This is a genomic window from Streptomyces sp. NPDC059373 (genome assembly GCF_042751495.1).
Lineage (GTDB): Bacteria > Actinomycetota > Actinomycetes > Streptomycetales > Streptomycetaceae > Actinacidiphila.
The window spans coordinates 37085-93867 of record NZ_JBHYXC010000020.1; the positions used below are offsets into that span (position 1 = coordinate 37085).

At 71.8% G+C, this 56783-nt stretch carries 46 protein-coding genes and 1 pseudogene (1 of these 47 cut by a window edge); 22 read left to right on the forward strand and 25 right to left on the reverse strand.

Features of this window, described 5'->3' with window-relative positions; translation table 11 throughout:
• Positions 1 to 202 precede the first annotated feature (202 nt).
• A complete protein-coding gene (locus ACFXJ5_RS24780) occupies positions 203 to 1018 on the forward strand; it encodes a polysaccharide deacetylase family protein (RefSeq protein WP_384634966.1) in 816 nt (271 codons plus the stop codon).
• Positions 1011 to 4493, forward strand: a complete 3483-nt coding sequence (locus tag ACFXJ5_RS24785) for a lipopolysaccharide biosynthesis protein (RefSeq protein ID WP_384634969.1) — start codon at positions 1011 to 1013, stop codon at positions 4491 to 4493. Before ACFXJ5_RS24780 ends, ACFXJ5_RS24785 begins: the two co-directional genes overlap by 8 nt.
• A 318-nt stretch (positions 4494 to 4811) precedes the next feature.
• Here ACFXJ5_RS24785 and ACFXJ5_RS24790 read toward each other — a convergent pair whose 3' ends face one another.
• A complete protein-coding gene (locus tag ACFXJ5_RS24790; RefSeq protein WP_384634971.1) occupies positions 4812 to 6203 on the reverse strand; it encodes a GH39 family glycosyl hydrolase in 1392 nt (463 codons plus the stop codon).
• A gap of 90 nt (positions 6204 to 6293) precedes the next feature.
• Between ACFXJ5_RS24790 and ACFXJ5_RS24795 the strand changes: the two genes are divergently transcribed.
• From ACFXJ5_RS24795 to ACFXJ5_RS24805, 3 genes are read left to right on the forward strand one after another with little or no spacing between them, the layout of a single operon-like run.
• A complete protein-coding gene (locus ACFXJ5_RS24795) occupies positions 6294 to 7442 on the forward strand; it encodes a DUF5925 domain-containing protein (RefSeq protein ID WP_384635231.1) in 1149 nt (382 codons plus the stop codon).
• Positions 7442 to 7957: a TrmH family RNA methyltransferase gene (locus tag ACFXJ5_RS24800; RefSeq protein WP_384634974.1), complete on the forward strand. Its 516-nt coding sequence runs from the start codon at positions 7442 to 7444 to the stop codon at positions 7955 to 7957. Before ACFXJ5_RS24795 ends, ACFXJ5_RS24800 begins: the two co-directional genes overlap by 1 nt.
• Before the next feature lie 8 nt (positions 7958 to 7965).
• Positions 7966 to 9348, forward strand: a complete 1383-nt coding sequence (locus ACFXJ5_RS24805; RefSeq protein WP_384634977.1) for a CoA transferase — start codon at positions 7966 to 7968, stop codon at positions 9346 to 9348.
• 170 nt (positions 9349 to 9518) lie between these two features.
• On the opposite strand, the gene ACFXJ5_RS24810 is transcribed toward ACFXJ5_RS24805, so the two are convergent.
• Entirely contained in the window at positions 9519 to 9893 is a 375-nt protein-coding gene (locus ACFXJ5_RS24810; RefSeq protein ID WP_384635234.1) for a GntR family transcriptional regulator, read from the reverse strand.
• A gap of 255 nt (positions 9894 to 10148) precedes the next feature.
• Between ACFXJ5_RS24810 and ACFXJ5_RS24815 the strand changes: the two genes are divergently transcribed.
• Positions 10149 to 11342 (forward strand): DUF3533 domain-containing protein, encoded by a 1194-nt coding sequence (locus ACFXJ5_RS24815; RefSeq protein ID WP_384634980.1) that lies wholly within the window; start codon positions 10149 to 10151, stop codon positions 11340 to 11342.
• On the opposite strand, the gene ACFXJ5_RS24820 is transcribed toward ACFXJ5_RS24815, so the two are convergent.
• Positions 11278 to 12462 (reverse strand): methyltransferase domain-containing protein, encoded by a 1185-nt coding sequence (locus ACFXJ5_RS24820; protein ID WP_384634983.1) that lies wholly within the window; start codon positions 12460 to 12462, stop codon positions 11278 to 11280. The two genes, ACFXJ5_RS24815 and ACFXJ5_RS24820, sit on opposite strands and share 65 nt — an antisense overlap.
• Positions 12463 to 12549: 87 nt before the next feature.
• Between ACFXJ5_RS24820 and ACFXJ5_RS24825 the strand changes: the two genes are divergently transcribed.
• A complete protein-coding gene (locus ACFXJ5_RS24825; RefSeq protein ID WP_384634986.1) occupies positions 12550 to 15843 on the forward strand; it encodes a tetratricopeptide repeat protein in 3294 nt (1097 codons plus the stop codon).
• 2 nt (positions 15844 to 15845) lie between these two features.
• On the opposite strand, the gene ACFXJ5_RS24830 is transcribed toward ACFXJ5_RS24825, so the two are convergent.
• Positions 15846 to 16280, reverse strand: coding sequence for an effector-associated constant component EACC1 (locus ACFXJ5_RS24830; RefSeq protein WP_384634988.1), 435 nt, complete (start codon positions 16278 to 16280; stop codon positions 15846 to 15848).
• A gap of 50 nt (positions 16281 to 16330) precedes the next feature.
• Between ACFXJ5_RS24830 and ACFXJ5_RS24835 the strand changes: the two genes are divergently transcribed.
• Positions 16331 to 16996 (forward strand): HAD family hydrolase, encoded by a 666-nt coding sequence (locus ACFXJ5_RS24835; protein WP_384634991.1) that lies wholly within the window; start codon positions 16331 to 16333, stop codon positions 16994 to 16996.
• On the opposite strand, the gene ACFXJ5_RS24840 is transcribed toward ACFXJ5_RS24835, so the two are convergent.
• On the reverse strand, positions 16975 to 18483 hold the full coding sequence (locus tag ACFXJ5_RS24840) for a carboxyl transferase domain-containing protein (protein ID WP_384634994.1): 1509 nt from the start codon (positions 18481 to 18483) through the stop codon (positions 16975 to 16977). The genes ACFXJ5_RS24835 and ACFXJ5_RS24840 overlap by 22 nt on opposite strands.
• Before the next feature lie 173 nt (positions 18484 to 18656).
• Between ACFXJ5_RS24840 and ACFXJ5_RS24845 the strand changes: the two genes are divergently transcribed.
• Complete coding sequence (locus ACFXJ5_RS24845; protein ID WP_384634997.1) at positions 18657 to 19658, forward strand: lytic polysaccharide monooxygenase; 1002 nt, start codon at positions 18657 to 18659, stop codon at positions 19656 to 19658.
• On the opposite strand, the gene ACFXJ5_RS24850 is transcribed toward ACFXJ5_RS24845, so the two are convergent.
• The 3 genes from ACFXJ5_RS24850 to ACFXJ5_RS24860 form a co-directional block, all read right to left on the reverse strand.
• Entirely contained in the window at positions 19651 to 20538 is an 888-nt protein-coding gene (locus tag ACFXJ5_RS24850; protein WP_384635000.1) for an esterase/lipase family protein, read from the reverse strand. The two genes, ACFXJ5_RS24845 and ACFXJ5_RS24850, sit on opposite strands and share 8 nt — an antisense overlap.
• A 206-nt stretch (positions 20539 to 20744) precedes the next feature.
• On the reverse strand, positions 20745 to 21740 hold the full coding sequence (locus tag ACFXJ5_RS24855; RefSeq protein ID WP_384635003.1) for a DinB/UmuC family translesion DNA polymerase: 996 nt from the start codon (positions 21738 to 21740) through the stop codon (positions 20745 to 20747).
• Positions 21737 to 25186 (reverse strand): DNA polymerase III subunit alpha, encoded by a 3450-nt coding sequence (locus ACFXJ5_RS24860; protein WP_384635005.1) that lies wholly within the window; start codon positions 25184 to 25186, stop codon positions 21737 to 21739. Before ACFXJ5_RS24860 ends, ACFXJ5_RS24855 begins: the two co-directional genes overlap by 4 nt.
• Before the next feature lie 187 nt (positions 25187 to 25373).
• Here ACFXJ5_RS24860 and ACFXJ5_RS24865 point away from each other — a divergent pair, with 187 nt between their 5' ends.
• Positions 25374 to 25793 carry a Smr/MutS family protein gene (locus ACFXJ5_RS24865; RefSeq protein ID WP_384635008.1) on the forward strand — a complete coding sequence of 140 codons (420 nt, stop codon included), beginning with the start codon at positions 25374 to 25376 and terminating at the stop codon, positions 25791 to 25793.
• Between the two features lie 70 nt (positions 25794 to 25863).
• Positions 25864 to 26349, forward strand: coding sequence for a GNAT family N-acetyltransferase (locus ACFXJ5_RS24870; protein ID WP_384635011.1), 486 nt, complete (start codon positions 25864 to 25866; stop codon positions 26347 to 26349).
• On the opposite strand, the gene ACFXJ5_RS24875 is transcribed toward ACFXJ5_RS24870, so the two are convergent.
• Positions 26319 to 27539: an amidase gene (locus ACFXJ5_RS24875; protein WP_384635014.1), complete on the reverse strand. Its 1221-nt coding sequence runs from the start codon at positions 27537 to 27539 to the stop codon at positions 26319 to 26321. The genes ACFXJ5_RS24870 and ACFXJ5_RS24875 overlap by 31 nt on opposite strands.
• A 490-nt stretch (positions 27540 to 28029) precedes the next feature.
• Between ACFXJ5_RS24875 and ACFXJ5_RS24880 the strand changes: the two genes are divergently transcribed.
• Entirely contained in the window at positions 28030 to 28581 is a 552-nt protein-coding gene (locus ACFXJ5_RS24880; RefSeq protein ID WP_384635016.1) for an ArsR/SmtB family transcription factor, read from the forward strand.
• 147 nt (positions 28582 to 28728) lie between these two features.
• Here ACFXJ5_RS24880 and ACFXJ5_RS24885 read toward each other — a convergent pair whose 3' ends face one another.
• Positions 28729 to 29652: a slipin family protein gene (locus ACFXJ5_RS24885; RefSeq protein ID WP_384635019.1), complete on the reverse strand. Its 924-nt coding sequence runs from the start codon at positions 29650 to 29652 to the stop codon at positions 28729 to 28731.
• 118 nt (positions 29653 to 29770) lie between these two features.
• On the opposite strand from ACFXJ5_RS24885, the pseudogene ACFXJ5_RS24890 reads away from it, so the two are divergent.
• Positions 29771 to 30013 (forward strand): annotated as a pseudogene (locus tag ACFXJ5_RS24890) (alpha/beta fold hydrolase); the annotation flags it as partial.
• A 33-nt stretch (positions 30014 to 30046) separates the two neighbouring features.
• Here ACFXJ5_RS24890 and ACFXJ5_RS24895 read toward each other — a convergent pair.
• From ACFXJ5_RS24895 to ACFXJ5_RS24945, 11 genes are all read right to left on the reverse strand, one after another.
• A complete protein-coding gene (locus ACFXJ5_RS24895) occupies positions 30047 to 31006 on the reverse strand; it encodes a helix-turn-helix transcriptional regulator (RefSeq protein ID WP_384635022.1) in 960 nt (319 codons plus the stop codon).
• A gap of 190 nt (positions 31007 to 31196) precedes the next feature.
• On the reverse strand, positions 31197 to 32267 hold the full coding sequence (locus ACFXJ5_RS24900; protein ID WP_384635025.1) for a S1 family peptidase: 1071 nt from the start codon (positions 32265 to 32267) through the stop codon (positions 31197 to 31199).
• A 268-nt stretch (positions 32268 to 32535) separates the two neighbouring features.
• The gene (locus ACFXJ5_RS24905) at positions 32536 to 33609 is read right to left on the reverse strand and encodes a S1 family peptidase (RefSeq protein WP_384635027.1); all 1074 of its coding nucleotides are present in this window, start codon (positions 33607 to 33609) and stop codon (positions 32536 to 32538) included.
• Positions 33610 to 33800: 191 nt separating this feature from the next.
• Positions 33801 to 34562 (reverse strand): DUF1684 domain-containing protein, encoded by a 762-nt coding sequence (locus ACFXJ5_RS24910; RefSeq protein WP_384635030.1) that lies wholly within the window; start codon positions 34560 to 34562, stop codon positions 33801 to 33803.
• Between the two features lie 5 nt (positions 34563 to 34567).
• Positions 34568 to 35872 carry an NtaA/DmoA family FMN-dependent monooxygenase gene (locus tag ACFXJ5_RS24915; protein WP_384635032.1) on the reverse strand — a complete coding sequence of 435 codons (1305 nt, stop codon included), beginning with the start codon at positions 35870 to 35872 and terminating at the stop codon, positions 34568 to 34570.
• Positions 35869 to 36936 carry an LLM class flavin-dependent oxidoreductase gene (locus ACFXJ5_RS24920; protein WP_384635035.1) on the reverse strand — a complete coding sequence of 356 codons (1068 nt, stop codon included), beginning with the start codon at positions 36934 to 36936 and terminating at the stop codon, positions 35869 to 35871. The genes ACFXJ5_RS24915 and ACFXJ5_RS24920 overlap by 4 nt, the downstream gene beginning before the upstream one ends.
• Before the next feature lie 24 nt (positions 36937 to 36960).
• Complete coding sequence (locus tag ACFXJ5_RS24925; RefSeq protein WP_384635038.1) at positions 36961 to 37929, reverse strand: ABC transporter substrate-binding protein; 969 nt, start codon at positions 37927 to 37929, stop codon at positions 36961 to 36963.
• A gap of 95 nt (positions 37930 to 38024) precedes the next feature.
• Positions 38025 to 38786: an amino acid ABC transporter ATP-binding protein gene (locus ACFXJ5_RS24930; protein ID WP_384635041.1), complete on the reverse strand. Its 762-nt coding sequence runs from the start codon at positions 38784 to 38786 to the stop codon at positions 38025 to 38027.
• Entirely contained in the window at positions 38783 to 39667 is an 885-nt protein-coding gene (locus tag ACFXJ5_RS24935; protein ID WP_384635044.1) for an amino acid ABC transporter permease, read from the reverse strand. Before ACFXJ5_RS24935 ends, ACFXJ5_RS24930 begins: the two co-directional genes overlap by 4 nt.
• A 61-nt stretch (positions 39668 to 39728) precedes the next feature.
• The gene (locus ACFXJ5_RS24940; protein ID WP_384635046.1) at positions 39729 to 41663 is read right to left on the reverse strand and encodes an FAD/NAD(P)-binding protein; all 1935 of its coding nucleotides are present in this window, start codon (positions 41661 to 41663) and stop codon (positions 39729 to 39731) included.
• A gap of 404 nt (positions 41664 to 42067) precedes the next feature.
• Entirely contained in the window at positions 42068 to 42871 is an 804-nt protein-coding gene (locus ACFXJ5_RS24945; protein WP_384635049.1) for a GntR family transcriptional regulator, read from the reverse strand.
• 176 nt (positions 42872 to 43047) lie between these two features.
• On the opposite strand from ACFXJ5_RS24945, the gene ACFXJ5_RS24950 reads away from it, so the two are divergent.
• The 7 genes from ACFXJ5_RS24950 to ACFXJ5_RS24980 all read left to right on the forward strand — a co-directional run bounded on the left by ACFXJ5_RS24950 (position 43048) and on the right by ACFXJ5_RS24980 (position 50065).
• Positions 43048 to 44190, forward strand: coding sequence for an ABC transporter substrate-binding protein (locus tag ACFXJ5_RS24950; RefSeq protein WP_384635052.1), 1143 nt, complete (start codon positions 43048 to 43050; stop codon positions 44188 to 44190).
• A gap of 11 nt (positions 44191 to 44201) precedes the next feature.
• On the forward strand, positions 44202 to 45143 hold the full coding sequence (locus ACFXJ5_RS24955; protein WP_384635055.1) for an ABC transporter permease: 942 nt from the start codon (positions 44202 to 44204) through the stop codon (positions 45141 to 45143).
• Positions 45131 to 46030, forward strand: coding sequence for an ABC transporter permease (locus ACFXJ5_RS24960; RefSeq protein ID WP_384635058.1), 900 nt, complete (start codon positions 45131 to 45133; stop codon positions 46028 to 46030). Before ACFXJ5_RS24955 ends, ACFXJ5_RS24960 begins: the two co-directional genes overlap by 13 nt.
• The gene (locus ACFXJ5_RS24965; RefSeq protein ID WP_384635060.1) at positions 46027 to 47106 is read left to right on the forward strand and encodes an ABC transporter ATP-binding protein; all 1080 of its coding nucleotides are present in this window, start codon (positions 46027 to 46029) and stop codon (positions 47104 to 47106) included. The genes ACFXJ5_RS24960 and ACFXJ5_RS24965 overlap by 4 nt, the downstream gene beginning before the upstream one ends.
• Positions 47107 to 47156: 50 nt before the next feature.
• The gene (locus tag ACFXJ5_RS24970; RefSeq protein WP_384635063.1) at positions 47157 to 47831 is read left to right on the forward strand and encodes an HAD family hydrolase; all 675 of its coding nucleotides are present in this window, start codon (positions 47157 to 47159) and stop codon (positions 47829 to 47831) included.
• Positions 47828 to 49384, forward strand: a complete 1557-nt coding sequence (locus ACFXJ5_RS24975; protein ID WP_384635066.1) for a phosphocholine-specific phospholipase C — start codon at positions 47828 to 47830, stop codon at positions 49382 to 49384. The genes ACFXJ5_RS24970 and ACFXJ5_RS24975 overlap by 4 nt, the downstream gene beginning before the upstream one ends.
• Positions 49385 to 49621: 237 nt before the next feature.
• Complete coding sequence (locus ACFXJ5_RS24980; RefSeq protein WP_384635069.1) at positions 49622 to 50065, forward strand: cell division protein SepF; 444 nt, start codon at positions 49622 to 49624, stop codon at positions 50063 to 50065.
• 66 nt (positions 50066 to 50131) lie between these two features.
• On the opposite strand, the gene ACFXJ5_RS24985 is transcribed toward ACFXJ5_RS24980, so the two are convergent.
• Both ACFXJ5_RS24985 and ACFXJ5_RS24990 read right to left on the reverse strand, forming a co-directional pair.
• Positions 50132 to 51334, reverse strand: a complete 1203-nt coding sequence (locus ACFXJ5_RS24985) for an acyl-CoA dehydrogenase family protein (RefSeq protein WP_384635072.1) — start codon at positions 51332 to 51334, stop codon at positions 50132 to 50134.
• 9 nt (positions 51335 to 51343) lie between these two features.
• Positions 51344 to 52978 (reverse strand): MFS transporter, encoded by a 1635-nt coding sequence (locus ACFXJ5_RS24990; RefSeq protein ID WP_384635075.1) that lies wholly within the window; start codon positions 52976 to 52978, stop codon positions 51344 to 51346.
• A gap of 192 nt (positions 52979 to 53170) precedes the next feature.
• Here ACFXJ5_RS24990 and ACFXJ5_RS24995 point away from each other — a divergent pair, with 192 nt between their 5' ends.
• Complete coding sequence (locus ACFXJ5_RS24995) at positions 53171 to 54346, forward strand: mannosyltransferase family protein (RefSeq protein WP_384635078.1); 1176 nt, start codon at positions 53171 to 53173, stop codon at positions 54344 to 54346.
• Positions 54347 to 54572: 226 nt separating this feature from the next.
• Positions 54573 to 55562 carry a phosphatase PAP2 family protein gene (locus ACFXJ5_RS25000; protein ID WP_384635080.1) on the forward strand — a complete coding sequence of 330 codons (990 nt, stop codon included), beginning with the start codon at positions 54573 to 54575 and terminating at the stop codon, positions 55560 to 55562.
• 3 nt (positions 55563 to 55565) lie between these two features.
• On the opposite strand, the gene ACFXJ5_RS25005 is transcribed toward ACFXJ5_RS25000, so the two are convergent.
• Both ACFXJ5_RS25005 and ACFXJ5_RS25010 read right to left on the reverse strand, forming a co-directional pair.
• Positions 55566 to 55781 carry an I78 family peptidase inhibitor gene (locus ACFXJ5_RS25005; RefSeq protein ID WP_384635083.1) on the reverse strand — a complete coding sequence of 72 codons (216 nt, stop codon included), beginning with the start codon at positions 55779 to 55781 and terminating at the stop codon, positions 55566 to 55568.
• A 254-nt stretch (positions 55782 to 56035) separates the two neighbouring features.
• A protein-coding gene (locus ACFXJ5_RS25010; RefSeq protein ID WP_384635086.1) for a bifunctional DNA primase/polymerase crosses the window boundary here: on the reverse strand, positions 56036 to 56783 show its 3' portion. It continues 164 nt past the right edge of the window; the window shows 748 of its 912 coding nt (coding positions 165–912); its start codon lies beyond the right edge, outside the window; its stop codon occupies positions 56036 to 56038.

Below are 56783 nucleotides of genomic sequence, written 5' to 3' on the forward strand. Positions count from 1 at the left end.
GGTGGTGGGCCTGCCCTCCCCCCTCCTTTCTTCTTCCACACCCCCCCCGGGGGGGTTTGTGGGGCGCGGGGCCCCCCCCCCCCGCGTTACGGGGAGGGGCGGGGTGCTGGGGGCACCTCCCAGACGAAGGTCTGGGGGAGAGGACAACCCCCGGCCACGGAGCCGCTCCCGACGGACCGCCACGGGCAAGGAGGGTGACCGGATGAGCCGGCGCAGCGAAGCCGTGCCGATCCTGATGTACCACGCCGTCGCCGACGCACCTCCACCCTCGACGTACGGGCTGTCGGTCAGCCCGGCGGCGTACGCGGAGCAGATGCGACTGCTCGCCGACCACGACTTCTCGCCCCTGACCACGGCGGCGCTCGCGGCCGCCTGGCGGGAGGGCCGCCCCCTGCCGCCCCGCCCCGTGGTGATCACCTTCGACGACGGGTACGAGGACCTGCACCAGCACGCCCTCCCCGTGCTGAAGGAACACGGCTTCGCCGCGACCGCCTTCCTCGCGACCGGCTGGCTGCGCGGAGCGCACGAAGTGCCGGGGGCGGCGCTGGACCGGATGCTCGACTGGGACCAGGTGCGCGAACTCGCCGCGGCGGGGGTGGAGATCGGCGGGCACAGCCACACCCATCCGCAGATGGACCAGCTCAGTGACGAGAGGCTGTGGTTCGAGGTGCTGCGGTGCAAGGAGATCCTGCGCGAGGAGCTGGACGGCGGGGCGCCGCCGGTGTCGTTCGCGTATCCGTACGGCTATTCCAGCCGCCGGGTGCGCCGCACCGTGCGGGCGGCCGGGTTCGGCGTGTCGCTGGCCGTGGGGAACGCGCTGGCGGCGCGGCGCCAGGGACCGTACGCGCTGGAGAGGGTGACGGTGCGGCGGAGTACGGGGATCGAGGAGTTCGAGCGGCTGGTGGAGGGCCGGGGGGTCGGCCGGAATTTTGCGAAGGACCGGGCGATGACCAAGGGCTACGCCATGGTCCGCAGAGCGCACCAGTGCATGCGGAAGGTACCCGGGACCCGTGGCTGACACGACGACCCGGAAGGCGCAGACGGCACCCGCCGTCACCCCCGGGGCAGAGGGGTCCGCCAACCACCTGTTCCGCAACGCCTACGCCCTGATGCTGAACACGGGCGTCTCCGCGGTCCTGGGCCTGGGCTACTGGCTGATCGCGGCCCGCTACTACACCGAGGACGCGGTCGGTCAGGGCTCGGCGGCGATCGCCGCGATGAAGTTCCTGGCCGGGCTGATGGCGGTGACCCTCACCGGGGCACTGACCCGCTTCGTCCCGGTGTCCGGGCGGCGGGCCGGACGGCTGATCTTCCAGACGTATGCGGGGAGTTCGGCGATCGTGGCCTTCTCAGCGGCGGTCTTCCTGCTGACGCTGGACAGCTGGGGGCCGTCGTACCGCTTTCTGCACGGGACCGCCCATGGCCTCGGCTTCATCGCGGCGGTGGTCGGCTGGTCGCTGCTCACGCTCCAGGACGGAGTACTGACCGGGCTGCGCAGCGCGCTGTGGGTGCCGGTCGGGAACACCGTCTTCTCGGCCGGCAAGCTGGCGTTGCTGGTGGTGATCGCGGCGGCGGTGCCGACGGCCGGGGTGTTCGTGTCGTGGGTGGCGGCGATCGGGCTGTCGGTGCTGCCGCTGGGCTGGCTGGTCTTCCGGCGGCTCGTGCCCCGGCATGTCGCGGCCACGGCGGGCCAGGGAGAGCCGCCGACCGTACGGGAGATGGGGCGGTTCGTCGCGGGCGACTCGACCGGCTCGCTCTTCGCGCTCGCGGTGGTCTACCTGGTGCCGGTGCTGGTCGCCTCGCAGATCAGCTCCGCGGACAACGCGTACTTCTACGTCACGATGACGATCGGCGGGACCATCGACCTGCTCGCCATCAACATGGGCTCGTCACTGACGGTCGAGGGCTCCCACGACCCCTCCCGAATCGCCGAGAACTGCCGGGCCGCGCTGCGCCGGATGGCCCGGATCATGGTGCCGATCGTGGTTTTCCTGCTGGTCTTCGCGCCCCGGATCCTGGGGGTGTTCGGGCAGGGTTACGCGGACGAGGGCGCGCCGCTGCTGCGGCTGCTCGCGCTGTGCTCGCTCAGCCGGGTGCTGATCGAGGTCTTCTTCGGGGTGCTGCGCGCCCAGAGCCGGACGGCGTTGCTGGCCGTGCTGCAGGGCGTGTTGTGCCTGCTGGTGCTCGGACTGACCCTTGCCCTGCTGTCGCCGCTGGGCATCGTCGGCGCGGGCTGGGCGGAACTGGCCAGCCTGGTGGTGATCGCGCTGATCTCGCTGGTCGGACTGCGGCGGGTGATGGCGGCCCCGACGGCGCCATCGGCCCCGGCGGCCCCGGAAGCTCCGGTGGATGTCCCCTCGGCCGGCGACGACCTGGAGGTCGTGTACGGCACCCGGTGGGCCAAGCGCGCTGCCGCCCTGGACCAGGACACCCTGCACCTGGGCGTACGGCTCGACTTCGATCACCCCGAGCGGCGCCCTCCTGTGGCTCCGACAGCGGAGCAGACGTCTCCCCGGACCCCGATCAGCCTGCGGCCGCCCTGGGCGCCGCTCGCCGTGTGGGGCCTGCTGGCCTGCGCCCTCGCCCTCTACTGGCTGCCGCTGCACGGCATGGGCGACGCCCAGCTCGACGCCATGGACGGCCTCGGGCTCATCTCCGTACTCCCGAAGGCCACGTTGGCCGGTGCCCTGCTGCTGGTCGTGGCCTTCGCGGCGGCGCTGAGGCTGCGTACGGCCAGACCGTGGCTGCTGCTGGCCGTCCTGCTGGCGACGGTGGTGTCGCTGCACAGCCTGCCCGCCGTGCTGGAGGCGCAGCCGCGCTTCGCGACCGCCTGGCAGCACGCCGGGTTCATCGACTACATCGGCCGCACCGGCATCGCCGCCCCCGACATGGACGCCCGCTTCTCCTGGCCCGGATTCTTCGCCGCCGTCGCCTTCGTGGCACGCGCCTGCGGCGTCACCGACCTCACCGAGGTCCTCCGGTGGTGGCCGCTGGTCATGCAACTGCTCTATCTCGCGCCGCTGATGCTTGTGCTGCGGACGGTGCGGGCCGACTGGCGGGCCAAGTGGTGCGCGGCCTGGCTCTTCGCGCTGTGCGGCTGGGTCGGGCAGGACTACTTCTCACCGCAGTCCCTCAACTACCTGATCTACCTGATGTTCGTGGCCGTCCTGCTGGTCTTCTTCCGCTCGCCGTCCGCCGCCTCGGCCATCGGGCGCGCCGACCGGGCGGTCCTGCTGGCCCTGCTGTTCGGGCTGTTCGCGGCGTCGGTGGTCAGCCACCAACTCACCCCGTTCATGATGCTGGGCGCCCTCACTGTGCTGGTGCTGGTGCGGCGCTGCACGCTGCGCGGCCTCCCACTGCTGTGCGGCGTCCTGCTCGTCGGCTGGATCGGCTTCCTCGCCGAGCCCTACTGGTCCGGGCACTTCAACGAGCTCTTCGGCGGCCTCGGCTCCCTCGGCGGCAACGTCTCCTCCAGCGTCTCCGGCCGTATCCAGGGCGGCAGCAGCGTCCACAAACTGGTGCTCTACGCACGGGTGCTCCTCGCCGCCGGCGTCCTCACCCTCGCCGCCCTCGGCTGGCTCCGCCGCCGCCGCGTCCCCGGCACCGACGACCGCGCTCTGGTTGTGCTGCTCCTCGTGCCCTTCTGCGGCTTCGGCATGCAGTCGTACGGCGGCGAAATGGCCCTCCGCGTCTTCCTCTTCGCCCTCCCCGGCGCCTGCGCGCTCGCCGCCCTCGCCTTCTTCCCCCGCACGACCTCCGCCCGCCCATGGCTCGGCCCCCTCGCCGCCCTCGTCGCCGGCTGCGTCCTCATGGTCGGCTTCCTCGTCGCCCGCTGGGGCAACGAGCCCTTCGAGCGCGTCCGTACGGGCGAAGTCGCCGCCATGGACTACGTCTACGCCCACGACGCCCCCTCCGGCCGCGTCCTCTGGCTCAGCACCGACCCCGTCAACGACGTCACCCCCAGCCTGCCCTGGAACGCCCGGGACATGGAGAAGGTGACCTACGTTCCGGTGCTGGCGCCCACCGATCCGGTGCGGGTGCAGTCACTCGTCCGGGCTCTGCAGGATGCCGGGCCCCAGTCGTACCTGGTCGTCTCCCGCGGCCAGACCACCTACCTCCAACTCGACGCCGGCTTCCCGGCGAACTGGCCCGGCAAGCTCCTCGGCTCCCTCGACGCCCGCTCTGATCTGCGGCGCGTCCTCGTCAACGACGACGCCGCGATCTACGAACTGCGCAAGCAGCCCAGTGACTGGCCCGTCCGCGTTCCGCAGCCCGAGCGTGTCTTCCCCGTCATCACCTGGACCGCCTGGACGGTGGTGGGCGCCGTGGCCGGGCTCGCCCTGCTCCTCCTTCTGGGCGCGCGCGAACTCGCCCGCGTCACCCTTCCGCTGGAGCGGCGGCGGCGTGGCATGCGGCTCTCCCTGCTGGCGGCGGCACCGCTGCTGGTGCTGTTCCTGGTGGCGCTGGTCGACCGCTTCCTGACCCTGAGTTGAGCGGGCTTGTCTTCCCCCACCCCGCCCCTGCCCGATTTTTGGACGCCGCCCTCGCACTGCTCGGCCCCAGGGGGCCTCACAGGCTTCGGGACGGCTGCGCCGGACTCCGTCCGCCGTGCCGGGGGCGCTGCCCCTGGACCCCGGACGTGCGTTGTCGGGTGCGGGTGGGTGGCCGGGTTGTGCCAGATTCAGCCCGTCCGGCGTTTGAGGACACTCCCCCAGAGGGGGCACCCCCAGAAGGGCGTTCGGGGTCCAGGGGGCTTGCCCCCTGGTTTCGGGAAGGGGCGGGGTGGGGAAGGACAAACCCCCCGCGCCGCATCACCGTTGCAGCCAGCGGATGCCGTAGCCGGGCAGGTCGAAGGACTGACCGTCGACCTTCGCCTGGATGGGGCGGCCGAGGACGTTGACGACGAGGACGGCCTTCGCAGAGGCGAGGACGCGGACGTTGGGTTTGTCGTCGGCGGCGATGGCGACCGTACGGAAATCGGTCCCAGGGGGAAAGGCCGCGGCGAAGCGGCGGAGCAGGTCCAGCATGGGGAGTTGGTCGCCGCCGTTGGCGGAGAGCTCCGTGCTGGTCCAGAGGCAGCCGGGGCAGGAGGTGCCGCGCTCTTGGGGGTTCCAGTAGAAGGCCGCGGCGGCGCCGGACACGGCGAGCTGCATCATGGCGGAGGCCTGCACGGCGGTGCGGTGGGGCTCGGTCCAGCCGGAGGCGGGGGGCTCGACGTACCACTCGGCCCACCAGATGGGGAGCGAGGTGCGCGCTGCGGCCCAGCGGTTGAGGGCGGCGAGTTTCTCGGTGGCCGCGAACTCGTCCGGTACGAGGCTGTCGTCGTGGTTCATGCTGGAGCCGTCGAGGACGAGGAAGTCCGCGCCGGCCTTGTGCTTGAGCCAGTAGTCGACGACGTCGAGGGAGCGCTGGTCGGCGGCTCCCCAGTCCCCCTTCACCGAGGTGGACGCATCGCCGTTGCCCCCGTCGCCCGGGGGGAAGCTGTCCATGACGACGTACGGCCCGCCGACCATGTCGTCCGGGTTGACCTTCTTGATCGCCTGGTAGACGAGGTTGTAGAGCCTGGTGTAGCCCTCGTAGTCCCAGCGCTTGAGCCCGTCGTTCCAGAAGCCCTTGAACTCGTTCCAGACCATGAAGTGCCGTACGTCGGGGTAGCGCTCGGCGACCTTCGCCGCGAGCGCGGCGAAGTCGTCGAAGTGGTCGGGGGTGGGGGCGGCCTCGAGGGTGGACCAGTCGGTCTGTCCGGCCTGGCCGCCCTTCATCCAGTCGGGGGCGCAGCAGAGGGTGATGACGGGGGTGCCGCCGGTGCTGCGGATGAGGTCGATGCGGTCGTCGAGTTCGGCGAAGTCGTACGTCCCGGGCGAGGGCTCGGGGTTGCCGGCGCCCCAGCCCATGATGGCCTGGTCCTGCGGGAGGGGGCTCTGAGAGAGCAGTTCGCCCGCGGCCTTCTTCGCGTACGTCACGCCATGGTCGGCGCTGAACTCCGTGTGGGTGAGCCCGAAGCCGAGTTCGGCGGTCCGCTTCCCGGCGGGGGCGTGCGCGCCGGTGCCACTCTTCGTACGGTCGCCGCCTCCGCACATCGACAGCAGGAGCGCCAGCGCCACGACGCCGACCACGCCGATGCCCAGCAGGGCGGTGACCCCGCGGCGCCCTGGCCGACCGTTCCCCGTCAACCTCATACGTGTGCTCGCATGACGCCCCATTACCCAGAACTGTAGCCGCGAAGATGCCCGGAAGGGGCCACTTGTCCGAGTCGGAAAAACACTGTGCGGATGGGGCTCTTGTGCCGGATCATGAACGCCATGTCCGACTCGAGGAGGCCTGTGCCGCAAGCACACCCGACGACTCCCCACCGTGCCCTGTCCATCCGGCTCAACATGGACGACAGCGATTCGCCGTCCGATGTCGTGGATGCCCTGTTCCTGGGCCGTTTCGCGTCCGGCGAGCAGCCGTACTCGCGCGGCGCCTCGCTCGACAGCGTCAAGGCGGGGGCGACCCTGCTCCCGCCGGAGGCGGCCGTGCTGCGCTCGGCGCGCGACAAGGACCGCAGCGCCACCCTCGCCGAGGGGCAGGGCTGGACGGTGCTGGTCTCCCGGTGGAGCCGGGGCGCCGATGTGACGGTGGCGGCGGTCAGCGGGGAGCTGGCCGACGAGGTGCTCGCGTCATGTGTGGACGGTGCGGAGGACGAGCCGGAGCCGCAGCCGGAGAACGTGACGATGGGCTTCTGGTACGTGTCGCCGAGGCGCGGCCCGCACCGTACGACCCGGCAGATCAGCGCCAAGACCTGGCCCGAGGTCCGGGGCAACTACACCGCGCCGGTCGCCGACGCGATGGACGGGCTGATGAAGCTCACCGCCGACGACATCTCCGGGCGGCTGCTGCTTCTGCACGGCCCGCCGGGCACCGGCAAGACCTCCGCTCTGCGGACGCTGGCGCGGTCGTGGCGGGACTGGTGCCAGGTGGACTGCGTCCTGGACCCGGAGCGGCTCTTCAACGACGTCGGCTATCTGATGGACATCGCCATCGGTGAGGACGACGGCACGGCGGGCGGCCGCTGGCGGCTGCTGCTCCTCGAGGACTGCGACGAGCTCATCCGCGGTCAGGCCAAGCACCAGACCGGCCAGGCCCTGTCCCGGCTCCTCAACCTCACGGACGGCCTGCTCGGCCAGGGCCGCAACGTCCTGGTCGGCATCACCACCAACGAGGACCTGGAGCGCCTGCACCCCGCGGTCGTCCGCCCCGGCCGCTGCCTCGCCCGGATAGAGGTCGGCCCCCTCACCCGTACCGAAGCGGTCAACTGGCTCGGCACCCCCGAAGGCATCGGCCGCGAAGGCGCCACCCTCGCCGAGCTCTACGCCCTCCGCCGCGGCTCCTCCCCCGCCGCCATCCCCGCCATCCCCTCCCCGACCACGGCCGTCTCCTCGGACGGCCTGTATCTCTGATGGCGGCGATTCGGCCCCGTACTCGGGCCGAGCTCCGGCGCAGCCGCCGACCGCGCGCCCACAGCTGCTGGGACCACCTGTACGCCGCCCCGCTGTGGCCGCTGCACGGCGCGAATCTGGGCACCCTGCTGCGTACGTGCGACGCGGTCGGCGCTTGCATGGTGGTGCCGCCGTTCCCGTGGGTCGACGAGGCACTGGCACGGGGCAACACGCTGCGCCGGCCGGCGTGCGTCCACCGCACCGGGGATCCGCTGGGCTGGCTGCGGCAGCAGCGCGAGCGCGGGGCACACATCGTGGGCGTCGAACTAGCCGACGAGGCGGTCCGACTGGCCGATCTGCCGGCCGCGCGGCGGCCGACGGTCGTGGTGCTCGGCCATGAGCAGCACGGCATTCCGCCGGAGGCGCTGGACCTGCTCGACGTCGCAGTCGAGATCCCGATGGTGGGGACGGGCGCGAGCCTGAACGTGGCGGTCGCGGGCTCCCTGGTGCTGTACCGGCTGGCGGGACTGGTCTAATCGCGTGCATGGCGCAGGAAATTGATGAGGTGACCCGGCAGGCATGGACCGCCCTCGGCGGTGCGCCGGGGCTGTTGGAGCAGGTGTCGTACGGCGGCCCCGCCGGGCTGTTGCCGTCCCGGTTGCCGGTGATGCCGGTCGCCCGGGCGACGGTGGCCGCCTGTTCGCTCGCGGCCGCCGAGCTGGCGGCACGCCGGGCGGGCGGGGCGGTGCCGGTGCCCCCGGTCCGGGTCGACGAGGGCGCGGTGGCCACGGCATTCGTGAGCGAGCGCCATCTGCGGATCGACGGCCGGCCCGGGGACACCTTCGCGCCGCTGTCCCGGTTCTGGCCTTCGGCCGACGGGAGGTGGGTGCGTACGCATGCGAACTACCCCCATCACCGCGCCCGGTTGCTCAGCGCGCTGGGAGCCTCCGACGAGGCGGGGGTGGCGAAGGCACTGGCCTCCCTGCCGGCGGAGGCGGCGGAGCGGACGGTGTACGCGGGCGGCGGGCTGGCCGTCGCGGTGCGTACGCGGGAGGAGTGGGCCGCGCATCCGCAGGGTCGGGCGGCCGCCGCCCAGCCCCTGGTGCGTACGGACCTCCTGGACGCGACGGGCCCCCGCGCCCTGGCCAGGCTGCTGCCGGGCGGCCCGCTGCTTCCCGCCGCCGGGGTGCGGGTGCTCGACCTCACCCGGGTCATCGCGGGGCCGGTCGCGACGCGCACGCTCGCGCTGCTGGGCGCGGATGTCCTGCGGGTCGATCCGCCCGGGCTTCCGGAGGCTCCGGACGCGCACGCGGACACCGGTTTCGGGAAGCGTTCGGTGTCCCTGGACGTACGGAGTGCGGCCTTCGAGGAGCTGCTGGCGGCGGCCGATGTCGTGGTCACCGGGTACCGGCCCGGTGCGCTGGACCGTCTCGGGCTGTCGGCGGAGGCACTGTGCGAGCGGCGGCCGGGGCTGATCGTGGCTCAGCTGTCCGCCTGGGGCTTCGAGGGGCCGTGGTCCGGGCGGCGCGGCTTCGACAGCCTCGTCCAGGCCGCGGCCGGCCTCGCCCTCACCGAGGCTCCGGGCCCGGACGGCCGGCCCGGGGCCCTGCCGGCCCAGGCCCTCGACCACGGCACGGGCTACCTGCTCGCGGCGGCGGTCCTGCGGGCGCTCACCGACCAGCTGACCGACGGCTCGGCGCGCCGCGTCCGTCTTGTCCTGGCCACGACCGCCTCCTGGCTGACCTCCGGCTTTCCGGTACCGGCGCCGCCGCCGGCCGCCTTCGACCCGAGCCCCTGGCTCACCGACACCCCCACCCCGGTCGGGCTGCTCCGGCACGCCCTCCCGCCGGTCGCCTTCGCCGGTGGTCCCTCCAACTGGTCCCGTCCGCCGGGCCCGTTGGGCGCGGACCAGCCCGGGTGGCTGTAGCGGTAGACCTAGGGCCTGTCTTGTGGATCTCCGCGGCGTCGCGTGCCCTGGCACCAGCGCTCGCGGCGTTGTCGTCAGTCAACGACGCTCCGCGTCGCTTCCTTCCTCCGCCTTGCGATCACAGGCGCCAGACCCCGCTCCTTCTCCCACGGAGATCCACAAGACAGGCCCTAGCCGCTGTACGCGGCGCGCAGCGCGTCCTCGACCGCTGAGCGCGCCGCGTCGTGGTCCAGGCCGAGCCGCCGCACACGCTGGGCGTAGGCCGAGGCCGCGGCGGCGGCCTCGCGGGCGGCGGCGTCACCCGCGGCGGCGATGAAGGTGCCGTGGCGGCCGCGCGTTTCGATGACGCCGTCGGTCTCCAGGGCGCGGTACGCCTTGGCGACCGTGTTCGCCGCCAGCCCCAGTTCCTCCGCGAGCCCGCGTACCGTCGGCAGCTTGTGGCCGACCGGGAGCGCGCCGGAACGCGCCTGTTCGGCGACCTGGGACCGTAGCTGCTCGAACGGCGGGGTGGCAGAGGCCGGGTCGATGGTGATCTGGAGGGTCAGGGTCACGGCGGTACTCCTGGCAGGCGGGCCTTTGTCGCAGCCATTGTGCGTCACACGAGCCGCGGACACCGGCTGCTGACGGTGGCCCACGCCGCGATGCGGCTCGGGCCCGGCCGATGCACCCTGGGATGGACGCCACGGCAGATCGGGGATGTACCTGTGTCTTCGCAGCAGCAGCCCCGGGAAGGGCAGCCGAGGATCACGGCGCGACAGATCCTGGGCAAATGGCCTGTGTGGGCCTTTCCGGCAGCACTCGTGACGCTGGTCTCCTTCTTCCTCGCTCTCGTCTACACCGGCGGGATCGCCGACCCCAAGGGCTCGATGCACCATCTGCCGATCGCCCTGGTCAACCGCGACACCGGAAGCCTGGGCGAACAGTTCGTCCAGGGCATCGCCACGGCGCCGGATTCCGCCCAGCGCGTCTCATGGAAGATCATGAGTCCGGGCGCGGCGCGGGACGCGTTCGCTTCCGACCGCATTTACGGTGCCATCGAGGTCCCCGCGGACTTCACCTCCTCGCTGCAGAGCATCACCGCCACGAATCCATCCGCCGGCGCGAGCCGACCGCAGGTGACGTTGCTGACGAATCCCGGCGCCGGCAGTCTCGCCTCCTCCCTGGCCGGCACGGTCGAGCAGCAGGCCCTGCACACCGCGTCGCAGCGCATCGGCTCCGACCTGTCCCAGCAGATGCGCAGCGCGGGGACGCAGCCCAATGCCGCCCAGCTCATGCTGCTCAGCGACCCGATCACCTTCACCACCGCCTTGGGGCATCCCATCGCGGTCCGTACCGGCCTGGGGCTCTCCGCCTTCTACCTCACCCTGCTGGTGGTGCTGTCGGGCTTCCTGGGCGCGAACATCGTCAGCAACGGCGTGGACTCCGCACTCGGCTACGCTCCCAGCGAGCTCGGGCCCAAGAGGCGCATGCGGTCGCCCCTGCTGATCAGCCGGACCCAGACACTGGTGATCAAGATGGTGATGTCGGCCGCCCTGTCGGTGGTCACCTCCAGTGTCATCGTGCTGGCCACCGCCGTGATCATCCGGCTGGACATGCCGCACCTGTTCCTGCTGTGGGTCTTCGCGATCTGCGCCAGCGCGATCGTGGGCATGGGCGCCCAGGCCATCATCGCCGCCTTCGGTGGCCTGGGGCAGCTCGTCAGCATGCTCTTCTTCGTCGCGCTGGCCATCCCCTCGGCCGGCGCGACGATCCCGCTGGAGGCGGTACCCGGGTTCTACCGGACCCTCGCCTGGTTCGAGCCCATGCGCCAGATCGGCGGCGGGGTGCGCGCGATCATCTACTTCGACGCGCGTGCCGACGCCGGCCTCCGGCGTGCCTGGATCATGCTCGCGGTGGGACTGGGGATCGCCCTGCTCCTGGGCTTCGGCATCACCCGCTGGTACGACCGGCGCGGCTACCACCGCCTCCATCCGGACCACTTTCAGGAGCCCTGACCGCCACCAGCGGTATCGCCCGGTCCGATCCGGCCGGGTCGTACGCGATCGAGTCGCCCGCCTCGTGCAGGTGCAGCACGAACCGCTCCCCCGCCCGGTACGCGTCGATCCCGGCCCTGCAGTACGCGACCATGTCGTCGGGCAGCGCCTCCAGCGGGAACCACCCCACCTCGGAACACTTGTCCGGCTCGCGATTGACCGGCTCCCGGCCGTCGCCTTCCTCGCCTTCCTCGAGTCGGGCCTCGAAGAACCACCCGATGCGGGGATCGCCGCCCGGTGCTCTGTGCTGCATCACCAGCGCCACCGCGAGCCGCTCGGGGTCGAGGACGACGCCGACCTCCTCGTACGCCTCGCGGATCACGGCCGCGCGCACGTCCTCACCGTCCTCGACATGGCCGGAGGGCGCGTTCAACAGGCCGTCCGCATAGCCGGTGTTGGACCGCCGGGCGAGCAGGATCTCGTCACCCCGCCGCAGGATCAGATGGACGTCGACGACCTCCGCATGCCTGCGCGGCGGCGCCACCCGCACCACGGCCGCGTACCGCTCGTCCTTGACCTCACGCCCCCACAGCACACTGTCGTACGCGAGCTGCTCGATCCGTACGCTCTCCGCGACCGGCGCGGCCAGCTCGGCGAGGGTGTCCGCCGTGATGCCCACCGGCTCGCTCTCCCCCCACCGCCCCTCGACCAGCACCATCCGGCCGCCGCGCCGCAGCAGCCCCGCCCACCGCCGGAGAGCCTTCGCCGGATCGGGCAGCGCCCACAACACATGCCTCACCAGCACAACATCGAACCGCCCCTCCCCCACCGGCGGTTCTGCCGCCTCCCCCACCAGCACCCGCACCCCCGTCCCCGCCAGCTTCGCCCGCGCCCGCTCGACCATCCGCGCCGACCTGTCGACGGCCGTCACCCGGTGCCCCTGCTCGGCCGCCAGCAACGCCAGACTCCCCGTCCCGCACCCGAGGTCGAGCACATCGCAGGGCCCGCCCGGCAGCCATCCCCGCATACGCGCGGCCCACGCCGCCCGCACCTCAGGGCTGCCGAGGCCGTGATCCGGCTCCTCGTCGAAGGTGTCCGCCGCCGTGTCCCAGTAGTCGGTGATCCCGCTGTCCTGAACCATGCTCCGATCTTCCCAGCCACCACTGACAACGCAGGGTTCGACGGTTACTGTCGCGGCAGGGCGGGTCATCAGTGCCGGGGGGATCGCGTGGGCGAGTCGGGCCGCATGGGGTTGGTCGTCAGCGCGCGCTGGTTCGCGTATCCGGACGACCAGTCGTACATGAGCGATGCCGCCGAGGCTGTGGCCGAGGCGCTCTACGATCCGGTGCTGGGTGCCTGCATACCGGCGATCGCGGGCTTACGTGTCCTGCACGATCCGCCGAAGGACGTTCTGGAGGACAAGCTCCGGCAGGCCTTCGAGTCGGCGTCGTGGGGAGGCAGCACCCTCTTCCTCTATCTCATCGGCCACGGCTACGCGGACAACGACCTGGACCGCTATCACCTCATCCCCTCCGACCATCCCTTCGACTACGACGCCGTACCGGAGCACGCCTATCCGCTGGGCGAGCGGATCGCGGCTCTGCACGCCGAGTTCCCCGACACCGACGGCCTGATCCTGGCGATCGACGCCTGCCAGTCGGGCAGGATGTGGGAGCGGGGACGGCGCGAGTGGATGCCGCACGACATGGACCGGCTGGCCCTGTTCACCGCCACGGGCCGCGAGTCCGCCTGGTACGCAAGGTTCACGCAGGCCGTCGGCGAGAGCATCGAGACCGGCATCCCTTCGGCCGGGTACTACCTGCGGCCCGCGGATTTCGATTCCGCCCTGAAGGAGCTGCGCGACCAGTCGGCTCACCACCTCACGCGCAACAACAGCGACGACGCGGGCCTGTGGCTCAGCTCGAACCGCGCGACCCGCACCGACCGGGTGGAGCAGATGGTCCGCAGGGTCACCAGGAGCCGTGGCCTCCAGGGGATCAGTGAGCGTTACCAGAAGCCGGAGGGGGACGATCCGGTCTCGCGGGCTCTGGAGAAACACCGTGCGGTGGCCGTGCTCGGGCCGAGCGGCTGCGGCAAGAGCGCCACCTTGCAGATGGCCGTGGTCGACCGGCTCGATCCCCGGCGGACCGGCCACGCCCGCAGCGCCGGGCAGGCCCCGCAGGCCATGGCGCTCTTCCCGGTCGCCGGAGACACCACCCCCGAGCGCTTCGCCGAAGAGGTCGCCGATCAGCTCGACATCTCGTCAGGAGGCCTCTTCGGACGGGTCAGGGAGGACATGTTGAAGAGCCTCCCGGCCGCTGAGGCCGACCGGCTCCCGGCCGTGGAGCGCTGGCTGATGGGTCCGCTCAGGCGACTGCGCGCCGACGCCGAGGTACTGATCGTCATCGACGCACTGGACCAACTTCCGGATCCGGCAGCCTCCGAGCTGCTCGCCTGTGTCACCGAACTGCGCGACAACTCCTCGTACAGCCACGTACGCCTTCTCGTGTCGGCCCGCCACCGTCACGGCCGGGCGCTCCCCACCCAGTTGCCGGACGGCTTCCGCGGCATACGGCTGCCGAAGGTGACCGACCACCAGATCCAACGCTATCTGCGGCGCCGGGCGATTCCCGCCGAACACGTTTCCGACGTGGGGCGGATCGCCGACGGCAACTGGCTGATCGTCACCCTGCTCGGCAATCGTCTTGCCGGGCCGGCCGCCCGCGACGAGCGCCTGCCCACGACACTGGCCGGCCTGTACAACGAGCTGCTGGAGGACGCCTGCGGCGGTGACGCCGGCACCACCGCGTGGAGCCTGCGGCTCGCCCCGGTCCTTGGGGTGCTGGTCTGCGCCGGTCCGGGCGTCGCCGTTCCGCTGGAGGTGGTGCGGGCCGCGTCGGACATGCTGGCGGGGCCTGGTTCGGTCGCGGCCGTACGTGCCGCCGCGGTCGCCCTGCACGATCTCGTGGAGCGGATGGACCCCGGCACGGACCGGGAAGAACTCACCCTGGTCCACCCGACCCTCATCGAGCATCTACGCGGTACGGACAACGCCTACCCGCTCCCAGACGCCCCCCGTGCCCACTCGGCAATCGCCTCGGCACTGGCTACTCTCGCCCCCATGGACCGAAACCGTGGCGCAGGCGGTGACAGCGATCCGATACGCAGGTATGCCGAGGTCATGGAGGCCACCCACCGGTGGGAGGCGGGCGACCTGGACGGCGCGATCCAGGCCCTGATCAACCGCCCGGCGGCGCGGGCCGCCGACAACAGGAATACCTGGGTGCGCTGGTCCCGGCGGATCAATGACCGCCTGGGGCCGGCAGATCCGCGCAGCCTGCTCGCCCGGCGGGAGCTGGCCTCCTGGACCAGCCGGTGCGGCATGTTCACCAGCGCGTCCGACCTCTTCGACCGGCTGCTGCCCGATGTGGCAGGAGCGCTGGGAAGCGATGACTCGCTGGCCCTGCGCGTGGCCCTGGACGCGGCGCTGTCACGCGGCGTCAGCGGCCACGCGAGCGACGCTCGGGACCAGTTGCGTCAGCTGGTGCCGCGGATCAGCCGGGTCGAGGGCCCGTACGGTGTACTGACCCTGGAGGCCCGGCACGCGCTGGGCAACTGGATCGGACTGGCCGGGGCACCACGCACGGCGACGGAGGAGCTCGCGGCCGTCCTGGCCTCCTGCCGGGAACACCTCGGCAACGAGCACCCGGAGACCCTCGCCACCCGCAACAGCCTGGCCCGCTGGACCGGTGAGTCCGGCAGGCCGGCGGAGGCTGTCACGGAGTTCGCCGCGCTGCTGCCGCTACAGAGCCGGCTGCTCGGCCCACTGCACCGGGAGACCCTGCGCACCCGCAGCAACATCGCCTACTGGAGCGGCGAGTCCGGTCGCCCGCAAGAGGCCCTGGCGATCTTCCGTGAGCTCGTCGGCGACCAGATCCGGGCGCTCGGCGAGGATCACCCGGACACCCTGCGCACCCGGCATGGCATCGGCCTGTGGACCGGCGTCAACGGCGACGCCGCCGAAGCCATCCGCATCCTGACCGGGGTGCTCACCGACCGCGTCCGCGTCCTCGGCCCGGACCATCCGGACACCCTGCGCACGCAGAACAACCTCGGCCGCTGGACCGGCTTTCTCGGGCGTTACGGGGAGTCGATCGGCATCCTCGAAGAAGTACAGGAGCGCCGGGCCCGGACGCTCGGCGCGACGCATCCCGACACGATGCGCACGGTGAACAACATCATCGACTGGACCGGCGCGTCGGGCGATCACGCCCGAGCCCGGCAACTCGCCCGCGAACTCCTCCCGCTCCAGGAGGAGATCCTCGGCCCGAGCCACCAGGACACCCTCCGCACCCGCTTCAACGAGGCCAAATGGCAGGCCGCCGACGGCGATACGGAGGGCGCTCTGGCCGCGCTGCGGATCCTTCTGGAGGACCAGTGGGAGGTTCTCGGCCGCTCGCACCCGAACGCACTGCGTACGGCGGAGGAGATCGCCGCGCTGGAGGGCGAGGCGCCCGGGTGAGATCAGGATGCGTCCCGCTCGCCGGTCCCACCGCCTCCATCCTGCGGGTGGAGGCCCTGAAGAGCCTGGATGGTGCGGACCGTGGCGTCGGGTTCGCCCTTGAGGACGACCTCGCGCGTGCCGTCGGGACCGGTGACGCGGATCGTGGCCTCCAGCGGCACCGCCTCCGCCCCGGCGGTGCGCGACTCGCGGCGCAACTGGATCAGCGACACCAGCGCCTCGAAGTACACGGGGACGAGGGCCACCGCGAACTGGAGCACCTCGCCGCCCTGTCGGCCCGGCACCGCCGCGTCCGGAACCCGCCGGACCGGCCCCTGCACAGCGGGCAGTTCCTGGAGGTCGGCGCGCAGTGCGCGCACGGCCTGCCGGGCCGCTTCCACCCCCGCGTCCGACAGCTCCGGGGACGAGAATGCCACCTCGATCGCCAGACTCTTCAACGGACCTCCACCCCTCGTCCATCGCATGAGAAGACCCGGAAAGGCTATCGGTGAACACGGGAGTCGGACTCGTCATCTTCGACTGCGACGGAGTGCTCGTGGACAGCGAGCGCCTCGCGGTACGCGTCGACTCGGCGATGATCACGCGGCTTGGCTGGCCGCTCACGCCCGACGACATCGCCCGCCGCTTCGTGGGCGCTTCCAAGCAGTTCATGCGCGAGGAGATCGAGCGGCAGCTGGGCCGTCCGCTGCCCGACAACTGGCAGGCGCCGTTCGAGGAGGCCTACTGGGCCCTGGTGGAGGCGGAACTCACGCCCGTCCAAGGCATCCGTGAGGTGATCGAACAGCTCACGGTGCCCTATTGCGTGGCGTCCAACGGCAGCCACGAGAAGATGCACCGGTCCCTGGCTCGCGCCGGGCTCCTGCCGCTTCTGGCCGGCCGGCTCTTCAGCGCAGACGACGTGGCCGCGCCCAAGCCCGCCCCTGACCTGCACCTGTACGCGGCGGCCCGGATGGGGGTCGCCCCGGAGGCCTGCGTGGTGATCGAGGACAGCCCGTCAGGAGTACACGCGGCCCGGGCGGCTGGGATGCGTACGTTCGGATTCGCCGGTGGGGTGGCGTCCGCCGAGCAGCTGACCGGGCCGGGGACCGTGCTCTTCCGGAAGATGAGCGAGCTGCCCGCACTGTTGGCGGCTCACAGGCCCAGGCTGCGGTAACGGGCCCGGCGGGCGGCCATGCGGGCGGTGGGGTCCTGGGTGCGGAGGGTGGCGAGTTCGGCGCCGAGGGCTTCGGCGAGGGAGGCGAGGAAGGGGCCGGGGGTGTCGGCGGCGTCGGGGGATTCGTCGATGACGCGGTCGATGATGTGGTGGGCGAGGAGGTCGGCGGAGCGGACGCCCTGGCGGTCGGCTACTTCGTAGGCGCGCTCGGTGGTGCGGTAGAGGATCGCGGAGGCGCCCTCGGGCGGGAGCGGGGAGAGCCAGGCGTGGCGGGCGGCGAGGACGCGGTCGGCGGGGAGGAGGGCGAGGGCTCCGCCGCCGGCGCCCTGGCCCAACAAGAGGCAGAGGGTCGGCGCCGGGAGGGTGACGAGGTCGGCGAGGGAGCGGGCGATCTCACCGGCGAGGCCGCCCTCTTCGGCTTCCTTGGACAGGGCGGCGCCGGCGGTGTCGATGACGGTGAGCAGGGGAAGGTCCAGTTCGGCGGCGATGCGCATGCCGCGCCGGGCCTCGCGCAGGCCGCCGGGCTGGATGCTGTTGCGCCGGTCGTGGCCCAGGACGACGCAGGGGGTGGGTCCGAAGCGGGCGAGGGCCAGGACGAGCCCCGGGTCGCGTTCGCCGGCGCCGGTGCCGCTGAGCGCGGTGACCTCGGTGGCGGCGACCGCCAACAGGTCCCGTAGCCCGGGGCGTTCGGGGCGCCGGGAGCGCCGGATCGACTCGGCCGTGGGCACGTCGGGCCCGGTGCCGCCGGGGGCCGCGTCCGGCTGGGGGGCGGCCGCGGTGTCCTCGCCGCACAGCACGTGCAGCGCCCGGGCGGCGACCTCGGCCAGTTGCCCGGCCGGCAGGACGGCGTCGACGATGCCGTTGGCCAGCAGGTTCTCGGCGAGCTGGACGCCGGGCGGGAACTCCTCGCCGTACAGGGCCTCATGGACGCGCGGCCCGAGGAAGCCGATCAGCGCGCCCGGCTCGGCGGCGGTCAGGTGGCCCAGGGAGCCCCAGGAGGCGAGGACACCGCCGGTGGTGGGGTGCCGGAGGTAGACCAGGTACGGGAGCCCGGCGGACTTGTGGTCGGTGATGGCGGCGCCGACCTTGACCATCTGCAGGAAGGCGATGGTGCCCTCCTGCATACGGGTCCCGCCCGAGGCCGGCGAGGCGAGCAGCGGCAGCCGCTCCCGTGTGGCCCGCTCGACGGCCCGTACGAGCCGCTCCCCCGCCGCGACGCCGATCGAACCGCCCAGGAAGCGGAACTCGCCCGCGACGACGGCCACCCGGCGGCCCCGGATGAGCCCTTCGCCGGTGACGACGGACTCGTCGAGCCCCGTGCGGGCGCGGGCCTTCTCGAGGTCGGCCCGGTAGCTCGCGTCGTCCGGCTCGGGCAGGCCGAGGGCGGTGACGGGCTCGTCCCAGCCGTGCCAGGTGCCGGGGTCGACGACGGCGTCGATGAGCTGGAGCGCGTCGGGGCGGCTGTCGCTCTGACTCGGTTCGGTCATACCGACACCTTGCCATGTCCGCGAGGAGTGGCCGGACTTCTGAGGTGACGCTTAGCGCCGGGTTAAACGCGGCATAAGGATCAGTCGCAGGGCCTCCGAGCAGCGGTTTCGCCCGTCCGCGCGGGTTAGCGTGCTGCTCGCCCGGCACGTCCCGCCGCGAAGGAGCCCCCACGATGACCGCCCGGACCGTACGACGCCGCACAGCCGCCGCAGCCGCTGCCATAGCCATCGCGGCGCTCGTCCTGACCGGACTGGGCGCCACCCCCGCGAACGCCCACGGCACCATGGGCACGCCGGTCAGCCGGGTACTCACCTGCTACGCGGAGAATCCCGAGAACCCGACCTCGGCCGCCTGCAAGGCCGCCGTCGCGGCGGGCGGCACCCAGGCCTTCTACGACTGGAACGGCGTACGGATCGGCGACGCCGCCGGGCGGCATCAGCAGCTCATCCCGGACGGCAAGCTGTGCAGCGCCGGCAACGACGAGTTCAAGGGCCTGGACCTGGCCCGCGCCGACTGGCCGGCGACGCAGTTGAGCAGCGGTCAGCAGAATCTGGCGTTCAGGGTGACGGCGCAGCACAAGGGCACCTTCGCGCTGTACATCACCGACGACAGCTATGACCCGTCGCAGCCGCTGAAGTGGTCCGACCTGGAGTCGACGCCCTTCGCGACCGTGACCGATCCGACCGTGGTGAACGGCAGTTACGTCCTCCCGGCGAACGTACCGGCGAAGTCCGGCCGCCAGCTGATCTACGCGATCTGGCAGCGTTCCGACAGCCCGGAGGCCTTCTACTCCTGCTCGGACGTCGTCTTCGGGACGGGCAGCGCGTCGTCGTCCGTCTCGTCCGCAGCGTCCACCTCGGCTACAGCCAGGGCTTCGGCCACCCCGACCGCCGCCGCGTCCACTCCCTCCGACGCCCAGATCGCGGCGGGCGCGAGCAAGTCCACCGTCACGCACCACCACCACTCGGCCTCCCCCACCACGGCCGACGTCGCCAACACCCCTGCGCCGGAGGCCTCCTCGACCCCGCTGGGCCTCGCCGAGACCGGCAGCTCCGGCAGCTCCGCGCCGTACGCGGTCGGGGGTGCCGCGGCTGTCGCGCTCGGCGCGTCCGTGCTGATGCTCGCCGCCTCCCGGCGGCGGGGTGGCCGCCGCCGTTCGGCGCGTGTCAGCTGAGCGCGGACGTGCAGTCGGTGCGGGTGGCGTGGGCGGGGTCGAGGGCGTTGGCGGCTTCGTGGAAGGCGATGCGGTCGAGGAGGCCGATCGCCACGTGCTCCGACAGGTCGGCCGAGCAGAGGTTCTGCAGGACGACGTTGTGCACGTCGGAGCCGGACAGGAACTGCGAGGTGTACGGCGTGACGACCTCGTCGTACCTGGTCGCGATCACCGTGTAGTGGACGCCGGACACGGTGTCGCCGCCCGCGTTGAGCTTCTGGAGGAAGGCGGATCCGGCGATCTGGTCGCTGAGCCCCGGTGCGAGGACGCCGTTGACGGTGGTGGACGCGCCGGGGAAGTAGGCGAGTAGTTGGGTGAGTCCGTCGAGGGTGGTGCCGTGGTTGTCGGGGGCGAGGCCGACGAGGGCGTTCACCTTGGCGGCGCCGCCGAGGAACTTGAGGTAGTAGCGCGGCATCATGCCGCCCTGGGAGTGCCCGACGATGTCGGTCTTGGCGGCGCCGGTGGCGGCCAGGACGCGGTCGACGTATACGGAGAGCTGCTGGGCTGAGTCGGCGATGGGGCCGAGGCCGTAGAAGAGCGGTACCCCGGGGAGCTGGCCGTAGTCGAAGGAGTAGACGCAGTAGCCACGGCTCACCAGATAGGGCGCGAAGCCGAGCCAGTTGTCCACGGAGTTGCCGAAGGTGCCGTGGACGAGCACGACGGGGCGGGGGTGGGCGGCGGAGGGCTTGCAGGAGTAGTTGTTCCAACCGCTGCTGGTGGTGGCGGTGTCGGCGGCGGTCGCGGTGTCGGCGTTGGCGGCTATGGGCGTCGCAGTCAGGGCGGCCGTCAGGGCCAGGGTGGAGAGGGCCCGGAGCACGGATCTTGGCTTGAAGGGCAGCATCGTGTGACCTCCTCGCAGGTCGGGTGAGGTCGCCGCCGTGGCAGCGAACCTGTCCAACTGTGATCCGGATCACAAGGTTGCTGAGCTTCCGTCAATTTACGCGCCAGTAACAAAAGGAGCCAGCTACTCGTTGGTAAAGAATTGGCCTAGTGGCCCCACTTGACCTCCACAGCACGATAAGGAGCCCCGGGCCCGACCGTCTCGCGTCAGCTGCCGCTGCGGTCGGCGGCCAGCGTGGCGGGGTGCACGGCGGCCGGCCCGAAGCGGCGGCGGGCCCTGTCCGCGGCGGCCTCCGCGGCGCGGGCGCGGCCGTCGCCGGGGTCCAGGGAGAGTTGATGGTGAGCGTCGTCGGCCGGCCGCAGGTCGTCGGCGCGGAGGGTGAAGGCGCGCACGCGTGCCCGTTGCAGTCCCAGGGCCGTCAGGAGGCCGAGCGCGGTGACGGCCAGGGCGGGTGAGTGGCTGGTGGGTTCGATCAGGGTGCGGGCCCGGCTGGTGGAACTGCGGTCGGCGTAGCGGACGGTGAGGGTGAGGTGGCCGGCGACCTGACCCTCGGTCCGCAGGCGTTGGCCGAGCTGCTCGGCGAGCGCGAGGACGGCGCGGTGGTGCTGCTCCGGGTCGAGGCAGTCCCGGTCGAGAACGAGGTCGGCGGTCAGGTGGGCCGCGGGTGCCTGCGGGGTGACCGGGCGGGGGTCGTGGCCGCGGGCCCGTTCGGCCAGCAGCCGGGCAGGGCCGGCACCGAGCAGGCGCTGGAGGGTCGCCGCCGGGAGGTCGGCGACCTGCCCGATGGTGTGCAGACCGTACCTGCCGAGCGTGGTCGCGGTCGCCCGGCCGATTCCGGGCAGCGCGGTCACCGGTCGGGGCCGCAGCCACGCCGCGGCCTGGTCGGCGAGGACCTGGAGAGTACGTCCGGGTGCGGACGCGGCGGACGCCATGGCGGCCAGCATGCGGTTGCCGGCCAGGCCCGAGCTGCTTTCGATGTCGTAGAGGGCCATCAGGCGCATCTTCGCCATCTGTACCAGGTCGTACGGGTCGAGGTCGAAGTATCTGAGCGCCGAGGTCAGGTCGAGCTGGACGGCATGGGGCGGGAAGGCCTGGACGCGGGGGGTGATACCGGCCAGCAGGTCCAGCACCTCCGCGTACCGTCCTTCGTCCAGGTCGCCGTGCAGGTGCAGGTGGGCGATATGCCGTGGGCGGGTGGTCATCCCGCGCTCCCCGGGCTGCGGTGACCGAGCTTTCGCAGGTCGGCCGAGCGGGTGCCGGCGGGTTGCAGGTCGGCGTAGGGATGCAGCCGGGCGCCTGCCGTGCCGTCGGGAAGGGTGCGCTGCGGCTGTGCGGGAGTCGGTTGCGGGTGGTCGGCACCGAGCAGGGCGAGGGCAGCTTCGGGACCGTTGTCACGCCGGGCGGCGGCGATCCGGTCCAGGTCCCAGGCCATGGTCCCGACGATCGTCCGCCGGGTGCCGCGGACCTGCACCGTCCCGCGGACCAGCAGCAGCCCGCTGTGGAAGACCGTATGCGCGCAAGCCTCGTGGGAGTCCTCGAAGAACGCCAGGTCGACCAGGCCGGAGCCGTCCTCCAGGGTGACGAAGATGATGCGCTTGCCGCTGGCGATCGGCGGGGTCTGGGTCGAAGCGCGTACTCCGGCGACGAGGACCTGCTGCCCTGCCCGCAGTCCGGCCAGATGGGCGGCGTCGGTCGCGCCGATCTCCCGCAGCAGCCGGTGGTGGTGCTCCATCAGGTGGCGGGAGACGTCGATCCCGAGAGTGTTCAGCTCCGCGTTGAGGGCTTCCCGCCCGGTCATCTCCGGCAGACCGCTCGACTCCGTTCCGCCGATCGCGTCCGCCTCGATGGGCAGCTGGCCCTTGCCTGCGGTGCGGACCCGGGACTGCCGGTGGAGTTCGGCGATCTGCAGCAGCAGATCCCGCCGGGTGAGCGTGCCGTCGTGCAGGCAGGACAGGGCGCCGATCTCGGCGAGGCGTTCGGCGACCGGCCGGCTGGGGTGAGCCCGCTGCCAGAAGTCCGACAGCGATCCGTACGGCCCGCCTGCCGCGATCCGCGCGCACTCGTCCTCACTGATCCCGCGCACCCCGGACAGCGCGAGCCGCACCCCCCAGCGGTCTCCGTCGACCCGCTCCACGATGTGCTCCGCCCGGGACCGGTTGACGTCGACGGGCAGGACCGGGACACCGCGCCGGCGGGCGTCGGAGACGATGACCCGCTTGGGCCACATGCCGGGATCGTGCTCCAGGAGGCCGGCCAGCAGAAACGCCGGAAAGTGGGCCTTCAGCCAGGCACTCTGCAGGGCGGGCACGGCGAACGCGACCGCATGCGCCCGGCAGAACCCGTACGCGCCGAAGGCCTCCACCGTCGACCACACCTCGTCACGGACCTCGGGGCTGTAGCCACGGGCGGCGGCCAGCTCGTGGAACCGCGCCTTGATGCCGGGCAGCTGCTCCTTGTCGCCGAGTGCCCGCCGGGCGATCTCGGCCCCCGCCAGGTCGCAGCCGGTCATCACGTGCAACGTCTCGATGATCTGCTCGTGCCAGATGGTCACCCCGTAGGTGTCGGCGAGGACGGGTTCGAGGGCGGGGTGGGCGTAGTGCGGGTCGCCGCCGTGCCGCGCGGCGATGTACCGCTCGGGCATGCCGCCGGCCACCGGCCCGGGGCGGAAGAGGCTGATGTCGGCGATGACGTCCTGGACGTCACGGGGCTGCAGCCGCGACAGGAGATCCTGCTGACCGGGTGACTCGAGCTGGAACATGCCGATCGTCTGGCTCTCCTGGATGAGCTTGAAGGCGAAGACGTCGTCCAGCGGGACCTGACGCGGATCGTCCAGATCGATACGGTCGCCGGTCGCCCGCTCGATCTCGGCGACGGCATGGGCCATCGCGGACTGCATCCGTACGGCCAGGACGTCGAGCTTGATGTTTCCCAGGATCTCGACCTCCTCCTTCGCCGCCATCGCCATCGGGTAGTCGCCCTGGGGCGTGGGCTGCACCGGCAGCCGGTCCAGCAGCGTCGCGTCGCTGATGATCACCCCGCACGGGTGCATGGCCATGCCGTGGACCAGCGAGTCGAGCCCCTCAGCGAGCTCCCACAGCGGCCCGTACCGTTCCGCTTCCGCTGCGAGCTGCCGCAGCTCGGGCAGTTCGGCGAGCGCGTTGGTGATGTCGCAGGCCCGCAGGTGCGGGAAGCTCTTCGCGATCCGGTCCACCTCGTCCGGCGGGATACCCAGCGCCAGGCCGGTGTCCCGCAGCGCTCTGCGGGCCCGGTACGTCTCGGGCATGGCGGTGACCGCGACCCGCTCGCTGCCGAAGCGGCGGAAGATCGCGTCGTAGCACTCCAGCCTGCGCGCCGATTCCACGTCGATGTCGATGTCCGGCAGCGACGGCCGCCGCTCGCTCAGGAAGCGTTCGAACAGCAGGCGGTGGTCCAGCGGATTGGCCGTGGCGATCCCCAGCGAGTGGCAGACCATCGAGCCCGCGCCCGAGCCGCGAGCGGCGACCCGGATACCCAACTCCCGGATGTCGGCGACGACTTGGCCGACGGCGAGGAAGTACGAGTCGTACCCCAGCCTGGTGATGATCTTCAGCTCCTCCTCCATCCTGCCGAGTGCGGCCTGGTCGCGGTCCAGGCCGCGCCGGACCAGACCGGTTTCGCACCGCTGCCGCAACAGCTCCCCGGCACCGCCCGGCCCGGCGCCGACGACCTCCGCCTCGGGGAAGTGCCGGGATCCGATCCCGAGGTCCGCCGCGGGGTCGAGGCGGCAGGCGGCCGCGGTGGCGGCGGTGTCGGCGAGCAGACGGCCCGCCCGGCGCGGGCCGGCCCCCGCGTGTTCGGCGACCGCCTGGGCGACCCGCGCCATCTCCTGGGGCCCCTTGAGCCAGCGCTGCCCGCCGTCCAGCCGCCGCCGGTCGATCGGCCGCAGCAGCCGGGCGGCGTCCAGCACGTCGGCGAGGCGGTGCTGGTCCGGGTCGGCGTAGCGGACGGCGTTGGAGAGGACGGCGGTGGTACGGGTCCGGTCGGCCAGCGCCAGGGTGCGGGCGGCCAGCCGCAGCGACCCCGGGCCGGTGCCGGGCCGGCCGTGCACGACCGCCTCGAGTCGTACCCCGTCGCCGAAGACCTCCCGCCACGGCTCGAGGAGCTTCACCGCGACGTCCTCCCGGCCCGCCGCCAGCGCCCGCACCGGCTCCGACAGCGGCCCGAGCAGCACGGCCAGCCCCGCCCCGCCGTGCTCGCGCAGCGCCTCCCACGGCACCTGGACCGGGGCGGCCCGGCTCGCGGTGCCCACGTGGGCGGCGGAGGTGATCCGGCACAGCCGCGCCCAGCCCTCCCGGTCCTGCGCCAGCAGTACGAACCGCAACGGCGGCTCCACCACATGGGCGCCCCCGCGCACCGGCGTCCGGCGCCGCTGGGCCGGTGGCGCCGGCGCGAGCGCCTCCACCGCGAGGTCGATCCCGAAGACCGGCCTGATGCCCGCCCCCGCACAGGCCTGGGCGAACCGCACGGCCCCGGTGACGGTGTCCCGGTCGGTCAGCGCCAGCGCCTCCATCCCCCGCTCGGCGGCCCGCTGCACGAGGTGCTCGGGGTGCGCGGCGCCGTACCGCTCGGAGTAACCGGACGCGACATGCAGATGGGCGAAGCCCGCCATGCCACACCTCCATCACTCCACCCCTTTTCAGCCATTCGCCCGAAACGTTCCTCGTACGTTCGTTCGATTAGCTTAGCGCGGTCATCCCAGGTCAGCGACTTCACAGGGCGCGTGTCCGCCCCCGAAGCGTTCGAATACGTGGCCGGAACAGATCCCTCCCGGCCATCTCCCGGACAGAGCAGCGGACTTGGTACCGGCCCGCCCTGAGCGGCTCGTATCAGCTCGGCGCGATGACGTTCGTCACCCCGGCAGGGGCGCCTGGGGCGCCCGCGGGCTGTGCGACGCGCTCCCAGGACGTACCCTCCGATCGTCAGGGGACGCACGGCGGACCCGATGCTCGAGCCGATCGGAGGCGATCGCCCTGCTCACGCTGGACCTGCACCCGATCTTCCGCAACAACCGCGACATCGACCTCGCACTGCGGGAGACCCTCTTCAGAGCTGCGCGTACCGGGGTCGACATCGTCGAGATCATCCCCGGAAAGGGAACGGGCCAGTTGAAGAAGAGGGTGCTGGCCTTCCTGGCGCAGAAGCACATCAAGAAGCTCTACGTCCGCGTGGAGACCGACGCGACCAACACCGGGCGCGTCCTGGTCCACCTCCGGTAGAACGAGCGCTCCGGTAGAACGAGGCGGTCCCGGCGGAACCGGCCGCCTCCCCCGCCGCGTCCCGACCACCATGGAAATCCGCCCGGCGGCCCCCGCCGACCTCGACGCGATGCTCGCGGTCCATACCGCCGCCCGCACCGCCTACTACCGCTCCGGCGGCCTGAGCGAGGCCGAGCTGACCGATCCCGCCGAACACGCCGAGCGTGCCGCCGGCTGGGCCCGCGCCATCGAACGGGCCGACCGGACCACCCTGTGCGCCGTGCACGCCGACGGCGCGGTGGTGGGCGTCCTGTCGATGGGGCCGCCCGCGGACACCGAGCTGTACCAGATCCACGTCCACCCCGACGCCTGGGGCAGCGGCATCGGCTCCCGCCTCCACGACGCCTACGTCGACGCCCTCCGCGCCGCCGCCCTCCCCCACGGCACCCTCGACGTCTGGGAGCGGAACACCCGCGCCCGCGCCTTCTACACCCGCCACGGCTGGCGCCCCGCCGGGCACCGCATCCCGGGGCCCGGCGGGGCGGACTACCTGCGGCTGCGGCTCGAGGTCGGCTGAAGGGCCTGAAGCGCCGCCGCCCAGGCCAGCAGTTCCTCGTCGGCGCCGGGGCGGGCGACGTACTGCAGGCCGAGCGGGAGGCCGTTCGCGGCGCGGCCGGCGGGGAGGGTCAGCGACGGGAAGCCCGCGTTGCTCCAGGGGAGGCACATGACGGAGTCGCCGGTGGTGCCGAGACCCAGGGGGGCGGGGCCGGTGGCGGCGGGGGTGAGCCAGAGGTCGACGGAGTGGTCGGACATGGCGGTGAGGAGGCGGTCGCGGAAGTCCTCGCGGTCGCGTGACGCCCGGGCGTAGTCGGCGGGGTCGACGGCGTGGCCCTGGCGGATCGCGGCCACGGTCTGCTCGCGGTAGAGGTGCCCGTGGCGCGGGAACCACTCGGCGTGGGTGCGGGCGACTTCGTAACGGTTCATGGTGAAGAGCTGGCGCACAGTGGCGTCGAAGTCCGCCATCACCGGCACCTCCCGGACCTCGAATCCGGCCGAACCGAGCTGCTTGGCCTGTTCGTTGAAGGCCTCCCGTGCCTCCGCCCCGGCCCGCTCCAGATAGGGCCCCGCAGGAACGCCGAGCACCGGCGGCCGCCCCTCGGACGGTACCGGCCGCCAGCCGTCGCACAGGACGGCCGCACCCCGCACCACGCCCGCCACATCCGCCGCGAAGACCCCGACCGTGTCGAAGCTCGGGGCGTTGGCGATCACCCCGTCCACCGGTATGCGGCCGTACGTGGGCTTGAAGCCGACCACCCCGCAGTACGCCGCCGGCCGGATCACCGACCCCACCGTCTGGGTGCCCACCGCCAGCGGCACCATCCCGGCCGCGACAGCCGCCGCCGACCCACTGCTCGAACCGCCGGGCGTGTGCGCCACGTTGTGCGGATTACGGGTCGGACCCGGCGCGGTCACCGCGAACTCGGCCGTCACCGTCTTCCCCGCCACCAACGCCCCCGCCGCCCTCAACCGGGTAACCAGCGCCGCCTCCGCCCCCGCCAACACCCCGGGCGGCACCGCCGACCCGGCCCCCGTCGGCAGCCCGTCGACGTGAATGATGTCCTTCACCCCGACCAGCACCCCCCGCAACGGCCCGCCCGGCGGCAGCGACTCCGCCTCGGCCGCAAGGCGCGCGGCCCTACCGGGCTCGGGCACGAAGGCATGGATCTCGCGGTCGGCTTCATCGATGCGCTCAGGCGAATACTCCATGGCCGCCCACCCTACGGTCCCGACAGGGCGGGAGACCGCGGTACGTGTCCGGCGCCGGGTGCGCCGTCGGCGAGTGAGCCGAAGTGGAGCGGTCGCTGTCGAAAAGGAGAACGCGCGCAGTTCGCGAGGAACGAGCGAGCGAGCACGATCGACTTCCCCCAGACTCCGTCTGGGAGGTGCCCCCACAGTGACTCAGCGCAACGGAGGCGAACCGAGCCGCTAAAAAAGGGGGAAAGTCGGTACGCGTCCGGCACCCCGGGCCACGCCGCCTGACCTCGTGAGCGATTTCACCCACAACTCCGCCCCGCCGTGCCTCGCCGAACCACCGAACCCGCAGCTCAGAACCCCCGCGAGACAAGCGCAGCCGCCTCACTCCCGCAGCACCGCACCGCCCCCCACTCCACAGCCGTCCCCCACGTCACAACCACGACCGCCAACCAAACGCTAGGGGGTTGCGGAGGCAAGGGTCCGACACGATTTACTGTCGCGCATGACGGCGACCGACCCCACCCTTAGAGCCCTGGCACACCCCGTACGGCTGCGCATGATGAGCCTCACCTGGACGGGACCCCAGTCCGCCGCGGAGCTGGCCCGCGAACTCGGCATATCGCAGGCCCTGGCCAGCCAGCACCTGCGCCGGCTCGCCGCCGTCGGACTGGTGGAACTGGCGGAGGTCCGCCCGAATCGGGGTGGCCAGGAACGCCGTTACCAGGCGGTGCACGGAACGTCGGTGCCGGAGCAGCGGCAGGACGGCGCCCCGATGCTGGCGGAGGTGCTGTCGCTCAACCTCCGCGAGCGCGCCGCGCGCCGCGCACCCGGTGAAGCGGTCACCGCCGACGCGGAGTTGTGGCTGTCGCCGGATGCCTGGGACGACTTCCGGCACCGGTTGGCCGCGCTGCTGGTCAACCTCCACGAGGAGGCGCGGGCGCCCCGTACGCCCGGGGCGGTGCATGTGGGGGCGACGGTGATGGCGTTCCCGCTCACCGCCCGGACCGCCACCCGGACGGCCCGGACGACGGAGAGCTCCGGACGCGGCCGCTGAGGGCCCGGAGAACCCGGGTCACCGGATCTGCGCGCCGACCGCCGCCAGCGCGATGGTCACCGGCTGGAGCGCATGCAGGAAGCAGGAAGCAGGAGAGCAGAAAGCAAGAAGCAAGAACACCAGCAGTGACCGACGAGCCCGGCGAACCTACTCGCTCAGCTCGGGGCGTTCGGGCTCCCGCTCGACCGCCGGCGGCTCCGGCGGCTCGAGCAACTCCGGTGGCTCGAGCAACTCCGACTCCGGCAGCTCCGGCGACTCCGGCGGCTCTGTAACGGCCGGTGCGGCCGAGGCCGGCGCGGCAGAGGGCTGGACGCCCTGCGGTGGGGCGGCGCGTTCGAGAAAGCGCAGCAGCTCGACGGGGAAGGGGAGGACGAGGGTCGAGTTCTTCTCGGCGGCGACGGCCACGACCGTCTGAAGCAGGCGGAGCTGGAGCGCGGCGGGCTGTTCGGACATGACGCCGGCCGCTTCCGCGAGCTTCTTGGAGGCCTGGAGCTCCGCGTCGGCGTTGATGACGCGGGCGCGGCGCTCACGGTCGGCCTCGGCCTGCCGCGCCATCGACCGCTTCATGGTTTCCGGAAGGGAGACGTCCTTGATCTCGACGCGGTCGATCTGCACGCCCCACCCGATGGCCGGGCTGTCGATCATCAGCTCAAGGCCCTGGTTGAGCTTCTCGCGGTTGGACAGCAGGTCGTCGAGATCGCTCTTGCCGATGATCGAGCGCAGCGAGGTCTGGGCCATCTGCGACACGGCGAAGCGGTAGTCCTCGACGTTGATGACGGCGTCCGCCGCGTTGATGACCTTGAAGTAGACGACCGCGTCGACCTTGACGGTGACGTTGTCCCGGGTGATGCCGTCCTGGCCGGGCACGGGCATCGTCACGATCTGCAGATTGACCTTACGCAGCCGGTCGACACCCGGAATGATCATGGTGAAGCCCGGACCGCGGACGTCGTTCCGCAGCTTCCCCAGCCGGAAGACCACACCCCGCTCGAACTGCTGCACGACCCGCATTCCGGCGAGGGCGTACACCGCACCGGCCGACAGTACGGCTGCCACCAACTCCACGACCATCACGGCCCCCTGCCATCCGCGCCCCGCGCGGCATCACGAGCCCGTCACCCCGGCGGAGCCCCGCAGGGGCGGTGATTCCACGGTACCTCTCGGGGCCCCGCTGGGGCAGGATGGCGGAATGCGTCTGTTCGGGACATCGGGCGGCCGGGAACTGGCTGCCGAGGCCTTCGGGGACCCGGAGGGCAGGCCGGTCTTCCTGCTGCACGGCACACCGGGCAGCAGGCTCGGCCCGGTACCGGACGAGGCGGTCCTGCGCGCGCGGCGCGTCAGGCTGATCACGTAGGACCGGCCCGGCTACGGCAGCTCGCCCCGGCATCCCGGCCGCCGGGTCGCGGACGCGGCGGCGGACGCGGCGGAGTTGCCCTCCGCCGCATGATCGTCTGCTGACAGCCCCTTACAGCCCGGGGTCCGTCGCTCTGGCCAGTCGGTCGGCCACGGTCCGTAGGTGCTTGACGAGCTCGGGCGGCTCGTGGACCTCGAAGTCGACGCCGATCATGCCGATGTAGACGGCGAGCGCGTCCAGCGACTCGGCGCCGGTGCGCAGCAGGCAGGTCTGGGCGTCGACGGCCTCGACGGTGCCGAAACCGGAGGAGGTGTACTGGGTGACGGCCTCGGCGTCGGTGTGCAGGGTGACGACCGCCTGGTAGCGGTACGCACGCGAGGTGACCCCCCGCGCGACGTAGGCGGCGGCGTCCATGGGCGGCTCGCGGAGCGTGAAGCGGGGACCGGTGGGGGGCTTGGGGTGCATGCGGTCGACGCGGAAGCTGCGCCAGTCGGCGCGGTCGGTGTCCCAGGCGAGCAGGTACCAGCGGCGGGCGTGGTGGACGAGGCGGTAGGGCTCCACGGTGCGGCGGCTCGAAATGCCGCCGTGGTCGCGGTAGTCGAAGCGCAGCCGCTCGCGGTCACGGCAGGCGGCGCCGATGACGGTGAGCACCTCCTGGCCGACGGCCGCCGGTGCCTTGCGCTGCGAGACGGCGACCGCCTGCATGGCCTGCACCCGGTATCGCAGCCGGGATGGCAGCACCTGCTCCAGCTTGGCCAGGGCGCGCAGCGAGGTCTCCTCTATGCCCTCCACGCTGCCGTCGGTGCCGGTACGCAGGCACAGCGCGACCGCGATCGCCTCCTCGTCGTCCAGCAGCAGCGGGGGCAGCGCCGCCCCCGCACCCAGCCGGTAGCCGCCCGCCGTCCCTGGGGTGGCGTGCACCGGGTAGCCGAGGGCCCGCAGCCGCTCCACGTCACGCCGAACGGTCCGGGCGGTCACATCGAGCCGCTCGGCCAGGTCGGGGCCGGTCCAGTCGGGGCGGGACTGGAGGAGCGAGAGGAGCCGCAGCAGGCGGGCCGAGGTTTCCAGCATGGCGCCAAGTCTGGCACCCGTCACGGACAGGTACTGACCGCGACGGACCCGGGGCCGCGACGGACCCGGGGCCGTGCTACACCCGGGGTCGCGACGGGCCCGGGACCGTGCTGCGCCCGCGACAGGCCCGGGGCGCAGCACGGGCCGGCCCCGGCCCGTCGCGGTCGGCGGCGGAGTCCGCGGAACTCCCCTAGTAGACGCTGACGCCGTAGTTGCTGAGCGCCTCCGTCACGGGCTGGAAGAAGGTCTCGCCGCCGGAGGTGCAGTCGCCGCTGCCGCCGGAGGTGAGGCCGAGGGCGATGCCGCCGGAAGTGTAGAGCGGGCCGCCGGAGTCGCCGCCCTCGGCGCAGACGGTGGTGTCGATCATCTGGTAGACGACGTCACCGCTGCCGTAGTTGACGGTGGCGTTGAGCGCGGTCACCTTGCCCGAGTGGATGCCGGTGGTGGAACCGGAGCGCAGCACCGACTCGCCGACGTAGGCGCTGGCGGAGCTGGTGATGTCGGTGTTGCCGGCGCCGCCGGTCTTGGTGATCGAGGTGTTGGTGTACTTGACCAGCGCGTAGTCGTTGGTCGGGAAGCTGTAGCTGACGTTGGTGCCCAGCGTCGTCGTGTGACCGGAGTTGCTGTACCAGGTCGAGGCGACCTGGCCGCAGTGACCGGCGGTCAGGAAGTAGTACGTGCTGCCGCTGACGACGTTGAAGCCCAGTGAACACCGGTACTGGCCGCCGTAGATGGCGCTGCCACCGGTGATCAGCTTGTTGAAGGTGCCGGAGCTGCGCTTGATGACGACCGCGTCGCCATAGGAGGCGGTGGCCTTCTTGAGCTTGGCCAGTTCGGCCTTGGTGACGGTGGAGTCGGCGGTGACGACGAGCTGGTTGGTCGTCGGGTGCACGGCCCAGGCGGTGCCGCCGATGTCGGCGGCCTTGGTGGCGTCGCCGGCCTTGTTGAGCTGGGTGGTGCTGTACTTGACGACCTTGGGGACGGCGCCGGAGGCGCGTACGGCCGAGGCGTCGGCGGCGTCGGTGATGTTGACGACGAAGGTCTTGGCCTCGGTGTCGTAGTACGAGCCGGCGGTGGCGCCGGAGCCGAGCGTCTTGGTGACGTCGACGGCCGCCTGTGAGCGCGCCTGGACCGTGGGGGCGGCCTGGGCGCTGGGCGTTGCGAGTGCGGTGGCGGCCAGCAGGCCGGTTGCGGCGACGGCGATCAGCCGTGCTCGTCTTGCGATGCCGCTGTGGGGGTTGGTTGTACGAGTGTTCCTCACTTGTTTCCTCCTGTGGGGGGTGGAGAGGTCCCTTGGGTGCGGGTCCGTGAGGCGCAGGCGGGACGCGAGGCCTTATAGGTCATGTCCCTGACAAGCACTCCCCGGGAGTATTGCGACCTTCCGGGAACCGCACAAGAGGGCCAAAGAAAGGCGCCGCGCCCGGCCGCCCCGGTGCGGGCGGTCGGACGCGGCGTCCGTCATGCCGGTGTCGGTCGGCGTACCGGCCGACGTGTCAGCAGACCTCTCGGCAAACCTCTCAGCCGACCTGTCAGTAGACGCTCACCCCGTAGTGGTTCAGGGCTTCGACGACCGGCTGGAAGTAGGTCGTGCCGCCTGAGGTGCAGTTGCCGCTGCCGCCGGAGGTGAGGCCGAGGGCGATGCCGCCGGAGGTGTACAGCGGGCCACCGCTGTCGCCGCCCTCGGCGCACACATTGGTGCGGATCATCTGGTAGACGACGTCACCGCTGCCGTAGTTGACGGTGTAGTTGAGCCCGGTGACCGACCCGGAGTGGATGCCGGTGGTGGAACCGGAGCGCAGCACCGACTCGCCGACGTAGGCGCTGGCGGAGCTGGTGATGTCGGTGTTGCCGGCGCCGCCGGTCTTGGTGATCGAGGTGTTGGTGTACTTGACCAGCGCGTAGTCGTTGGTCGGGAAGCTGTAGCTGACGTTGGTGCCCAGCGTCGTCGTGTGACCGGAGTTGGAGTACCAGGTCGACGCGACCTGGCCGCAGTGACCGGCGGTCAGGAAGTAGTACGTACTGCCACTCACGACATTGAAGCCCAGCGAACACCGGTACTGGCCGCCGTAGATGGCGCTGCCACCGGTGATCAGCCGGCTGAACTTCCCGGAGACCCGCTGGATACTCACCGCGCTGCCGTACGAGGCGGTGGTGGACGTGAGCGTGGCCAGCTCGGCGCGCGAGACGGTGCTGTCCGCGCTGATCTCGAGCTTGTTCGTCCGGGGGTTGACGCCCCAGGCCGTGCCGCCGATGTCGGCGGCCTTGGTGGCGGCGCCGGCCTTGGCGAGCTGGGCGGAGCTGTACGTGACCAGCCTGGGGACGGCGCCCGCGGCGCGGACGGACTGGGCGGCGGCGTTGGTGGTGACGTTGACGACGGTGGCCTTGGCCTTGGCGTCGTAGTACGAACCGGCGGTGACGGAGGAGCCGAGGGACGTGGCGAGGGTCGCCGCCGCACCGGGCGAGACCTTGGCGGCCGGAGCGGCCTGGGCGGCGGGCAGGGAGAGCGCGGTGACCGCCAGCAGGCCGGATGCCACGGCGATCAGCCGCGCGCGTCTCGCGAAGGTGTTCCGGGGGGTCGTGGGGGTGGTGCGCTTGAGTCTCACTCGTTCCTCCTGTGGGTTGGAGTCATGGAGCAGACAGGGACAAGGCATACGTGCCCCTGACAAAGCGCTTGGGCGGGAGTATTCAGACCGGCAAACGAAGATACAAGGGCGACTTTCGGCCGCGTCACCCACACGAAACAGCGCCCCCGGGGAAGCTGGATTCCCTGGGGGCGCTGTCCGGTGACGTCGTCTCAGCTGGTGAGGGCCTGCCGCTCGCCCGCCTCGACGGCGAACGGCAGGGTGTTGCCCGGCGGCGGGAAGGGGCAGATGAAGCCGTCCGAGAAGGAGCAGGGCGGCAGCAGCGCCCGGTTGAGGTCGAGCACCACGGAACCGTCGTCGGCGGTGGGCGCCGGGGTCCGGATGAAGCGGAAACGGAAGGTGCTCTTCCCGCTGGTCGCGTCGGCGATGACGCCCCACAGTCCGCCGCCCGCCTCGACGGCGACGGTGAGTGTGTGCTCGGTGCCGTCCACCGTGAAGGACAGCTCGCCGCCGACGCCCAGGCCGCGCTGCACGCCGTCGGCGTTGGGCACCTGGATGGTGCGGGTCTCGCCGTACGGACGGAAGACCGCCGGCAGCACCCAGCGCTTGTCGTAGTCGAAGGCGTCGATACCGGCGAAGGCGGCACGCGTGGGCGCGGCCGGGTCCCAGATCCGTACCGCCCACAGGCCCTCGCGCTTGATGGCCACGAGCTTGGTGTCGCCCTCGGCCGGCCGGTACTCCCCGTCCGGGTCCAGGGTCACGCGGTCCCCGGCGTCCGTGGTCAGGATCACCGTCTCGCCGTCCGGCGCCTCGGCCCAGTGGCCCGGCACGCCCTCGATGCGGCCGTCCACCGCGTCGACCAGCCAGAAGGTGCCGGTCAGCGACAGCGGCCCGTACGGCGCCGCGACCGACTCGGCGCGCTGCTCGCGCCAGGCCTTCCACTCCTGCTGTGCATCAGTGCTCACGCTGCTCATGGTGTTCAAGCCTTCCATACCGGCTCGCGCAGACCGAGGTGGTCACGGAGCGTCGAGCCCTCGTAATCCTGTCGGAACGATCCCCGCTCCTGCAGCAGCGGGACCACTCTGTCCACGAACTCGTCGAGGCCGCCGGGGGTGAGGTGCGGAACGAGGATGAAGCCGTCGGAGGCGTCGGTCTGCACGAACTCGTCGATCGTCGCCGCGACCGTCTCGGCCGAGCCGACGAAGGACTGCCGGCCGGTCAGCTCGATCACCGTCTCGCGGATCGACAGACCCTTCTCCTGCGACAGCGCCCGCCACTTGGCGGCGGTCGCGAGCCGGTCGCCGTGCCGGGCCCGGCCGAGGGTGACATTGCCCTCCGGCTCGGGGTCCACGTCCGGGAAGGGCCCGTCGGGGTCGTAGTCGGTGAGGTCGCGGCCCCAGAGCTGCTCCAGGTAGGTGATCGCGGTCCGCCCGGAGACCTGCTGCCGGCGGATCGCGGCGGCCTTCTCCGTGGCCTCTTCGTCGGTGTCGCCGAGCACGAAGGTCGCGCCCGGCATGATCTTCAGGTCCTCGGGCCGGCGGCCGTACGCGGCCAGCCGCCCCTTGACGTCGGCGTAGAAGACGCGGCCCGCCTCCAGGGTGCCGTGCAGCGTGAAGATGATGTCGGCGGCGGACGCGGCGAACTCCCGGCCCTCGGCGGAGTCCCCGGCCTGGATGACCACCGGATGGCCCTGCGGACTGCGCGGGACGCCGAACTCACCGCTGATCGAGAAGTGCGTGCCGTCGTGTACGAAGGGCCGGGGCCTTCCGTCGGGCGACCAGGAGTCCCACAGCTCACGGGCGGTGGCCACGAACTCGGCGGCGCGCGTGTAGCGGTCGGCGCGGTCGAGGTAGCCGCCGCGCCGGAAGTTCTCGCCGGTGAAGGCGTCGGAGGACGTCACCACGTTCCAGGCGGCGCGGCCGGCGCTGAGGTGGTCGAGGGTCGCGAGCCGCCGGGCCAGTTCGTACGGCTCGTTGAAGGTCGCGTTGACCGTGGCGGCCAGGCCCAGCTTGTCGGTGACGGCGGCCAGCGCGTTGAGCACGGTGATCGACTCGGGCCGGCCCACCACGTCCAGGTCATGGATCCGGCCCTTGTGCTCGCGCAGCCGCAGCCCCTCGGCGAGGAAGAAGAAGTCGAACTTCCCGCGTTCGGCGGTCTCGGCGAGGTGGACGAAGGAGGAGAAGTCGATCTGGCTCTTCGAGCGGGGATCGGCCCATACGGTGGTGTTGTTGACGCCCGGGAAGTGGGCGGCGAGGTGGATCTGCTTGCGGGGCTTCGCGGTCATCGCGCCGCCTCCCTCTCCAGCGCGTAGCGGTTCGCCGGCCGGCCGAGGCCCAGGTGCTCGCGCAGTGTCGTACCGGGGTGGAAGCCCCGGAACAGCCCCCGGTGCTGGAGCAGGGCCACGGTGCCGTTGACGAAGCGCTCCAGGTCGCGCCGGGGCTCGGCGGGGCGGATGTGGAAGCCGTCGACCGCGCCTGCGGTGTGCCAGTCGGCGATCAGCTCGGCGAGTCCGACCGGCCCGCCGGCGTACGTGGCCGAACGGTCCGGCTGCACCCCGAACGCGGACTCGGCGCCGCTCAGGTCGACGGCCAGGTCCGCCAGGACGGTCAGGGTGCCGGGGTCGCGGCCCGCGGCGACGGCTCCGGCCCGCAGGGTGTCGCGGGCCGTGACGGCCGAAGCGCGGTCGGCGGCGCGGACGTGGACGATGTCGGCGTAGCGGGCGGCGACGTCGAAGGCCCCCAGGTCCGTGGCGCGCACGGCGATCACCGGGTGGCCCTGTGGAGGCCGGGGGACGATCGAGGGGCCCTTGACGGAGAAGCCGGTGCCTTGGAAGTCGACGTAGTGCAGTTTGTCGCGGTCGATGAAGCGGCCGGTCGGGATGTCGCGGATCTCGGCGTCGTCCTCCCAGCTGTCCCAGAGCCGGGCGACGACGTCGGCGACCTCGCCCGCCTCGCGCCAGAGCGCGTCGGACTGAGCGACCGGACGGCGGCCGAAGTGCCGGGCCTCGGCCTCGGTGGTGGACACGTCGACGGTCCAGCCGGCCCGGCCCCCGCTCACCCAGTCGAGGGTGGCGAGGGCCGCCGACACGTGGAACGGCTCGGTGTGGGTGGTCGTGACGGTCGGCACCAGGCCGATCCGGTCGGTCACCGGGGCGACCCGGGTGAGCACGGCGAGCGCGTCGAGCCGGCCGGTGCCGTCCTGCGGCGGCGCGAGGGAGTCGTCGAGGGTGACGAAGTCCAGGGCGCCGCGTTCGGCGAGCTGTGCCAGCTCCACGTAGGAGGAGGCGCCGTACTGCCCCCGGCCGTCGATGGCGACGGCCAGGTGCAGCGGGCGGGTTGGTGCGGGCATGGGGAGTGGTGCCTCCGGTCGGCGTCAGCTGCTGGTCTTGGGCAGACCCAGGGGGTTGAGCTCGGACGAGGTGACGGCCTCGTTGGACAGGCCCCAGCGCTTGAGGACCTTGGCGTACGAACCGTCCTTGATGACCTTGTTCAGGGCGTCGTTGAGTGCCTTGACCAGGCCGTTGTCCTTCTTGGTGATCGCGGCGATCTTGCCCTGGATGGTCGCGCCGCCACCCGAGTAGGTGCCGACGATCTTCGTCTTGCCGCTGACCGCGACGTGGTACGCGGCGGTCGGGTTCGGGCCGAGGTAGGCGTCGATGCGCCCGGAGTCGAGCGCGAGGTAGTAGTCGGAGGCGTTGTTGTAGTACTTGACGTCGACCGGCTTGAGGCCGTTCTTCTTGTCCTCCTGGCTCCACTCCAGCAGGATCTTCTCCTGGTTGGTGCCGGAGCTGACCGCGATGGTCTTACCGGCGACGTCCTTGGGGCCGGTCACCTTCCAGTCGACGCTCTTCTTCGCCTCGAAGGCGAGGTTGTCGAGCCGGTAGGTGGCGAAGTCGTACTTCTCCTTGCGTTCCTCGGTCACGGTGACGTTGGAGAAGCCGACGTCGTTCTTGCCGCTGTCGAGCCCGATGAAGAGGTTCTCCCACGACGTGACGTTGAACTTGGGCTTGAGGCCGAGGGTGTCGGCGACCAGCGTCGCGAGGTCGTACTCGACGCCGATCGGGGTCTTGTCGTCGGTGGCGTAGAAGCCCAGCGGCGGCGCGGTGCCGGCGGTGCCGCCGATGACGAGCGTGCCGGTCTTGCTGATCTTCGACGGCACCTCGGCGGCGATGGTGGCGTCCTTCGTCCCTCTGATCCGGTTCTGGTTCGGCCCGAGGTTGATCTTGGTGCCCTTGACCGTGGCGTTCGCCGCTTTCTGGTCCGCCGCGTCGGTGTTCCCGCCGCAGGCGGTGAGCAGGGCCAGGGAGGAGGTCAGGGCGACGATGGCAGCGGTGCGCTTCACTTGCGTACTCCTGTGCTTGATGAGGGTTTTCGGAGGACCTTGGATTTCGGAGGACCCTGGATTTCGGAGGACCCTGGATTCAGAGGACCCTGGATTCAAAGGACCTTGGAGAGGAACGCCTTGGTGCGTTCGTGGCTGGGGGTGTCGAAGACCTCGCCGGGCGGGCCCTGTTCGACGATCCGGCCGCCGTCCATGAAGACGACGGTGTCCGCCACCTCCCGGGCGAACCCGATCTCGTGGGTGACGACGATCAGGGTGGTGCCGCCGTGGGCGAGGTCCTTGATGACGTCGAGGACCTCCCCGACGAGTTCGGGGTCGAGCGCCGAGGTCGGCTCGTCGAAGAGCAGCACCTTGGGCTCCAGTGCGAGCGCCCGCGCGATGGCGACGCGCTGCTGCTGGCCGCCGGAGAGCCGGCGTGGGTACTCGTCGGCCTTGTCGGACAGGCCGACGCGGTCGAGCAGCCCGCGTGCCAGCTCGGTCACTTCCTTGCGGGGCCGCTTCAGCGCGGAGACCGGGGCCTCGACGATGTTCTCGAGGACGGTGAGGTGCGGGAAGAGGTTGAAGTTCTGGAAGACGAAGCCGATTCCGGTGCGCTGCTTGAGGACCTCGCGCTCCTTGAGCTCGTACAGCTTGTCGCCGGAGCGGCGGTAGCCGATGAGCCTGTCGTCGACGCTGATCCAGCCCCGGTCCACCTTCTCCAGGTGGTTGATGGTCCGCAGCAGCGTGGACTTGCCCGAGCCGGAGGGCCCGAGGATCACGGTGACGGAGCCGGACCGGACCTGGAGGTCCACGCCCTGGAGGACTTCGAGGGAGCCGAAGCTCTTGTGGACACCCCGGATGTCGATGATGACGCTCATGTCCGAGCCCCCCGCGAGAAGTGCCGTTCGACGTAGTACTGGGCGACGGACAGGATCGAGGTCAGCACGATGTACCAGAAGGTCGCCACCAGCAGCAGCGGGATGACCCGGCCGTTACGGCCGTAGATGACCTGGACCTGGTAGAAGAGCTCGCCGATCGCGACCACCGAGACGATCGAGGTGCCCTTGAAGAGCGAGATCACCTCGTTCGCCGCGCTCGGCAGGATCGAGCGCATCGCCTGCGGCAGCACGATCCGCCGCAGTTGGCGGAGCCTGGGGATGCCGAGCGCGGACGCGGCCTCCAACTGACCGCCGTCCACGGAGAGGACGCCGCCGCGCACGATCTCCGCGAAGTACGCGGCCTGGTGGAGCGAGAGCCCGAGGACAGCCGCGCCGAGCGGGCCGAGGTCGAGGGTCTTGAAGGAGAAGAAGCCCGGCCCGAAGGGGACGCCGATGCTCAGGTGCTCGTACAGGACCGTGAGGTTGAACCAGAAGATGACCTGGACGATGAGCGGGATGGAGCGGAACGCCCATACGTAGCCGAAGGCCACCCCCTTCAGCAGCGGGCTCGCCGACAGCCGCATGAAGGCCAGCACGACGCCCAGGACGAAGCCGATGACAGTGCCGTAGAGGGTCAGCTGCAGGGTCACCCCGAGCGCCTTGATGATCGTCTCGGAGGAGAAGTACAGCCCGAAGGTGTCCCAGTCCCAGGCCTGGTTGGTGACCAGGCCGTGGACGAACTGGGCGAGGAGGACGGCCACCGCGAAGGTGGCGACCCAGCGCCACGGATGGCGCGCGGGGACCACCTTCAGGGCCGCGTAGTCGTCCGGTTCGGGCGTCGGCGGGGCTTTGTCGATGGGTGGATCGCTGGTCAGAGACATGGGCGTACCTCGGAAAGGGGGCAAAGGGGGCAAAGGGGGGACGAGAGGTGGGGTGGGGCGCTCAGGCGCTGAGCGCGTCGGTACAGCCGGTACAGGAGGACGGCGCGCGCAGGAAGGCCAGCAGGGCGCGGGCGGTCGCGTCGTTCTGCCGGAAGGCCGGGCCGTTGGTGCCGGGGCGGGTGAAGGCGCCGGCGGAGCGGGCGTCGGTGTGCGGGCCCAGCGCGAAGCGGCGCGGGTGCGGGCGGCCGGAGCGGTCGATGACCCGGCCGTCCTCGGCGGTGACGGCCACCAGCCCGGCCGGGGTGGAGGTCACCCCGGCGCCGTCCTCCCCGTACTGCTCGTGCAGCGAGCGCAGCAGCGGGTCCCGGGTACGGTCCACGGTCGGGCCCGGCAGCCGGGCCTCGACCAGGGCCCGCGCCTCGACGCTCGCGCCGGGCACACTCGGGCTGCTCGCCCGGAAGACCCCGCGCGCGGGGTCCGCGGTGACCGACGTGTCCGCCCCGAGGAAGCGGACGACTCCGGCCCGGGACAGCGCGAGGAGCTGCCGCAGCCGGGGCCCCGGCGGGCCCGACGCGACATAGCTGAAGAAGCCGTGCCACCACTCGCCGACGTCGCCGAGCCGCAGCATCTGCCCGTACACCGACAGCAGCCCGAGGAAAACGGCCAGGTCGGGGCTGTACGCCGGGTCGTGGCGGCGGGCGAGGTCGGCGGTGATGTGGTCGCGCAGGCCTTCCTGCAGCCGGTCCGGGTCGCCGAAGCGCACCCCCGCCAGCGGCTGGTCCAGGGCCGCCAGGTCCAGCCGGTCGGCGGGATCGGGCACGGCGGCGGCGACCAGGGTGTGCAGCTCGGCGCTGTCCGGCTCGGCGGCGGCGTACCGGGCGTCGAACTCCGGCCAGGTGAGGGTCGTACGTTCCGGGTGGGCGCTGAACAGCTCGTGGTAGTGCGCGAAGCCCAGTTCCTTGGCGATCAGCGGCCAGAGCTCCCGCCGGAAGTCCGGCCGCCCGGGCCGGGCGAGCAGTTCGTCCACCTGCGCGGGGCCGAAGTACCGGGGCAGCGGCGGGCGTTCGCCGCTCCAGGCGTAGCCGATCTTGGAGCGGTACGGCACGCCGCGCCGCGAGCCGATGTGCAGCACGGGCTCCTGCCCGGACGGGTGGTACGTCAGCTCACCGCCGGCGCCGTCCTCCTCGTACCGCCCGCCCCGGCCCTCCGTCAGCAGCACCATCAGGTCCACGAAGGCCAGCCCGAAGCCGCGTACGATCACCGGCTCGCCGGGGGCCAGCACCGACAGATCGCTGTCCGCCGTGAACTCCGGCGGCAGATGCACCAGCCCGTGCTCCGCCGCGAACGCCGCGAGGCCCCGCTGCTCGGCGTCCGGTTCGGCGTCCAGATGGCCGAGCGCCAGGACGACCAGATCCCCGGTCACCGGCTCGGCCCGCCCCTCCAGCCACACGCTCTGCCGGCCCTCGCGGGAGCCGGTCACACGGACCGCCCGGTGGGGGTGCAGATGCACGGCGATACCGGGCGGGAGCGCGGCGGTGGCCTGCTCGTAGACCCACCGCATGTACGCGCTCTGCAGCCGCCGGCTCGCGAAGCTCTGCGACGTCAGGTCACGGGCCTCGGCGTCGAGTTGGCCATCGAGACCGGTGATCGCGAGCTCGCCGCTCCTGATCCGCTCCGACCACTCCGCGAGGGACGGTCCGGGACGTATGGGGCCCTGCGACTCCACGGACGCGTCGGTGAACATCGTCACGTCCTCCGCCATGGAGTTCATCCACAGCAGCGGTGACTGCTCGTGCCGCCACACCCGCCCGCCGCCGGGCGGAAAGGGGTCCACGAGGTGGATGTCGAGGCGGCCGCCGTCGTACAGCTCGTCGGCGTTGGCGGCGATGCGCTCCAGGAGACCGGTGCCACGCGGGCCTGCGCCGACGATCACGAGCGATCGCGGCGAAGGGGGCGGCGGAAGCGAGGAGGAAGGTGCGGACGGGGATGCAGGCATGCGGAGGCTCCGTGGATGCACAGATAGATCACGGGTCTTGCCTACACACAGCCGCGTCCCTCAACGCGGCGGGCCGCAGCGGCGACCTGCCATGAGGCTAAGCCCAGGGCATCGCCCGCTGTCAAGCGTGTCCACATGCCGAGCAGCGCGTCTCACGTGGTTGACGGGAGCGCGCTGTGGCTGTTCCACTGTGGCCATGCGTACTTGTCAGCTGGTCACCCGCGACCACATCGACTTCGGTCGAGTGTGGTCGTCGTCGTGTCGCCCCTGACCCGGTAGCTCGCCGCGCGCCTCTCGCGCCCCGCGGTTGCCTGATGGCTTCTTTCTCCGCCTTCACACACGCATGACTCCCTCCCTCAGCACCCGCCCCACCCGTTTTTCTCATCTCTCGCGGCATACGCGGTCTACTGCGACGTGTGCCGCGAAAGCGCCGTCGACGCCGTCGAGTTGTGCACGGTGAAGGCGACCGTGCCCGGCAGATAGCGATCGTCGGACCACTCCACCGGTTTGCCGGTCGGGTCGGTCGAGCGGCGGCGCTCGCGCAGCAGCGCGTCGCCGACCCCGCATTCCAGCAGGACGGCGTCCTCGGCATCTGCCGGGGCCAGGTCGATCGTGTGGTCGGCGTCCGTGAAGAGCACGCCGTGGCCCTCCAGCAATGCGCTGTGCGAGTCGGCCTCGCGCGGGAAGCGCTCGACCAACTCCCCCACCCACTCCGGGTAGACGGCCCGTTCGACCATCACCGGCCGCCCCGAGAGCGTACGCAGCCGCAGCACCCGGTAGACGTACGCCCCGCTCTCCAGGCGCAGTTGCTCGCACTCCAGCGGCAGGCCGGGCTCCCGTACGACCGCGATGGTGCGGCCGCCGGGCTCCTCGCCGATGGAACGGGCCCAGCGCGCGAAGCTGGTGAGCTCGGCGAAGCTCTGGACACGGGTGTCGCTGAGGACGACCCGGCGGGTGCCGCGGCGGGAGGTGACCAGGCCGTCGGCGCGCAGGAGGGCGAGGGCCTGGCGGATGGTGCCCCGGGAGACGTCGTAGCGCTCGGCCAGGGCGCCCTCGGCGGGCAGCCGGGCCCCGGACCCGTACGCTCCGGCCGCTATGGCCTCTCTCAGGTCGGCCGCGACCTTGCGGTACAGCGTCTGCGGCGCCTTCGGATCCTTCGGCTGCCCGGTGCCGCCCACGCCCGCCCCACCCGTCTTTCCACTGGTCATCTGCGCGACCGACCCTACCTGGTCGGTGAAGTGGCCGGATCTTTCCCATCCGCGCCGCACAGAAATCCCTGTCTGTTTACTTCCCCGTCACCTGGCTCCGCCGTACTGTCCCTAAGTTGTACAGCCAACTTGGGTTTACCGTCCTCCTCCGCCCTCCGCTCGTACAGGAGCTCCCCGTGACTGTCCCCCGCGTCGCAGCCCTCGCCGCCGCGCTCACCGCCTCCGCGCTCGCCCTCAGCGCCTGCGGTGCGGCGCCCAGCGCCGACTCCTCCACCAGCAGCGCAGCGACGGCGACCTCCGCCGCCGACGCCGGCGGCCTGGACGCCCTCGTCACCGCGGCCAAGAAGGAGGGCGCCCTGCACGTCATCGCCCTCCCGCCGGACTGGGCCAACTACGGCGCGGTCATAGCCGGGTTCAAGAAGAAGTACCCCGGCATCAAGATCACCAGCGAGAACCCGGACGGATCCAGCCAGGACGAGGTGAACGCCATCACCTCCCGCAAGGGCCAGGACCGCGCCCCGGACGTCGTCGACCTCGGCAGCACCTTCGCCCTGAGCGCCGCGAGCCAGGGCCTGCTGGCCCCGTACAAGGTGGCGGACTACGCCAAGATCCCGGCCGCCCAGAAGGACAGCCAGGCCCGCTGGTACAACGACTACGGCGGCTACATCTCCATCGGCTGCGACGCCAAGAAGGTCACGGCCTGTCCCACGACCTTCGCCGACCTCCTCAAGCCGCAGTACAAGGGCCAGGTCGCCCTCAACGGCAACCCGACCAAGTCCGGCTCCGCCTTCGGCGGCGTCTTCGCGGCCGCGCTGGCCAACGGCGGTTCGCTGGACGACATCCAGCCCGGCCTGGACTTCTTCGCCAAGCTGAAGAAGAACGGCAACTACAACCCCGTCGAGTCCACCCCGGCGACCGTCGAGAAGGGCGAGACGCCGATCAGCATCGACTGGGACTACCTCAACGCCGGCTACGCCGACGAGTTCAAGACCAAGGGCGTCGACTGGAAGGTCTCCGTCCCGTCCGACGGCCTCTACGCCCAGTACTACTCGCAGGCGGTCAACAAGACGGCCCCGCACCCGGCCGCCGCACGCCTGTGGGAGGAGTACCTCTACAGTGCCGAGGGCCAGAACCTGTGGCTCCAGGGCTACGCCCGCCCGGTCCTGATGGACGCCCTCAAGTCGGCCGGCACCCTGGACGCCACCGCCGCCGCCAAGCTCCCGTCCGTCTCCGGCACCGCGAAGTTCCCGACCCAGGCCCAGTCGGACAAGGCCCAGAAGGTCGTGACCGAGGGCTGGTCCAAGGCCGTGGCCGGCTGAGGCCCAAACCGATGACAACGGCCTCCGCCGCGACGCCGTCCCCCGCCGCCGATGACCTCGGCGGCGCGGGGGCCGCGCCCGTTCCCGTGTCCAAGCCCGTGTCCAGGAAGAGCCGCCGGTCGACCGGCTGGCTCGCCGTCGTGCCCCTGCTGCTGTTCATCGCCGTCGCCTTCGGCCTGCCCGCGTTCGCCATCACCGTCGGCGCCTTCACCACGACCGACGACGCCCCGGGCGGCGCCCAGTGGACCGGCGACAACATGACCCTGTCGATGCACGGCGCCTACCTCACCGCCCTCCTGGGGAGCGTCAAGCTCTCCGCGCTCACCGCCGCCCTCGGCGTCGTCGTCGGACTGCCCCTTGCGCAAGCCGTGGTGACCTCCCGCTTCCGCGCGCTGCGCGAGGCGGTTCTGGCCGCCTCCGGTGTCCTCGCCAACTTCGGCGGCGTACCGCTGGCCTTCGCCTTCGTCGCCACCCTCGGCAACTCCGGTGAGCTGACCAAGCTCTTCCACCTCAGCGACCACGGCTGGAGCCTCTACACCTTCTCCGGCCTGACCCTGGTCTACCTCTACTTCCTGGTCCCTCTGATGGTGCTCACCATCACCCCCGCCCTGGAGGGCCTGCGCGTCCAGTGGCGCGAGGCCGCGCAGAACAACGGCGCGACCACCCGCCAGTACTGGCTGCACGTCGCGCTGCCGGTCCTCGCCCCCTCCCTCCTCGGCGGCTTCGTACTGCTCTTCGGCAGCGCCTTCGCCGCCTACGCCACCGCCGCCGCCATGGTCGGCAGCTCGGTGCCGCTGATCACCCTGCAGATCGCCGACGCACTGTCCGGCAACGTGCTGGTCGGGCAGGGCAATGTCGCGCTCGCGCTGAGCCTCGACATGATCCTGATCGCCGGTCTGGTGATGGCGGTCTACGTCCCGCTGCAGCGAAGGAGCGCCCGATGGCTGCGATAACCGCGACAACCGCGGAACCGGTGAAGCCCGTCGAACCCACGAAGCCGAGGAACCGCCCCCGCTACTGGCGGGGCATCGTCGCGGTCATCGCCGGGCTGTACTTCCTCGGCCCGCTCGCCGCCTCCGTCCTCTTCACCGTCGACGTCCCCAACCAGGGCTTCACGGTCAGCGCCTACACCGGCATCCTCGGCGCCGACGGCTTCCTGTCCAGCCTCCGCCTCACCCTCGAACTGGCCGTCGCCACCATCCTCGTGGTCCTGCTCCTGCTCGTCCCGGCCATGATCGCCATCCGGCTCTCGGCTCCCCGGCTGCGTACCCTCGTCGAGATCGTCTGCTCGCTGCCGCTGGTGGTGCCCGCCGTGGCGCTCACCGCCGGCATCGTGTCGGTCCTGCGCTGGGGGCCGACGAAGCTGTCCCGCACCCCGCTGTACGAGACCATCCTGCAGATCCAGAACCCGTCCTTCCCCGTGGTCCTGGTCCTTGCGTACGTCCTGATGGCTCTGCCGCTCGCCTACCGCACCCTGGACGCCGGGCTGCGCGCCCTCGACCTGGTGACCCTCGTCGAGGCCGCCCGCAACTGCGGGGCGAGCCCGGCGCGGGCGGTGCTGCGGGTCGTACTGCCGAACCTGCGGGGGGCGCTGCTCAACACGGCCTTCCTGACCCTGGCGCTGGTGCTCGGCGAGTACACGGTCGCCGCGATCCTCGGCTTCACGCCGTTCGCGGTGTGGATCGTGGGCATTGGCGGCAGCCAGGCGCAGATGTCGGTGGCCGTGTCCGTGCTGAGCCTGGTGCTGACCTGGGTGCTGCTGCTGATCCTGGCCGCCGCGGGGCGCGGCCCGTCCTTCCGTACGTCCTCCCGCAAGCCCAAGGTCAAGGAGACCTCGTGACCGCCACCGCCACCGAAGCCACCGCCGTCCGCGACTCGGGCGGGGCCACCGTGGAGTTCCGCGGCCTGCGCCGCGTCTTCGGCACCACCATCGCCCTCGACGGCCTCGACCTGACCGTCCGGCCCGGTGAACTCCTCGCCCTGCTCGGCCCGTCCGGCTGCGGCAAGACCACCGCCCTGCGCATCGTGGCCGGGTTCGAGCAGCCGGACGCCGGCCAGGTGCTGGTCGACGGCGAGGATGTCACCGGCGTCCCGGCGCACCGCCGCAACGCCGGGATGGTCTTCCAGTCGTACAGCCTCTTCCCGCACCTCAGCGCCGCCGACAACGTCGCCTTCGGCCTGCGGATGCGCGGTGTCGGGACTGCCGCACGCCGCAAGCGGGCAACGGAACTCCTCGAACTGGTCGGGCTGCCCGAGCACGGCGACCGTTTCCCGCACCAGCTCTCCGGCGGCCAGCAACAGCGCATCGCGCTGGCCCGGGCGCTGGCACTGGAGCCGAAGGTGCTGCTGCTGGACGAGCCGCTCTCCGCGCTCGACGCCAAGGTGCGGGTCACGCTGCGGGAGGAGATCCGCCGACTGCAGCTGGAGTTGGGCATCACCACGCTCTTCGTCACCCACGACCAGGAGGAGGCGCTGTCCACCGCCGACCGGGTCGCCGTCATGCACGGCGGACGCCTCGAGCAGTGCGCGCCGCCGGCCGAGCTGTACGACACCCCGGCCACCGCCTTCGTCGCCGAGTTCGTCGGCACCATGAACCGGCTCCCCGGCCGGACCGGCACCGACGGCACGGTCGAGGTCCTCGGCCGCCGGCTGCCGTCGCGCGGCGAAGCCCGGCCCGACACCGACGTGGACGCCCTGGTCCGCCCCGAGGCCCTGGACGTCACGCCGGGCGGCGACGCGCGCGTGGTCACCGCCTCCTTCCACGGCGCCGTCACCCGGCTCACCCTCGCGCTGGCCGACGGCACCACCCTCAAGGCCGACGTGCCCAGCCACCGCGCGCCCGAGCTGCCGGCCGGTGCCGCCGTCACGGTCGGGCTGCCGGACCGCCCGGTGCTCGTCGACGACCGGACCGCCTGACCCCCCTCGCCACCCGTCCCCCCACGCACGCAACAAGGAGCGAGAAAGCGTTGTCTCCCCGATCCGTCCTGCCCTCACACCTCGATGCCGTCCTCTTCGACATGGACGGCACGCTCGTCGACACGGAGAGAGTGTGGTGGCAGGCGGCGGCCGAAGCGGCCGCCCGGCTCGGACGGGACCTCAGCGACGCGGACATCCCCGATGTGCTCGGCCGCTCCGTCGGCCATACCGCCGCCCACCTGGCCCGTACGGCCACCGAACCCGTGCCGCTCGACCTGGCGGACCAGCTCGACGCCCGCTTCGCCGAGCTGGTGGCCCACGACGTCGTCCCCCGGCCCGGCGCGGTGGCCCTCCTGGAGGCGCTGCTTGCCGCCGGGATCACCACCGCCCTGGTCTCGGCCTCCCCGCGCCGGGTCGTCGACCTGGTCCTGGGCGTCCTGGGGCGGGAGTACTTCACGGTGTCGGTGTCGGCCGACGACACCGTACGCACCAAGCCCGACCCCGATCCCTACCTCGCCGCCGTCCGTCTGCTCGGCGCCCGCGCGGACCGCTGCGTCGCCGTCGAGGACACCCCCACCGGCGTCGCCTCGGCCGAAGCGGCGGGCTGCCCGGTCCTCGTCGTCCCCTCGATGGTGCCGATCGACCCCGCCCCGGGCCGCATCGTCCTCGACAGCCTCCATCAGGCCGACCCCGAACTGCTGCGCTCCCTGGTGGTCGTCCGGTGAGCCTCGAGGACATCCGCCATGTGGTGATCCTGATGCAGGAGAACCGCAGCTTCGACCACTACCTGGGGACGCTCGGCGGCGTACGCGGCTTCGCCGACCGGGAGGCCCTGGTCCTCCCGGACGGCGGCAGTGTCTTCCGCCAGCCGTCCCCCGGGGGCCGGCTGCTGCCGTACCGGCTGGACTCCAGCCGCTACAGCGCCCAGCACGCCGAAGAGCTCCCGCACGACCGGGACACCGGTCACCAGGCCATCAACGACGGCGCCATGAACGGCTGGGTGGCCGCCAAGGGCCCGCGCACCATGGGCTACTTCACCCGCGAGGACATCCCCTACCAGTACGCCCTCTCCGACGCCTTCACCACCTGCGACGCCTACTTCTGCTCGCAGGCGGGCCCGACCGACCCCAACCGGCTCTTCCTGTGGTCCGGCACCTCGGGCCCGTTCACCGACAACTCCGTCGTCACGGGTAATCCGCTGGCCGACTGGACGACGTACGCCGAGCGGCTGCACGAAGCGGGCGTGAGCTGGCGCGTCTACCACAATCCGGACGGCGAGGACGAGCGCGAGGGCGACTACGACTGCAACGGGCTGTCCTACTTCCGGCAGTTCCACGCCTTCCCGCCCGACGACCCCCGCCACGTCAACGCGATGACGCGCTGGGACCTCACCGCCTTCGACCAGCACTGCAAGGACGGCACCCTCCCGGCCGTCTCCTGGCTGGTCTCCCCGTTCCTGTCTTGTGAGCACCCCGCCGCGAGCCCCGCCTATGGCGCCGACTGGGTCAACACCGCGCTCCAGTCGCTCTTCGCCAACCCCGAGGTGTGGCGGCACACCGTCTTCCTGCTGATGTACGACGAGAACGACGGCTGGTTCGACCACGTCGTCCCGCCCTTCCCGCCGGCCGGCACACCGGACGAGTTCGTGGACGGCCGCCCGAAAGGGCTCGGCAACCGCGTGCCGCTGTGGGTGATCTCCCCCTGGTCGCGCGGCGGCTGGGTCAACTCCCAGGTCTTCGACCACACGTCCGTGCTGCGTTTCCTGGAACTGGTCACCGGCGTCGCCGAGCCCAACATCTCCGCCTGGCGGCGCGCCGTATGCGGTGACCTGACCAGCTGCTTCGACTTCGACCGGCCCGACTTCACGGTCCCGGAGCTCCCCGACACCAAGGCCCTGGTCAGGCTGGCCGACGCCGCCGCCTCCCTCCCCGCCGTCCCGCTACCGGTGCCGGTCCCCCCGGACTCGCCCCTAGCCCTGCCGGCCCAGGAGCCCGGGAACCGCCCGCGCCGCCCGCTGCCCTATGCGCCGGGTGCGGAAATCACCGTCGACCGGGCCACCGGCATAGTCACCTGCACCCTGACAAATGGCGGCTCGGTCGCCTTCCACTACACGGTTTTCCCTCGTACGCATTTCCCCTTCCGCGGCACGCCCTTCACGGTCGCGCCGGGCGCCACGGCGGCGTACACCTGGGATACGGAGCTGACGGGCGGCACGTACGACTTCACCGTCCATGGCGCCGACGGGTTCGTGCGCCGCTTCTCGGGTACGACCCAGTGAACTTGTCGTACCGGCGTACGGCCGTCCGGCCGACGTAGGTCACTCTCCCGGGGGAAAAGGCTTTGGCGTACCGTCAGCAGCCCGCTCCCTAGCGGCGACTGACCATTCAGCACTATTTTCTGCACCAGGTCTGTCACGAATCCCCCGCGCGGGGGCTATCCCCTTGGCGCAACATCCGCATCATGGACGACCATAGTGTTGCGGACAGCACAGACCGCGGGTGAGAGGAGGCGTCCAATGGGTTCGGTTCGAAAGGCGAGTGCCTGGCTGGGCCTCGTCGACGACAACGGCGGCGAGAACTACTACGACGAGGACTACGCCGACTACGGCGAGGGCGCCGGCCAGAACGAGTCCTGGGTCACCGACCCCCGGATCCGGGTGGCCGCCGACTCCGCCCAGGATCAGGGGCGCCGTATCGCCACGGTCACCCCGGACGGCTTCCGGGACGCCCGTGGCATCGGCGAGCTCTTCCGCGACGGCGTCCCCGTCATCGTCAACCTCACGGGTATGGAGCCCAACGACGCCAAGCGCGTCGTGGACTTCGCCGCCGGGCTGACCTTCGGGCTTCGCGGCTCCATCGAGCGCGTCGCCACCCGGGTCTTCCTGCTCACCCCGGCGGACTACACGGTCGTCAACGCCGACCCCAAGCACGGCGGCGACGGCTTCTTCAACCAGAGCTGAGGCCACGGGGGTCGGGGGATCGGTTTCCCCCCGGCCCTCGCGGATCCCCCGCCTGCCGCCGCCCCGTCAGTGGAAGGCGTCGAGGCCGGTCAACGCCTTGCCCAGCACCAGCTGGTGCATTTCCACCGTGCCCTCGTACGTGAGGACGGACTCCAGGTTCGTCGCGTGCCGCATCACCGGGTACTCCAGCGAGATCCCGTTCGCCCCGAGGATCGTGCGCGCCGTCCGGCAGATCTCGATCGCCTCGCGCACATTGTTGAGCTTGCCGAAGCTGACCTGCTCGGGCCGCAGTCGCCCGGCGTCCATGCGGCGGCCGAGGTGGTGGGCGAGCAGAATGCCTTTGTGGAGTTCGACGGCCATGTCGGCGAGCTTGGCCTGGGTGAGCTGGAAGCCGCCGATGGGCCGCCCGAACTGCTCGCGGGTCGTGGCGTAGGAGAGCGCCGTCTCGAAGCAGCTGCGCGCGGCGCCCATCGAGCCCCACACGATCCCGTACCGGGCGTGGCTGAGGCAGCTCAGGGGTCCCCTCAGGCCGACGGCCTCGGGCAGGACCGCGTCGCCGGGCAGCCGGACGTCGTCCAGGACGAGTTCGCTGGTCACGGAGGCCCGCAGCGACCACTTGTGCTTGATCTCCGGCGCCGAGAAGCCGGCCGCGTCCGTCGGGACGACGAAGCCCCGGATGCCCTCGTCGGTGCGGGCCCAGACGACGGCGACGCCGGCCACCGAACCGTTGGTGATCCACATCTTGCGGCCGCTGAGCACCCAGTCGGCCCCGTCCCGTTTCGCGTACGTGCGCATGCCTGCCGGGTCGGAGCCGTGGTCGGGCTCGGTGAGACCGAAGCAGCCGATGATCTCGCCCGAGGCCATCCGGGGGAGCCATTCCAGCCGCTGCTCCTCGGAGCCGAAGCGGTGGATGGCGTACATGGCCAGCGAGCCCTGTACGGACACCAGGGAGCGGATGCCGGAGTCGGCGGCCTCCAACTCCAGGCAGGCCAGGCCGTACTGCACGGCGCTCGCGCCGGCGCAGCCGTAGCCGGTCAGGGACATGCCGAGCGCGCCGATCGACCCGAGTTCACGGGCGAGTTCGCGGATGGCGGGGAGTTCGCCGCGCTCGTACCAGTCGGCGACGTACGGCAGGACGCGGTCGTCGGCCCAGCGGCGGACGGTGTCCCGGACGGCGAGGTCCTCGGCACTGAGGAGGTCGTCGAGGCCGAGCGGATCGTGCGGGTCGAAAGCGGGCAACGCTGAGAACGCAGTGGACACAGTGGACATGGCCAGACGCTACGTGCGCGCCTTCTCCGCGTAAAGGCCGACCGGGACCTGAGCCGGTATGTCCACCGTGGTGGCGGCGGCCGAGGCGGCGACGCCGCACTCCATCACGCGCGGCAGCCGCAGCGCCGCCAGCGCGCCGAGCAGCAGCAGTCCGGCGCTGACCAGCAGCGTGATGTGCAGGCCGTGGACGAACGAGTGCCGGGCGGCGTGCCGCAGGGCCGCGCCGGCGGAGCCGCCGAGCCGGTCGGAGACCTCGTAGGCCTCGCCGAGGGACTTGCCGGCGCTGGCGGAGGCCGCCGAGGGCACGCCGGGCACCCGCGATACGCCCGGCCCGTACGCGGCGTTCATGACGCTGCCGAGCAGGGCGATGCCTATGCCGGCGCCCAGCTGGTACGAGGTCTCGCCGATGGCGGCGGCGCCGCCGGCCTGCGCGGCGGGGGCTTCGCTCAGCATGGACTCGTACGCGCCGAAGAGCGTGGTCTCCAGGCCGAAGCCCAGCAGCACGAAGCCCGTCGTGAGCAGCCAGGGCCGGTCGTGCTGGCCCATGAAGGTCAGGCCGAGGACGGCCACGGCGGTGAGGACGAAGCCGAGGCTGACCATGACGCGTGGGCCGAAGCGGTGGAGCAGGCGGGAGCCGAAGAGCCCGGCGGCCATCGCGGCGAAGGTGAGCGGGAGCAGCCGCAGGCCGGTCGCCAGCGGGCTGAGGCCGAGCACGAGTTGCAGATACTGGACGGCGATCAGTTCCAGGCCGACCAGCGCGAGCATGGCCAGCACGATGCAGCCCACGGAGGTGCTGAAGGCCGGCCGCGAGAACATGCTCATGTCGATCAGCGGGAACTCGCGCCTGCGCTGCCGCCGTACGAACAGCACCAGCAGCGCCACACCGACCAGCAGCGGGACGAAGGTGCCGACGTCGAACAGCCCTTCGTGGCCGCCGATCCGCTTGACGCCCAGGACCGTGCCGAGCACACCGAAGGCGGCCATGAGCGCGCCGAGTACGTCCCAGGGGCCGTTGCGGCTGCCCCGGGACTCGGGGAGCAGCCAGCGGCCGATGGGCACGATGACCGCGAGCAGCGGGATGTTGATGAGGAAGACCGAGCCCCACCAGAAGTGCTCGACCAGGAAGCCGCCGAGGACCGGCCCGACGGCGGCGCCGACGGCGGCGACGGCGCTCCACACGCCGATCGCGACGGCGCGCTCACGGCGGTCGGGGAAGACCTGGCGGAGGATCGACAGGGTGGCCGGCATGATCATCGCGCCGCCGACCCCGAGCAGCGCGCGGGCCCCGATGAGGACGTGCGCATTGGGCGCGAAGGCGGCGATGGCCGAGGCGACGGCGAACAGGCCGTAACCGAGCAGCAGGACGCGGCGGCGGCCGACGCGGTCGCCGAGGGTGCCGAAGAGGATCAGGAGGGAGGCCGCGACGAGGGGGTAGACGTCGACGATCCACAGCAGCTCTATCGCGCCGGGGTGGAGGTCCTCGGTGACGGCCGGAACCGCGACGTGCAGCACCGTGGCGTCGAGAGCGACGAGCAGCAGGCTGATACAGAGGACGACGAGAACGGTCCAGCGGTTGGCCGGCCGGTTGTGCTGCCGTGGGACGTCCGCCGGCCTCACGTTGCCGGCAAAGGTCGTCCCTGTCATGTAGGTACCTCCCAGCGGTGCGCTCGCGGGCGGCGCTGGGCGGGGCAGTGGGGGACGGTCCCGTGGATGCCCAGCGGCGTAGGCGAGTGAAGAGGACAGCGTACGCGAAGCTCCGGCCCCGGCGCGTGGCCCGGGTCACGATCTGTGGGTGTGGAGCCGGTCACTGTGCGGCCGTGCCGGATAATCGGGCCGGTGACCGCACTCGCCACCGACACCGCGGCCTCCTCGCCGGGCCAGTCCCCGCCGAGGAGCGCCCTGCGCCTCGCCGCGCCCGCCCTCCTGGTCTACGCCGGGGTGCGGCTGCTCGGCCTGGCGGTGCTGGCCGCCTGGAGCGCGGCGGAGGGCAAGAGCCCCCACCAGCTGCTCTCCGCCCGCTGGGACTCGCTCTGGTACACCCGCGTCGCCGAGCAGGGGTACGGCTACACCGCCCACCTGGCCGACGGAGGCGTCCACTCCAGCCTCGCCTTCTTCCCGCTGCTGCCGGGCCTGGAGCACACCCTGGCCGCGCTGACCCCGCTGACCCCCCAGGACGCCGGGCTGGCGGTGAGCTGGCTCGCCTCGCTCTTCGCCGCCTGGGGCCTGTACGCGATCGGCGCCCTGCTCCACGACCGTCGTACGGGGGTGGTGCTGGCCACCCTGTGGGCGGTGCTGCCGGTCGGGATCGTCCAGTCGATGGCGTACACCGAGTCGCTGTTCACGGCGCTGGCCGTCTGGAGCCTGTACGCGGTGCTGACCCGCCGCTGGGTGTGGGCGGGGACGCTCGCCGTGGCGGCGGGACTCACCCGGCCGGTGGGGCTGGCGGTGGTGGCGGCGATCTGGGCCGGGGCGGCGGTCACGCTCGTACCGTGGCCCGGCTTCCGAGAGGTCTGGCGGGGGCACCGGCGCACCCTGTTCGCGGTGCTGGTCTCGCCGCTGGGCTGGCTGGGGTACGTGGCCTGGGTGGGGGTGCGCACCGGCAGCCCCACCGGCTACCCGGACATCCAGGCCCAGTGGGGCAACGGCTTCGACGGCGGCGTCGCCTTCGCCGGCTTCGTCTGGAAGAACCTGACCGGCCCGGTGTTCCTGGCCGGGGTGGGACTGTGCGCGGCGGTGGCGCTGATCGGCTGGCTGTACGTGCGCTGCGTACGGCAGGGCCAGCCGCTGCCGCTGCTGGTGTACGGCGGCGCGGTGGTCGCCCTGGCGCTGACCGGCTCGGGGTACTTCGGGTCCCGGCCCCGGCTGTTGATGCCGGCGTTCGTCCTGCTGCTGCCGGCGGCGGTGGCGCTGGCCCGGTGGCGGCCGGCCAGGGCGGCTTCGCTGCTGGTCACGGTGGCGCTGGCCTCGGCCGCGTACGGGGCGTTCTGGCTCAACGGCTCGGGTCCGCCATGAACCCGGCGGAACGCCAAGGTAAATAGCCGATAAACGAGGACGTCAATAAAAAATAAAGAGACCCGGGCTTCACCGAGTTCACTCGAACATAAAAGCCCCGCGCCTTCGCGCATTGCGTCGAATCCTGGCCACCGCGAGCAGAACGAGACACACCCCACATCACATCGTCATTACAAAGCAGCTGGATCGACCGGACTTCCCCATCACACGCTGTAACGTCGATTGAGTGCGCACCGAAGACAAGCTCGCTGAGGCAGAGGAGCGACCACGCGACCGCGTTCCGCTGCGGATGAGCCGAACGCGTGCCTGGTTGTTCGGCACGACCGTCGTCGCCTACGTGACGATCGTCGTTGCCGTCGTGACCTCGTCCAAGCTGGTCACACTCGACTGGCAGGTCATGATGTTCCGGCCGTACAAGCAGTGGCCGCAGATCCACGCTTTCCTGGACTACTTCGTGGTCCTGGGGCAGCGCGGGCCGACCGCCGTCATAGTCGCCGCCTGGCTGGGCTGGCGCTCGTGGCGTCAGCGGACCCTGCGTCCGCTGCTGGTCCTGGGCGCCTCGCTGCTCCTTCTGAACATCACCGTGGGCGCGGTCAAGGTCGGCCTCGGCCGGCTGGGCCCGCACTACGCGACCACCGTGGGCTCCCCCGAGCTCTTCGCCGGCGGCGATATATTTCCTTCGGGCCACACCGCCAATGCCGTCGTGACCTGGGGCGTTCTGGCCTATCTCGCCGGTACGCCGATAGTCCGCCGGGTCGCTTCGGTGATCGCCGCGCTGCTCGCGCTGGGCGTCGGCTTCACCACCATCTACCTCGGCACCCACTGGGTCAGCGATGTGATGCTGGGCTGGGCCGCGGGCCTGCTGGTCCTGCTGTCGCTGCCCTGGTTCGAGCCGGCGATCGCCATGGCCGAGGCCTATGTGCGGTCCGCGTGGATGCGCTGGCGTCTGGCCTCCGCCGGGCGCCGGGCGGTCCCCACCGTCCCGGCCCGGCATCCGGTCCGCGACGCGGTCAGTGCCACCGCCGGGTTCGCCGGACGTACGACGACCGGCACCGCCACGGCCACCGGGATACCGCACCACCCGCCCCGGCCGCACACCGCGCGTCACGAGCGGACGCCGGTCACCCCGGTCGGCAGCCGCCGGCCGCCCGCCGACCGCCCCTCCCGGCCCGCGCCGTTGGGGCCGCCGGTGCGCGGCCGGGGTGCCACGAGCTGACCCTCAGCCGGACCAGGCGCGGGTCACCGTGCCGTCCGCGACCGTGAAGTTCAGCCTCCCCGAGCGGTATTCCATGGTGATGATCGCGCCGGGCGGTAGGGATCGGACCGTGGTCCAGCCCTGCCCCCTGGCGCGCCGTTCGGCCTCCTCTGCGGAGAGGCCGACGTAGGTCTCCGGGTTGTCCTGCGGCTGCGGTCCGGGGCTCGGAATGGATGCCATACCGGCCACCGTAGGCGCATAGTCGCTGCCGTGGAAGCGGCACCCCGGCGTGATCGTCACACTTCTGTCACAGAAACCGGAGTGGCGTTTGGCGTAGCCCGTTCACTCGTTGGAGGTAGGTTTTTCGACCTCTCAGGGAACTCTCATGAATTTCCCTTACCGGTCTCATAAAACCCGCCGGGGAATTCCGGTGATCGCCCCGGGACACCGACCGACACACTTTCCTCACAACACCGCCCCAGTGGTCACTCGACTCATCGCCCGTCAGATATCCGAGCACGAATGGCGTACCCACCGAACCTGCGTGCGGCGGAGTGCACGGTCGCCCTCGCCTCGCGCTCCGGCAGTCCGATACGAAGGGCCGCGTCGACCAGCGCGTCGGCGACATCCTCCCCGTGGCCGGTCTCGTAGGCGCGGCAGGCGGCCCAGTAGAGCCGCTCGTTGCGCTCCCCCTGGACCGAGCCGAGGACGAAGTTGACCAGCGGAGCGGCGGACCGGCCGGCCCGGGTGGGCATACGGACCGGGGCGGGCGGCGCGGGCGGGGCCGGTGGCGGGGCGAGCAGCCGCAGCAGCCCGGCCGGGGCGGGGGCCGGGGGCAGATAGGCGGTGCCGGGGGCCAGCCGGTAGCGGCCGGCGCGGGTGCGCGAGCCGGGGCCGACCAGATAGCCGCCGGAGCCGCGCACATCGATGCCGGGGGCTATGCGGCGTACGGAGTTGGACACCACCAGGCCGGCCGGGCCGCTCAGCCACAGATGGCGGCCGCCGCTCGGGGTGATGACGGTACGGGTCAGCGGCACCGTGAAGTCATGGGCGGCGGCCAGCAAGGTCAGGTCCCGCATGCCGTCGGCGGCGCCCTTGCGGTCCAGGTCGAGGCCGATCAGATGCTGCGGGGGCCGCCCGCAGGCCACCCCGTAGCCCCGGGCCCAGGGGGCGGCGGCGAACAGCTCGCGCACCCGCGCCGGGTCCGACGAGGCGTCGTACACGCCGTGCCCGAGCCGTCCG

Bases quoted from the DNA above. Each gene is read 5' to 3' on its own strand.
- ACFXJ5_RS24935 (WP_384635044.1), bottom strand. From the start codon at position 39,667: ATGTCTCTGACCAGCGATCCACCCATCGACAAAGCCCCGCCGACGCCC.
- ACFXJ5_RS24805 (WP_384634977.1), top strand. From the start codon at position 7,966: ATGGCGCAGGAAATTGATGAGGTGACCCGGCAGGCATGGACCGCCCTC.
- ACFXJ5_RS24850 (WP_384635000.1), bottom strand. From the start codon at position 20,538: ATGCTGCCCTTCAAGCCAAGATCCGTGCTCCGGGCCCTCTCCACCCTG.
- ACFXJ5_RS24895 (WP_384635022.1), bottom strand. From the start codon at position 31,006: ATGCTGGAAACCTCGGCCCGCCTGCTGCGGCTCCTCTCGCTCCTCCAG.
- ACFXJ5_RS24930 (WP_384635041.1), bottom strand. From the start codon at position 38,786: ATGAGCGTCATCATCGACATCCGGGGTGTCCACAAGAGCTTCGGCTCC.
- ACFXJ5_RS24955 (WP_384635055.1), top strand. From the start codon at position 44,202: ATGACAACGGCCTCCGCCGCGACGCCGTCCCCCGCCGCCGATGACCTC.
- ACFXJ5_RS24860 (WP_384635005.1), bottom strand. From the start codon at position 25,186: ATGGCGGGCTTCGCCCATCTGCATGTCGCGTCCGGTTACTCCGAGCGG.
- ACFXJ5_RS24880 (WP_384635016.1), top strand. From the start codon at position 28,030: ATGACGGCGACCGACCCCACCCTTAGAGCCCTGGCACACCCCGTACGG.
- ACFXJ5_RS24820 (WP_384634983.1), bottom strand. From the start codon at position 12,462: ATGGTTCAGGACAGCGGGATCACCGACTACTGGGACACGGCGGCGGAC.
- ACFXJ5_RS24980 (WP_384635069.1), top strand. From the start codon at position 49,622: ATGGGTTCGGTTCGAAAGGCGAGTGCCTGGCTGGGCCTCGTCGACGAC.
- ACFXJ5_RS24840 (WP_384634994.1), bottom strand. From the start codon at position 18,483: ATGACCGAACCGAGTCAGAGCGACAGCCGCCCCGACGCGCTCCAGCTC.
- ACFXJ5_RS24985 (WP_384635072.1), bottom strand. From the start codon at position 51,334: ATGTCCACTGTGTCCACTGCGTTCTCAGCGTTGCCCGCTTTCGACCCG.
- ACFXJ5_RS24990 (WP_384635075.1), bottom strand. From the start codon at position 52,978: ATGACAGGGACGACCTTTGCCGGCAACGTGAGGCCGGCGGACGTCCCA.
- ACFXJ5_RS24915 (WP_384635032.1), bottom strand. From the start codon at position 35,872: ATGACCGCGAAGCCCCGCAAGCAGATCCACCTCGCCGCCCACTTCCCG.
- ACFXJ5_RS24945 (WP_384635049.1), bottom strand. From the start codon at position 42,871: ATGACCAGTGGAAAGACGGGTGGGGCGGGCGTGGGCGGCACCGGGCAG.
- ACFXJ5_RS24800 (WP_384634974.1), top strand. From the start codon at position 7,442: ATGGCGGCGATTCGGCCCCGTACTCGGGCCGAGCTCCGGCGCAGCCGC.
- ACFXJ5_RS24795 (WP_384635231.1), top strand. From the start codon at position 6,294: ATGAACGCCATGTCCGACTCGAGGAGGCCTGTGCCGCAAGCACACCCG.
- ACFXJ5_RS25005 (WP_384635083.1), bottom strand. From the start codon at position 55,781: ATGGCATCCATTCCGAGCCCCGGACCGCAGCCGCAGGACAACCCGGAG.
- ACFXJ5_RS24920 (WP_384635035.1), bottom strand. From the start codon at position 36,936: ATGCCCGCACCAACCCGCCCGCTGCACCTGGCCGTCGCCATCGACGGC.
- ACFXJ5_RS24940 (WP_384635046.1), bottom strand. From the start codon at position 41,663: ATGCCTGCATCCCCGTCCGCACCTTCCTCCTCGCTTCCGCCGCCCCCT.
- ACFXJ5_RS24780 (WP_384634966.1), top strand. From the start codon at position 203: ATGAGCCGGCGCAGCGAAGCCGTGCCGATCCTGATGTACCACGCCGTC.
- ACFXJ5_RS24910 (WP_384635030.1), bottom strand. From the start codon at position 34,562: ATGAGCAGCGTGAGCACTGATGCACAGCAGGAGTGGAAGGCCTGGCGC.
- ACFXJ5_RS24885 (WP_384635019.1), bottom strand. From the start codon at position 29,652: ATGGTCGTGGAGTTGGTGGCAGCCGTACTGTCGGCCGGTGCGGTGTAC.
- ACFXJ5_RS24875 (WP_384635014.1), bottom strand. From the start codon at position 27,539: ATGGAGTATTCGCCTGAGCGCATCGATGAAGCCGACCGCGAGATCCAT.
- ACFXJ5_RS24790 (WP_384634971.1), bottom strand. From the start codon at position 6,203: ATGGGGCGTCATGCGAGCACACGTATGAGGTTGACGGGGAACGGTCGG.
- ACFXJ5_RS24855 (WP_384635003.1), bottom strand. From the start codon at position 21,740: ATGACCACCCGCCCACGGCATATCGCCCACCTGCACCTGCACGGCGAC.
- ACFXJ5_RS24845 (WP_384634997.1), top strand. From the start codon at position 18,657: ATGACCGCCCGGACCGTACGACGCCGCACAGCCGCCGCAGCCGCTGCC.
- ACFXJ5_RS24870 (WP_384635011.1), top strand. From the start codon at position 25,864: ATGGAAATCCGCCCGGCGGCCCCCGCCGACCTCGACGCGATGCTCGCG.
- ACFXJ5_RS24960 (WP_384635058.1), top strand. From the start codon at position 45,131: ATGGCTGCGATAACCGCGACAACCGCGGAACCGGTGAAGCCCGTCGAA.